The organism is Roseateles sp. P4_D2 (genome assembly GCF_056401875.1).
This window is the reverse complement of the sequence record NZ_JBFUIM010000001.1, coordinates 449,395-503,941: the sequence shown is the minus strand read 5'-3', so window position 1 is coordinate 503,941 and position 54,547 is coordinate 449,395. Positions and strand designations below refer to the sequence as shown.

The 54,547-nt window shown below is 68.5% G+C and carries 55 protein-coding genes, 1 tRNA gene and 1 pseudogene (2 of these 57 running past the window's edge); 28 read left to right on the top strand and 29 right to left on the bottom strand.

Annotated elements, in window-relative coordinates:
• The 7 genes from AC1DW0_RS02375 to AC1DW0_RS02345 all read right to left on the bottom strand — a co-directional run.
• Positions 1-399, bottom strand: the 5' end (the start) of a protein-coding gene (locus AC1DW0_RS02375) for a hypothetical protein (RefSeq protein WP_477944783.1). It extends 399 nt beyond the left edge of the window; the window shows 399 of its 798 coding nt (coding positions 1-399); the start codon lies at positions 397-399; its stop codon lies beyond the left edge, outside the window.
• Between the two features lie 44 nt (positions 400-443).
• Entirely contained in the window at positions 444-1,136 is a 693-nt protein-coding gene (gene soxA / locus AC1DW0_RS02370; RefSeq protein WP_477944781.1) for a sulfur oxidation c-type cytochrome SoxA, read from the bottom strand.
• An 83-nt stretch (positions 1,137-1,219) separates the two neighbouring features.
• Positions 1,220-1,546, bottom strand: coding sequence for a thiosulfate oxidation carrier complex protein SoxZ (locus AC1DW0_RS02365; protein ID WP_457324072.1), 327 nt, complete (start codon positions 1,544-1,546; stop codon positions 1,220-1,222).
• On the bottom strand, positions 1,546-1,956 hold the full coding sequence (locus AC1DW0_RS02360; protein ID WP_477944779.1) for a thiosulfate oxidation carrier protein SoxY: 411 nt from the start codon (positions 1,954-1,956) through the stop codon (positions 1,546-1,548). Before AC1DW0_RS02360 ends, AC1DW0_RS02365 begins: the two co-directional genes overlap by 1 nt.
• Positions 1,953-2,318: a sulfur oxidation c-type cytochrome SoxX gene (soxX, locus tag AC1DW0_RS02355; protein ID WP_457355998.1), complete on the bottom strand. Its 366-nt coding sequence runs from the start codon at positions 2,316-2,318 to the stop codon at positions 1,953-1,955. The genes AC1DW0_RS02360 and soxX overlap by 4 nt, the downstream gene beginning before the upstream one ends.
• Positions 2,318-4,468: a xanthine dehydrogenase family protein molybdopterin-binding subunit gene (locus AC1DW0_RS02350; RefSeq protein WP_477944776.1), complete on the bottom strand. Its 2,151-nt coding sequence runs from the start codon at positions 4,466-4,468 to the stop codon at positions 2,318-2,320. The genes soxX and AC1DW0_RS02350 overlap by 1 nt, the downstream gene beginning before the upstream one ends.
• A gap of 71 nt (positions 4,469-4,539) precedes the next feature.
• Positions 4,540-5,034: a (2Fe-2S)-binding protein gene (locus tag AC1DW0_RS02345; RefSeq protein WP_119042024.1), complete on the bottom strand. Its 495-nt coding sequence runs from the start codon at positions 5,032-5,034 to the stop codon at positions 4,540-4,542.
• Between the two features lie 82 nt (positions 5,035-5,116).
• Between AC1DW0_RS02345 and AC1DW0_RS02340 the strand changes: the two genes are divergently transcribed.
• The 4 genes from AC1DW0_RS02340 to AC1DW0_RS02325 all read left to right on the top strand — a co-directional run bounded on the left by AC1DW0_RS02340 (position 5,117) and on the right by AC1DW0_RS02325 (position 9,581).
• Positions 5,117-5,875, top strand: coding sequence for a type 1 glutamine amidotransferase domain-containing protein (locus AC1DW0_RS02340; protein ID WP_200955256.1), 759 nt, complete (start codon positions 5,117-5,119; stop codon positions 5,873-5,875).
• A gap of 95 nt (positions 5,876-5,970) precedes the next feature.
• Complete coding sequence (locus AC1DW0_RS02335; protein ID WP_056195716.1) at positions 5,971-6,438, top strand: (2Fe-2S)-binding protein; 468 nt, start codon at positions 5,971-5,973, stop codon at positions 6,436-6,438.
• Positions 6,435-8,750, top strand: coding sequence for a xanthine dehydrogenase family protein molybdopterin-binding subunit (locus tag AC1DW0_RS02330; protein WP_477944774.1), 2,316 nt, complete (start codon positions 6,435-6,437; stop codon positions 8,748-8,750). The genes AC1DW0_RS02335 and AC1DW0_RS02330 overlap by 4 nt, the downstream gene beginning before the upstream one ends.
• 51 nt (positions 8,751-8,801) lie before the next feature.
• A complete protein-coding gene (locus tag AC1DW0_RS02325; RefSeq protein ID WP_056195711.1) occupies positions 8,802-9,581 on the top strand; it encodes an SDR family NAD(P)-dependent oxidoreductase in 780 nt (259 codons plus the stop codon).
• A gap of 4 nt (positions 9,582-9,585) precedes the next feature.
• Here AC1DW0_RS02325 and AC1DW0_RS02320 read toward each other — a convergent pair whose 3' ends face one another.
• Genes AC1DW0_RS02320 through AC1DW0_RS02305 form a run of 4 tightly spaced genes read right to left on the bottom strand, consistent with a single transcriptional unit; the run spans position 9,586 to position 14,462 of the window.
• Positions 9,586-10,413, bottom strand: a complete 828-nt coding sequence (locus AC1DW0_RS02320) for an alpha/beta fold hydrolase (protein WP_056195708.1) — start codon at positions 10,411-10,413, stop codon at positions 9,586-9,588.
• 8 nt (positions 10,414-10,421) lie between these two features.
• Positions 10,422-11,108 carry a response regulator gene (locus AC1DW0_RS02315; RefSeq protein ID WP_056195706.1) on the bottom strand — a complete coding sequence of 229 codons (687 nt, stop codon included), beginning with the start codon at positions 11,106-11,108 and terminating at the stop codon, positions 10,422-10,424.
• Positions 11,105-12,388, bottom strand: coding sequence for a sensor histidine kinase (locus AC1DW0_RS02310; RefSeq protein ID WP_477944771.1), 1,284 nt, complete (start codon positions 12,386-12,388; stop codon positions 11,105-11,107). Before AC1DW0_RS02310 ends, AC1DW0_RS02315 begins: the two co-directional genes overlap by 4 nt.
• Positions 12,389-12,401: 13 nt before the next feature.
• Positions 12,402-14,462 (bottom strand): SPFH domain-containing protein, encoded by a 2,061-nt coding sequence (locus AC1DW0_RS02305; protein ID WP_477944769.1) that lies wholly within the window; start codon positions 14,460-14,462, stop codon positions 12,402-12,404.
• A gap of 460 nt (positions 14,463-14,922) precedes the next feature.
• Here AC1DW0_RS02305 and AC1DW0_RS02300 point away from each other — a divergent pair, with 460 nt between their 5' ends.
• Positions 14,923-15,612, top strand: a complete 690-nt coding sequence (locus AC1DW0_RS02300) for an N-acyl amino acid synthase FeeM domain-containing protein (RefSeq protein WP_157281403.1) — start codon at positions 14,923-14,925, stop codon at positions 15,610-15,612.
• A gap of 4 nt (positions 15,613-15,616) precedes the next feature.
• On the opposite strand, the gene AC1DW0_RS02295 is transcribed toward AC1DW0_RS02300, so the two are convergent.
• From AC1DW0_RS02295 to AC1DW0_RS02270, 6 genes are all read right to left on the bottom strand, one after another.
• On the bottom strand, positions 15,617-15,835 hold the full coding sequence (locus AC1DW0_RS02295) for a hypothetical protein (RefSeq protein ID WP_056195694.1): 219 nt from the start codon (positions 15,833-15,835) through the stop codon (positions 15,617-15,619).
• Positions 15,836-15,871: 36 nt separating this feature from the next.
• Positions 15,872-16,903: a bifunctional nicotinamide-nucleotide adenylyltransferase/Nudix hydroxylase gene (locus AC1DW0_RS02290; protein WP_477944767.1), complete on the bottom strand. Its 1,032-nt coding sequence runs from the start codon at positions 16,901-16,903 to the stop codon at positions 15,872-15,874.
• Positions 16,900-17,091: a hypothetical protein gene (locus tag AC1DW0_RS02285; protein WP_056195688.1), complete on the bottom strand. Its 192-nt coding sequence runs from the start codon at positions 17,089-17,091 to the stop codon at positions 16,900-16,902. Before AC1DW0_RS02285 ends, AC1DW0_RS02290 begins: the two co-directional genes overlap by 4 nt.
• Positions 17,088-18,284 carry a nicotinate phosphoribosyltransferase gene (gene pncB, locus AC1DW0_RS02280; RefSeq protein ID WP_056195686.1) on the bottom strand — a complete coding sequence of 399 codons (1,197 nt, stop codon included), beginning with the start codon at positions 18,282-18,284 and terminating at the stop codon, positions 17,088-17,090. Before pncB ends, AC1DW0_RS02285 begins: the two co-directional genes overlap by 4 nt.
• Complete coding sequence (locus AC1DW0_RS02275; RefSeq protein ID WP_056195681.1) at positions 18,281-19,123, bottom strand: cysteine hydrolase family protein; 843 nt, start codon at positions 19,121-19,123, stop codon at positions 18,281-18,283. Before AC1DW0_RS02275 ends, pncB begins: the two co-directional genes overlap by 4 nt.
• 105 nt (positions 19,124-19,228) lie before the next feature.
• Entirely contained in the window at positions 19,229-20,038 is an 810-nt protein-coding gene (locus tag AC1DW0_RS02270; protein ID WP_056195678.1) for an AraC family transcriptional regulator, read from the bottom strand.
• A gap of 69 nt (positions 20,039-20,107) precedes the next feature.
• Between AC1DW0_RS02270 and AC1DW0_RS02265 the strand changes: the two genes are divergently transcribed.
• Both AC1DW0_RS02265 and arr read left to right on the top strand, forming a co-directional pair.
• Positions 20,108-21,367, top strand: coding sequence for an MFS transporter (locus tag AC1DW0_RS02265; protein ID WP_056195675.1), 1,260 nt, complete (start codon positions 20,108-20,110; stop codon positions 21,365-21,367).
• A 61-nt stretch (positions 21,368-21,428) separates the two neighbouring features.
• A pseudogene (arr, locus tag AC1DW0_RS02260) lies at positions 21,429-21,846 on the top strand (NAD(+)--rifampin ADP-ribosyltransferase).
• 30 nt (positions 21,847-21,876) lie between these two features.
• Here the strand turns inward: arr and AC1DW0_RS02255 are convergent.
• On the bottom strand, positions 21,877-22,269 hold the full coding sequence (locus AC1DW0_RS02255; RefSeq protein ID WP_056195669.1) for a hypothetical protein: 393 nt from the start codon (positions 22,267-22,269) through the stop codon (positions 21,877-21,879).
• 233 nt (positions 22,270-22,502) lie between these two features.
• Between AC1DW0_RS02255 and AC1DW0_RS02250 the strand changes: the two genes are divergently transcribed.
• The 8 genes from AC1DW0_RS02250 to AC1DW0_RS02215 all read left to right on the top strand — a co-directional run bounded on the left by AC1DW0_RS02250 (position 22,503) and on the right by AC1DW0_RS02215 (position 29,121).
• Positions 22,503-24,500, top strand: a complete 1,998-nt coding sequence (locus AC1DW0_RS02250; protein WP_162247760.1) for an OPT family oligopeptide transporter — start codon at positions 22,503-22,505, stop codon at positions 24,498-24,500.
• A gap of 16 nt (positions 24,501-24,516) precedes the next feature.
• Positions 24,517-24,593: transfer RNA gene (locus AC1DW0_RS02245), tRNA-Arg, on the top strand.
• Between the two features lie 448 nt (positions 24,594-25,041).
• Entirely contained in the window at positions 25,042-25,680 is a 639-nt protein-coding gene (locus AC1DW0_RS02240; RefSeq protein ID WP_056195667.1) for a hypothetical protein, read from the top strand.
• Positions 25,646-25,882 carry a hypothetical protein gene (locus AC1DW0_RS02235; RefSeq protein WP_157281400.1) on the top strand — a complete coding sequence of 79 codons (237 nt, stop codon included), beginning with the start codon at positions 25,646-25,648 and terminating at the stop codon, positions 25,880-25,882. Before AC1DW0_RS02240 ends, AC1DW0_RS02235 begins: the two co-directional genes overlap by 35 nt.
• A 403-nt stretch (positions 25,883-26,285) precedes the next feature.
• Positions 26,286-28,181, top strand: coding sequence for a glycoside hydrolase (locus AC1DW0_RS02230; protein WP_056195661.1), 1,896 nt, complete (start codon positions 26,286-26,288; stop codon positions 28,179-28,181).
• 241 nt (positions 28,182-28,422) lie between these two features.
• Entirely contained in the window at positions 28,423-28,611 is a 189-nt protein-coding gene (locus AC1DW0_RS02225; protein ID WP_056195658.1) for a hypothetical protein, read from the top strand.
• A complete protein-coding gene (locus AC1DW0_RS02220) occupies positions 28,608-28,844 on the top strand; it encodes a hypothetical protein (RefSeq protein ID WP_056195655.1) in 237 nt (78 codons plus the stop codon). The genes AC1DW0_RS02225 and AC1DW0_RS02220 overlap by 4 nt, the downstream gene beginning before the upstream one ends.
• Complete coding sequence (locus AC1DW0_RS02215) at positions 28,831-29,121, top strand: hypothetical protein (protein WP_157281397.1); 291 nt, start codon at positions 28,831-28,833, stop codon at positions 29,119-29,121. Before AC1DW0_RS02220 ends, AC1DW0_RS02215 begins: the two co-directional genes overlap by 14 nt.
• Here AC1DW0_RS02215 and AC1DW0_RS02210 read toward each other — a convergent pair.
• On the bottom strand, positions 29,112-29,312 hold the full coding sequence (locus tag AC1DW0_RS02210) for a putative motility protein (RefSeq protein ID WP_056195652.1): 201 nt from the start codon (positions 29,310-29,312) through the stop codon (positions 29,112-29,114). The genes AC1DW0_RS02215 and AC1DW0_RS02210 overlap by 10 nt on opposite strands.
• Before the next feature lie 109 nt (positions 29,313-29,421).
• Positions 29,422-31,026, bottom strand: coding sequence for an L-aspartate oxidase (nadB, locus tag AC1DW0_RS02205; RefSeq protein ID WP_056195649.1), 1,605 nt, complete (start codon positions 31,024-31,026; stop codon positions 29,422-29,424).
• Positions 31,027-31,155: 129 nt separating this feature from the next.
• Between nadB and AC1DW0_RS02200 the strand changes: the two genes are divergently transcribed.
• Positions 31,156-33,138, top strand: a complete 1,983-nt coding sequence (locus AC1DW0_RS02200) for an alpha/beta hydrolase family protein (protein ID WP_082532561.1) — start codon at positions 31,156-31,158, stop codon at positions 33,136-33,138.
• Positions 33,135-35,141: a S9 family peptidase gene (locus AC1DW0_RS02195; RefSeq protein ID WP_056195644.1), complete on the top strand. Its 2,007-nt coding sequence runs from the start codon at positions 33,135-33,137 to the stop codon at positions 35,139-35,141. The genes AC1DW0_RS02200 and AC1DW0_RS02195 overlap by 4 nt, the downstream gene beginning before the upstream one ends.
• Here AC1DW0_RS02195 and AC1DW0_RS02190 read toward each other — a convergent pair.
• On the bottom strand, positions 35,131-36,006 hold the full coding sequence (locus tag AC1DW0_RS02190; RefSeq protein WP_477944760.1) for a sterol desaturase family protein: 876 nt from the start codon (positions 36,004-36,006) through the stop codon (positions 35,131-35,133). The two genes, AC1DW0_RS02195 and AC1DW0_RS02190, sit on opposite strands and share 11 nt — an antisense overlap.
• Positions 36,007-36,133: 127 nt before the next feature.
• Here AC1DW0_RS02190 and AC1DW0_RS02185 point away from each other — a divergent pair, with 127 nt between their 5' ends.
• Genes AC1DW0_RS02185 through AC1DW0_RS02175 form a run of 3 tightly spaced genes read left to right on the top strand, consistent with a single transcriptional unit; the run spans position 36,134 to position 39,504 of the window.
• Entirely contained in the window at positions 36,134-37,120 is a 987-nt protein-coding gene (locus AC1DW0_RS02185; protein WP_477944758.1) for an AraC family transcriptional regulator, read from the top strand.
• The gene (locus tag AC1DW0_RS02180; RefSeq protein ID WP_477944756.1) at positions 37,117-38,100 is read left to right on the top strand and encodes a DUF2804 domain-containing protein; all 984 of its coding nucleotides are present in this window, start codon (positions 37,117-37,119) and stop codon (positions 38,098-38,100) included. Before AC1DW0_RS02185 ends, AC1DW0_RS02180 begins: the two co-directional genes overlap by 4 nt.
• 57 nt (positions 38,101-38,157) lie before the next feature.
• On the top strand, positions 38,158-39,504 hold the full coding sequence (locus tag AC1DW0_RS02175; RefSeq protein ID WP_477944754.1) for a GGDEF domain-containing protein: 1,347 nt from the start codon (positions 38,158-38,160) through the stop codon (positions 39,502-39,504).
• 25 nt (positions 39,505-39,529) lie between these two features.
• Here AC1DW0_RS02175 and clpB read toward each other — a convergent pair whose 3' ends face one another.
• From clpB to AC1DW0_RS02160, 3 genes are read right to left on the bottom strand one after another with little or no spacing between them, the layout of a single operon-like run.
• Complete coding sequence (clpB, locus tag AC1DW0_RS02170; protein WP_477944752.1) at positions 39,530-42,121, bottom strand: ATP-dependent chaperone ClpB; 2,592 nt, start codon at positions 42,119-42,121, stop codon at positions 39,530-39,532.
• A gap of 59 nt (positions 42,122-42,180) precedes the next feature.
• Positions 42,181-42,546, bottom strand: coding sequence for a fluoride efflux transporter CrcB (crcB, locus tag AC1DW0_RS02165; protein WP_056195632.1), 366 nt, complete (start codon positions 42,544-42,546; stop codon positions 42,181-42,183).
• Entirely contained in the window at positions 42,543-43,016 is a 474-nt protein-coding gene (locus tag AC1DW0_RS02160) for a molybdenum cofactor biosynthesis protein MoaE (protein ID WP_056195629.1), read from the bottom strand. Before AC1DW0_RS02160 ends, crcB begins: the two co-directional genes overlap by 4 nt.
• Before the next feature lie 112 nt (positions 43,017-43,128).
• On the opposite strand from AC1DW0_RS02160, the gene AC1DW0_RS02155 reads away from it, so the two are divergent.
• The 8 genes from AC1DW0_RS02155 (at position 43,129) to AC1DW0_RS02120 (ending at position 51,111) form a co-directional block, all read left to right on the top strand.
• Positions 43,129-44,157, top strand: a complete 1,029-nt coding sequence (locus AC1DW0_RS02155; RefSeq protein WP_056195627.1) for an SPFH domain-containing protein — start codon at positions 43,129-43,131, stop codon at positions 44,155-44,157.
• A gap of 250 nt (positions 44,158-44,407) precedes the next feature.
• A complete protein-coding gene (locus AC1DW0_RS02150; protein ID WP_477944749.1) occupies positions 44,408-46,006 on the top strand; it encodes a DUF4178 domain-containing protein in 1,599 nt (532 codons plus the stop codon).
• A gap of 22 nt (positions 46,007-46,028) precedes the next feature.
• On the top strand, positions 46,029-46,250 hold the full coding sequence (locus AC1DW0_RS02145) for a DUF350 domain-containing protein (protein ID WP_056197177.1): 222 nt from the start codon (positions 46,029-46,031) through the stop codon (positions 46,248-46,250).
• A gap of 2 nt (positions 46,251-46,252) precedes the next feature.
• The gene (locus AC1DW0_RS02140; RefSeq protein WP_477944747.1) at positions 46,253-46,636 is read left to right on the top strand and encodes a YciI family protein; all 384 of its coding nucleotides are present in this window, start codon (positions 46,253-46,255) and stop codon (positions 46,634-46,636) included.
• Between the two features lie 35 nt (positions 46,637-46,671).
• On the top strand, positions 46,672-47,616 hold the full coding sequence (locus AC1DW0_RS02135; protein WP_477944745.1) for a TolB family protein: 945 nt from the start codon (positions 46,672-46,674) through the stop codon (positions 47,614-47,616).
• The gene (locus tag AC1DW0_RS02130; protein WP_477944743.1) at positions 47,613-49,169 is read left to right on the top strand and encodes a polyamine aminopropyltransferase; all 1,557 of its coding nucleotides are present in this window, start codon (positions 47,613-47,615) and stop codon (positions 49,167-49,169) included. Before AC1DW0_RS02135 ends, AC1DW0_RS02130 begins: the two co-directional genes overlap by 4 nt.
• Positions 49,170-49,228: 59 nt before the next feature.
• A complete protein-coding gene (locus AC1DW0_RS02125) occupies positions 49,229-49,486 on the top strand; it encodes a hypothetical protein (RefSeq protein WP_056195613.1) in 258 nt (85 codons plus the stop codon).
• Positions 49,487-49,524: 38 nt separating this feature from the next.
• Positions 49,525-51,111, top strand: a complete 1,587-nt coding sequence (locus tag AC1DW0_RS02120; RefSeq protein WP_477944741.1) for a flavin monoamine oxidase family protein — start codon at positions 49,525-49,527, stop codon at positions 51,109-51,111.
• Here the strand turns inward: AC1DW0_RS02120 and speD are convergent.
• The 5 genes in view from speD to AC1DW0_RS02095 are tightly spaced (at most 12 nt apart) and all read right to left on the bottom strand, a layout consistent with a single transcriptional unit that may run on beyond the window.
• Positions 51,069-51,455, bottom strand: a complete 387-nt coding sequence (speD, locus tag AC1DW0_RS02115) for an adenosylmethionine decarboxylase (protein WP_457356412.1) — start codon at positions 51,453-51,455, stop codon at positions 51,069-51,071. The two genes, AC1DW0_RS02120 and speD, sit on opposite strands and share 43 nt — an antisense overlap.
• 1 nt (position 51,456) lies before the next feature.
• Positions 51,457-51,714, bottom strand: a complete 258-nt coding sequence (gene moaD, locus AC1DW0_RS02110; RefSeq protein ID WP_457356410.1) for a molybdopterin converting factor subunit 1 — start codon at positions 51,712-51,714, stop codon at positions 51,457-51,459.
• Entirely contained in the window at positions 51,711-52,919 is a 1,209-nt protein-coding gene (locus tag AC1DW0_RS02105) for a molybdopterin molybdotransferase MoeA (RefSeq protein ID WP_457356409.1), read from the bottom strand. The genes moaD and AC1DW0_RS02105 overlap by 4 nt, the downstream gene beginning before the upstream one ends.
• On the bottom strand, positions 52,912-54,303 hold the full coding sequence (gene thrC / locus AC1DW0_RS02100; RefSeq protein WP_457323919.1) for a threonine synthase: 1,392 nt from the start codon (positions 54,301-54,303) through the stop codon (positions 52,912-52,914). Before thrC ends, AC1DW0_RS02105 begins: the two co-directional genes overlap by 8 nt.
• A 12-nt stretch (positions 54,304-54,315) precedes the next feature.
• Positions 54,316-54,547, bottom strand: partial view of a homoserine dehydrogenase gene (locus AC1DW0_RS02095; RefSeq protein ID WP_457323918.1) — the 3' portion only. It continues 1,088 nt past the right edge of the window; only the last 232 of its 1,320 coding nucleotides appear in the window; its start codon lies beyond the right edge, outside the window; it ends in the stop codon at positions 54,316-54,318.

Genomic DNA, 54,547 nt, shown 5'->3' with positions numbered 1-54,547 from the left:
CGGCGGCCTGCGTGTCGGTGCGCTGAGCAAGCCCACCCGCATCATGCGCATGCCTCCCAGCACCCGGTCACTGAGGATCTGGCCCACCGGTCGGACCGGCAGCGGCCAGGGCAGGTTCAGGGGCTGGAAACGCTGCAGTTCATCGCGCACCAGCACGTCGGCACAGACGCCCTCCTGCGGTTGGCGCCAGCGCTCGGGCAGGTCCGGCCACACATGCAGGCCCGACGGCGTGACGACCGAACGACCGAGCAGCCGGCCACCGCCACGCCGCACCAGGCTGCAGCGCAGACCCGTCGTGATGAGGTCGCCACTGGCCAGGTCGATGAAAACCAGCGCTTCGCCYACCGACAGCCGCAGACGCTCCAGTGTCGGTTCGCGCCTTGTTGTCGTGACTGCCATGGCCCCATACTAGGAAGGACGCGGTGTAACAGTCACCCTGCTTGTTAGGGGCGCACACCCGGCGGCTGCATCGCCATGCCGGCCGAGCGGCGCGACAGATACACCTCCAGCGCCAGCAGTTCGGCGCTGTCCCAGTCCCACACTGTCGCGCGCACGCCGCTCAGGCAGCCACGCAGGCGGCGCTGCAGGCTGCCCAGCGACTGCCATTCCAGACGAAAGACGGGGTAGTCGTCGACATGGCCCTGGGGAATGAGGCTGCCGCCCAGGCGCAGGCCCGCACGCTCGTCGTGGCATTGGGCGCAGGACAGATTGAGCGCGCCGATGCGGGCCGTGTAAAGACGCTGGCCTTGCTTGGCGGCTGCGTCCAGCTCGGGGCCGCGCGGCGGGCTGAGCGGCATGCTGCGCGACTGCTGGGCGACGAGAGCGGTCAGCGCGAGCAGCGGCTCGGCGTCGGGCGCCCAGCCCGGCTGCTGCTGGTGGCGCACGCGGCAGCGCTGGACGCGGCCAGACAGGTCGACGAGGCCCCGATCCCAGGCCGGGTAACGGGTCGCCGCACCACGCAGCTTCTCGGGCTCGCCGTGGCAGCTGGCGCAGGACTTGGCCCCCTGGCTCCACAGATCTCTCCCGAAGGCCAGGCCGAGCTGGGCGGGGTGTTGAGCGTCGTCGGCCTGCAGAGTTCGCAATGCCGGGCTCATGGTGTCGCGGCCGGAGCGGCGCTCGTCGGCATGAGCTGTCAAGCAACACAGCCACAGAGGCACAGAGACACAGAGAACTCGTGCAAGCGCCTGGCCTCTGTGCCTCTGTGCCTCTGTGGCTCTGTTCATGGGCCGACGTTCAGTGATCGCGTCTCACGGTGCTCGAAGCCGTTGTCGCCGCGCCAGACAAAGCTCAACTCGCCAGGTCTTTCAGCCCGCAGCCAGAAGGCGAGATAGGGGTTGGCCGAAACAGCCGCAAACAGGTCGGCGGCAAACACCAGTTCGCCGTCCAGGCGGCATTCGAAGCGCCTCACCAGGTCGCGCGGCAGGCGGGCGCCTTCGTCGCTGCTGCGGTAGCCGGTCTCCATCGCATGGGCCACGGTCACGCGCACCTCGAAAGGCTCACCGGCCTTGATGGCAGCAGGCAGGGTGATGACAGCGCGCGTCGCCATCAGGGCTCCACGCAGGCGGCCAGCGTCACGATGACATCCACGCTCGCCTGCCAGCAGCGCCCGTCGGCCGCTTTGGCCACGGCGACGATGCGCTGGCTGCGCGCCAGGCGCATGCGGGTGCTGAACTCGGGCCTGTCGCTGTTGGCGCCAAAGGCGACATGCACGACCTCGGGCTCGGGGTTGAGCGGCGTGAACAGCGCCAGGCCCACGACAGCCTCGCTGGCGGCCACACGCACCGGCACCGCATTGCCGTTCTCCACCAGCTCGGCCATCTCGATCTTCAGCACGCCGGGCTCGGGGTCGCGACCGGCCCAGGCACGGATGGCTGCACGCATGACTTCGTCGGACGCGCGAGCCTCCGGCAGCAGCGCAAGCGCCGCGGCGGCCAGCGTGAACTCGCGCCGCTTCATTTCGCGAGCGTGCCGAGATAGGCCACGATGTCGTCGAGCTGCTGCTCGGTCAGCGCCGCCCGGCCCGCCCAGGCGGGCGCCACATCGCGCAGCCCCTCCGTGGAGCGAAACGGCGGCATGACGGTGGCGGGGTTGAAGCGGCGCATGTCGGCGATGCGATCGCGCAGGCCCTGCGCATTCAAACGCGTCGCCACTGCATCCAGCGGCGGCGCGAGATTGCCCTGGTTGGCATCTCCTGAGGCCGTCAGCGCATGGCACAGCAGGCACAGGCTCTGCGTGCGGTCGGCCACCAGCGCCCGGCCACGCTCGACGTCGCCGGCATGCGCGCTGGCGGTCAGCACGAGTGCCAGCAGCGCACGCATCACGCGAGCTTGTTCTTGCTGAGCGGCAGGTCCCTGATGCGCTTGCCGGTCGCCGCGAAGATCGCATTCAGCACGGCCGGGGCCGCCACCGCGATGGTGGGCTCACCCACGCCGCCCCAGAAGCCGCCCGAGGGCATGACGATGGTCTCGACGGCCGGCATGTGCTCCATCTTCAGCACCGGGTAGGTGTCGAAGTTCTGCTGCTCGACGCGCCCATCCTTGACGGTGATCTCGCCGAACAGCGCCGCCGACAGGCCATAGACGAAGCTGCCCTCGACCTGGGCCGCGATCTGCTGCGGGTTGACGGCGTGGCCCGGGTCGGTGGCCGCGACGATGCGGTGGATCTTGAGCTCACCCTTCTTGCTCACCGACACCTCGGCGCAGGCCGCCACATAGCTGCCAAAGCCCATGATCTGCGCCAGGCCCAGATATCTTCCCTTCGCTCGTGGCTTGCCCCAGCCGGCCTTCGCCGCCACGGCATTCAATACGGCCAGGTGCTTGGGCGAGTTGGCGAGCAGCTCGCGGCGCAGCTCCAGCGGATCGCGCTTGGCGGCGTGGGCCACCTCGTCGATGAAGCACTCCAGATAGACCGCGTTCTGGTTCAGGTTGACGCCGCGCCAGAACCCCGGCGGCACCGTCGGGTTGCGCATCGCGTGGTCGACGAGCAGGTTCGGCACCGCGTAGCCGAGCGCCCCTTCCGCGCCACCGGCGCTCAGCCCCTGGAAGACGACCGGGTCCTTCCCGTCCTTGATGTTCTGCGGAAAGATGCCCGCGATGATGCTCTGGCCCGAGATGCGCATGTGCAGGGCCGTCAGCTTGCCCGCCACGTCCAGGCCTGCCATCAGCTTGCACTGCGTGACCGGGTGGTAGCGGCCGTGGGTCATGTCCTCCTCGCGGCTCCAGATCAGCTTGACCGGCGTGCCCGGCAGCTCCCTGGCAATTGCCACGGCCTGGCGCACCCAGTCATGCACGGCGCCGCGCCGGCCGAAGCCACCGCCCAGATGCAGCTTGTAGACCTCGCAGGCCGAGGGCGGCAGGCCCGACGATTCGGCCGCAGCGGCGAGCGCGGCCTCGCCGTTCTGCGTCGGGGTCCAGACCTCGCAACGCTCGGGGGTCCATTTGGCCGTCGCGTTCATGACCTCCATCGTCGCGTGGTTCTGGTGCGGGTAGCTGTAGACGGCCTCGACCTTCTTCGCGGCAGCCGTCAGCGCGGCCTTCACATCGCCCTGGCTGCTGCCCACCGCGGCCTCGGCGGCGTCCAGGCCGGCCTTCAGCGTGGCGGCCGTGTCGGCACTGCTCTGGTTGACGTTCGCGCCCTCGTCCCAGACGATGGGCAGCGCGTCCAGCGCCGTCTTGGCCCGCCACCAGGTGTCGGCCACGACGGCCACGGCCGAGTCGCCCACCTTCACCACCTTCTTCACGCCCGGCCGGCCCTCGATGGCCGCCGCGTCGAAGCTCTTGAGCTTGCCGCCGAAGACCGGGCAGTCCTTGATCGCCGCATTCAGCATGCCGGGCAGCTGCAGGTCCATGCCGTAGACCTGCGAGCCGTCGAGCTTGGGGCGGGTATCCAGCCGCTTCATCGGCTTGCCCGCCAACGTCCACTCCTTGGCCGGCTTGAGCTGGATGTCGGCCGGCGCGGCCAGCTTGGCGGCCTCGGCGGCGAGCTGGCCGTAACTCAAGCGCTTGCCGGCATGCACCACCCAGCCCGCCGAGGTCGTGCACTCCACCACCGACACCTGCCATTGGTTGGCCGCCGCCTGGATCAACAGCGCCCGCGCCAGCGCCCCGCCCTTGCGCACGTACTCGTGCGACTCGCGCACGCCACGGCTGCCGCCCGTGCTCATGCTGCCCCAGGCGCGGTTGCGCGCGAGGTTCTGGCCCGGCGTCGGGTATTCGGTCTTCACCTTGGCCCAGTCGCACTCCAGCTCCTCGGCCACGAGCTGGGCCAGGCCGGTCAGCGTGCCCTGCCCCATCTCCGAGCGCGCGATGCGGATGACGACGCTCTCGTCCGGCAGGATCTGCACCCAGGCGTTCAGCTCGGGCGTGGCTTCACCCTCGGCAAGGCCTGGCACGTGGAAGCCCACCATCAGCCCGCCGGCGGCGGCGCTCGTGGTGTGCAGAAAGCTTCGACGGGAAAGAACCGCGCTCATTGGTGCACCCTTCGCGCTGCGCGCTGTCCCGCCAAGCGGGAGTTGAGCCCCTTCGGGCGGCCGTGCGGGGCTCATGCCTGGCCCCCTTCGATGACGATGGGGATCTGCTTGCGCTGCACCTGGCCCGCGGCCAGATGGATGGCGGCGCGCACCCGGTTGTAGGTGCCGCAGCGGCAGATGTTGGTCATGGCCGCGTCAATGTCGGCATCGGTCGGCTTGGGCTTGGCCTTCAGCAGCGCCGCGGCGGCCATCAGCATGCCGCTCTGGCAGAAGCCGCACTGCGGCACGTCCAGCGCGTCCCAGGCCTTCTGCAGCGGGTGCGAGGCGTTGGGCGCCAGGCCCTCGATGGTGGTGATCTTCTGCGCCGTCGTCAGCGCCGAGGCCGGCATCACGCAGCTTCGCACCGGCGCGCCGTCGATGTGCACGGTGCAGGCGCCGCACTGGGCGACGCCACAGCCGTACTTGGTGCCCGTGAGGCTGAGCTGCTCACGCAGCACCCACAGCAGCGGCGTGTCGGCCTCCGCCTCGAACTGCATCCGCTTGCCGTTGACCGTCAATTCCGCCATGCCTCGCTCCCGTTCCGCCACCGCTGGCGGGCGCGGGGCAGCCTAGCAGCATCGGCACCTTTCTGTCTTTAGGATGCTCAACATGGCCCGCATCCTCATCCCCCTGCCCGCCCAGGACTACGACCCCTCCGAGGCAGGCATCCCTTGGAAGCTGCTGACGGCACGGGGCCACACCATCCGCTTCGCGACGCCCGACGGCCGCCCCGCCCAGGCTGATCCGCGCATGCTGGATGGCAAAGGCTTGGGACCTTGGAAATCCGTGCTCAGGGCCGATGCCACGGCCCGCGAGGCGCATGCGGCGATGGTGCAGAGCGAGGCGTTCCGGCAACCTGTTCCCTATGACGACATCGACGCCGGCAGCGTCGACGCCCTGCTGCTGCCCGGTGGCCATGCGCCGGGCATGAAGGTCTATCTCGAATCGCCTCGGCTGCAGGCGGTGGTGGCGGCGCAGTTCGCGGCCGACAAGCCGGTCGCCGCCATCTGCCACGGCGTGCTGCTGGCGGCCCGCTCGAAGCGCGCCGACGGCAAGTCCGTGCTGCACGGCCGGCGAACCACCGGCCTGACGAAGCAGCAGGAAATGACGGCCTGGCTGATGACGGCCGCCTGGCTGGGCAGCTACTACCGCACCTATCCCACACCGCTGCAGACCGAAGTGCAGTCATTGCTGGCCAGCCCGCGGGACTTCGACGCCGGCCCGCCACCCCTGCTGCGCGACACGCCCCAGCACCTCGGCCGCGGTTTCACGGTCCGCGACGGCCACTACCTCAGCGCGCGCTGGCCGGGCGACGCCCACGCCTTCGCGCAGGCGCTGGCGCAGATGCTGGACGAGCAATCGCACTGAGCCGCCAGCGCGTTTGGCCGGAAACGTGTAGCGTTCGCGGCTGCTGTAGCCGAATGCGCCGGTTCCGCGCACGTTTCCGACCCGTGGAGACTTCGATGACGACATTGCAGATCAATGGCCAATCGATGACGGTAGAGGCCAGCGACGAGACCCCGCTGCTGTGGGTGCTGCGCGACCATCTCGGCATGACGGGCACCAAGTTCGGTTGCGGCCTCGCCTTGTGCGGCGCCTGCACGGTGCACCTCGATGGCCAGCCGGTGCGCGCCTGCCAGACGCCGCTGTCCGCCGCGGCGGGCAAGCGCGTCGTGACCATCGAAGGCGTTGGCGCGACCAAGACCGGACAGGCCGTGCAGCACGCCTGGGTCAAGCTCGGCGTGCCGCAGTGCGGCTACTGCCAGGCGGGTCAAATCATGAGCGCGACAGCCCTGCTGCAGCAAAAGCCCAAGCCCACCGACGCCGACATCGACGCGGCCATGAGCGGCAACCTCTGCCGCTGCGGCACCTACACGCGCATCCGCAGCGCCATCAAGTCGGCCGCCGGCCTGGAAGGCGGTGCCGCATGAACGCATTCATTCCGCAGCGTCTGCTGCGAGGCACCGGCGTCAACCGCCGCACCCTCCTGCGTGCCTTGCCGTTGACCGGCCTTGTTCTTGGTGTCGGCCTGCCCGGCATTGCCGGCGCCGACGAGCCCAAGAAGTACGGCGGCGACGCCATGCCCCACGGCATCCAGGACAGCCCGCGCACCTTTGTGGCCATTGCGCCCGACGGCACGGTCAGCATCGTCGTCAACCGCTCCGAGATGGGCCAGGGTGTGCGCACCAGCCTGCCCAAGGTGCTGGCGGACGAGCTGGAGGCCGACTGGGCCAAGGTCAAGGTCGTGCAGGCGCCCGGCGACGAAGAGAAGTACGGCAACYAGGACACCGATGGCTCGCGCAGCATGCGCCACTGGTTCATGCCCATGCGCCGCTGCGGTGCCGCGGCCCGTCAGATGCTGGAGCAGGCCGCCGCGCTGCAATGGGGCGTGCCGGTGGCCGAGGTGCAGGCCAGCAACCACGTGGTGGCGCACAAGGCCAGCGGCCGATCCCTGGGCTATGGCGCCCTGGCCGAGGCCGCCGCCAAGCTGGAGGTGCCCAAGCGCGAGGCGATCAAGCTCAAGAGCCCCGAGGCTTTCCGCTATATCGGCAAGCAGGACAGCCACCTCGTGGACGCCGAGGCCATCGTCACGGGTCGCTCGCAGTACGGCATCGACACACGGCTGCCGGGCATGCTCTACGCCGTCATCGCACGGCCACCGGTGTTTGGCGGCAAGCTCAAGTCCGTCGACAGCAGCGCGGCGCTGAAGGTGCCGGGTGTCGTCAAGGTCTTCGAGCTGGCGGGCACGCCGGCGCCAGCGGAGTTCCAACCGCTGGGCGGGGTCGTCGTCGTCGCCAAGGACACCTGGGCCGCGATGAAGGGCCGCGAGGCGCTGAAGATCGTCTGGGACGACGGCGCGCACGCCAGCTACGACTCGGTCGCCTTCCGCAAGGAGTTGGAGGCGGCGGTGGCCAAGCCGGGCGGCAAGGTCGTGCGCGACGATGGCGACGCGCCTGCCGCGCTGAGCAAGGCCGCCAAACGCGTGGCGGCCGACTACTACGCACCGCACCTGGCCCACGCCACGATGGAGCCACCGGCCGCGACGGCGCGCATCGTCGACGGGCGCTGCGAGGTCTGGGCCTGCGTGCAGTCGCCCCAGGCCGCGCGCGAGCGCGTGGCTGCGCGGCTGGGGCTGGGCGTGGACAAGGTGACGGTCAACGTGACCCTGCTGGGCGGCGGCTTCGGCCGCAAGTCCAAGCCCGACTTCGTCATCGAGGCGGCACTGGCTTCACAACAGATGCAGGGCGCGCCGGTCAAGCTGACCTGGACGCGCGAAGACGACCTGCACCACGACTATCTGCACACGGTCACCGCCCAGCACCTGGAGGCCGGGCTGGACGCCAGGGGCCGCGTCACCGCCTGGCTGCAGCGTGCGGCCGAGCCGACCATCCTGTCCATTTTCATGCCCGACCCCAAGCAACTGGCACCCTTCGAGCTGGGCCTGGGCCTGATCAACCTGCCCTACGCGATTCCCAACATCCGCATCGAGAACCCGGCCGCGACGGCGCATGCGCGCATCGGCTGGCTGCGCTCTGTCAACAACATCCAGCACCAGTTCGCGGCCCAGTCCTTCGTGGCCGAGCTGGCCCACGCGGCCAAGCGCGACCACCGCGACTTCCTGTTCGAGCTGCTCGGCCCGGCGGCCCAGATCCCGCCGCCGCAGCTGAGTGACGGTTGGAACCACGGCGAGTCGCCCCAGCTCTACCCGGTCGACACCGGGCGGCTGCGCGGCGTCATCGAGCGCGTGACGAAGGAGGCGCACTGGGGCCGCAAACTGCCGCGCGGCCAAGGGCTGGGCCTGGCAGCCAACTACAGCTTCGTGACCTATATGGCCGTGGTCGTCGAGGTGCGCGTCAGCGCCAAGGGCGAGCTCAGCATCCCGCGCATCGATGTGGCCGTGGACTGCGGCCCAGCCATCAACCCGGACCGCATCCGCTCCCAGATCGAGGGCGCCTGCATCATGGGCCTGAGCCAGGCGCTGTACAGCGAGATCACGTTCAAGGACGGCCGCGTCGAGCAGAGCAACTACCACGACTACGAGATCGCGCGGCTCAACGTCGCGCCCAAGACCATCGCCGTGCACATCATGCCGGCCAAGAGCTACGACCAACCGCTGGGCGGCGTCGGCGAGCCGGCCATCGGCCCCATCGCACCGGCGCTGATGAACGCGATCTTCGCGGCCACGGGCAAGCGCATCCGGCAGTTGCCGTTGAAGGACCAGCTGACGGCGAAGAAGGCCTGAGGCGGCGGCGGGTCCTGGACTGCCCCGCCGCAATTCCACTGGAGAAGACGCATGGCTACGGCAGGCAAGGTCGCGCTGATCACCGGCGGCGGCACGGGTGTGGGCGCCGCCACGGCGCTGATGCTGGCCGGCAGGGGTTACGACCTGCTGATCAACTACTCGCGCAGCGCGGACGAGGCCGCAGCCTGCGCCGCGGCCTGCCGTGCGGCCGGGTCCGACGTGTTCGTGAAGCAGGGCGACGTGGCGCAGGACGGCGACTGCCGCGCGCTGGCGCAGGCCGCGCTGGACCGCTGGGGCCGCATCGACGCACTGGTGAACAACGCCGGCGTGTCGGTGTTCGGCGCCGCGGCCGACTGGGACGCGCTGGACGCCGACACCTTCCAGCGCATCCTGGCCGTCAATGCGCTGGGCAGCTTCCAGATGGTGCGGGCTTGCGTCGACGCGCTGAAAGCCGCGCAGGGCTGCATCGTCAACGTATCGTCGGTGGCCGGCGCTTTGGGCGTGGGCTCGTCCATGCCCTACATCGCGTCCAAGGGCGCCATCAACGCGATGACGCTGCACCTGGCCCGGTCCCTGGCACCCGCCGTGCGCGTGAACGCCGTGTGCCCTGGCCTCATCACGTCACGCTGGTTCGTGCAGGGCGTGGGGCAACAGGGCTACGAGGCTGGCCTGAAGGCCTATGAAGCCGGCGTGCCGCTGCAGCGCGCCTGCTCCCCCGAGGACGTGGCGGAAGCCATCGTCTGGCTGGTGGACGGCGCCCGCACGGTGACCGGTGAGCTGCTGATGCTGGACAGCGGCATGCACCTGGCCAGCGTGAAGCCGCCGCGCTGAGCCCTCAGCGGTCCAGCAGCCCGGCGTCCTGCATCACGCGGGTGAAGGCCTCCGGCGCTTCCAGCGACGGCAGGTGGGCCATCCCCGGCAGCGCCACGTGGCGCGCGCCAGGGATGCGCGCGGCCATCTGCCGGCAGCGCTGCACCAGGTAAGGCAGGTCCAGGTCGCCGCACACCACGCACGTGGGCATGGCCAGTTGCTCCAGCCGCGGCCAGGCGTCGGGCGCGGGCTGCAACTCGCCGATGGCCGGCGCGTGCAGCGCGATGCGGTTCATCGCCAGGAACAGCTCGCGCGCGGCGCCGCCGACCCGGCCTTCGGGCTGGCCGGGGCCGTCCAGCCACAGGCGGGCCTGCAGGCGGTTGACCTCGTCGAGCTGGCCCGCGGCGCGGGCGGCCTGCGTGGCGTCGTTCAACTCACGGCTGGCGGCATCCAGCTCGGGCGTGGGGTCGGGGGCGCCGGTGACGGCAGGCGCCACCAGCGTCAGGCCGGCCACGCGCTCGGGCGAGGCCAGCGCGAAATCGATGGCGATGCGGCCGCCCAACGAGCAGCCCACCAGCTCCACGCGGTCCAGCCGCAGCACGTCCAGCACGGCGCGCAGGTCGCTGACCCAGGCATGCGGGCGAGCGGCGGCCACGCGCGTCTGACCAAAGCCGCGGCGGTCGATGCGCAGAGCTGAGCGCTGCCCGGCAGCCGCGGCCATGGCGCCGTCCCACAACCGGCTGTCGGTGACGCCGGCGTGCAGGAACACGAGCGGTGCGCGGCCATCGTCGTGGGGGCGGTATTCGACGGCCAGCTCGGCGCCGTCAACGGGAATCCAGTGGGTGACTTGCATGAGCGGGATCAGTTCGGTTCGGCGATGCGATAGCCCACGCCCGGCTCGGTCAGCAGCACGCAGGGCTCGGCCGGCTCGACCTCGAGCTTGGCGCGCAACTGGCCCATGTACAGGCGCAGATAGTGGGTCTGCTCGGTCGCGTCCGCGCCCCAGACGTCGGCCAGCAGGCGGCGGTGGGTGACGACCTGGCCGGCCTGGCGCACCAGGCGGGCGAGCAGCTTGAACTCGGTGGGCGTCAGGCGCACGTCGGCGCCATCGCGACGTACGCGGTGGGCGGCCAGGTCGACTTCCAGGCCGGCGCGCCGGTACATCGTGATGGCCGGCTGGGCAACGGTGCCGCGATGGCGCAGTGCCACGCGCAGCCGCGCCAGCAGCTCGCCGATGCCGAAGGGCTTGACGAGGTAGTCGTCGGCGCCAGCATCGAGCAGGCGAATCTTCTGGCCTTCGACCTGGCGGGCCGAAATGACGATCAGCGGCGTCGAGCGCTCTCGGCGCAGGGCCTGCAGCAGTTCCTCACCATCGCCGTCGGGCAGGCCCAGATCCAGCAGCACGGCATCGAGATGCCCGGCGTGGGCGAGCTGGGCCATGGCATCGGCCAGGCTGGCGGCGGTCAGCACCTCGTAGCCTTCGACGACCAGGGCCTCGCGCAAGGTCACGCGCAATTCACGGTCGTCTTCGACGAGCAGCAGTTTCACGTCGCGGCCTCCGGCAGCTCAGGCGCGTCGCGCAACGGCAGGCGCAGCTCGAAGCTGCAACCGCCATGACCACGCGAGCGCAGGCTCAAGGCCCCGTCATGGGCCTCGGCAATCGCGCGGCACAAGGCCAGGCCCACGCCCGAGCCCGGCGGGCGCTGAGCAAAGGCGGCCAGGTCGCCGCGCTGGAAGGCATCGAAGACGCGCTCGCGCCAGGCCGGATCGATGCCGGGGCCGCGGTCGCGCACGGCAAACATCACTTCGCTGCCAAGGCGGCGCACGACGAGTTCGACGACGGCCTCGGCCGGGCTGTACTTCAGAGCGTTGTCGATGAGGTTGTCCAGCAGCTGCGACATCAGGGCCGCATCACACCACAGCAGCGGCAGCTCCGGCTCGATTCGCGCCTTCACGCGTTCACCGTCGGGCCGGCGGCGCACGCGGCGCAGCGCGGCGCCGACGATCTCCTCGGCCGACTCCCAGTCGCAGCGCAGCGCCACGCCGGGCGCGCCAAGGCGGGCGAGCTGCAGCGTGTTGTCGGTCAGGCGCACGAGGCGGGCAGTCTCGTCGACGATGCGGCTGGCCAGCTCGCTGCGTTGCGCCGTCGTCAACCGGTCCCCCTGGGTCTGCAGGGCAGAAGCCGAACCCATGATGGTGGCCAGCGGCGTGCGGTAGTCGTGCGAGATCGCGGCCAGCATGGCGTTGCGGGTGGACTGGGTCTCGGCCAGTTCGGCCGATTGCCGGGCCTCATCCTGCACACGGCGGCGCTGCAGGGCCAGGCCCATCTGGTCGCACAGGGCCTGGGCGTGGGCAAGCTGGTCCACGGCCAAGGCCTCGGTGCCCAGCCCGCGCAGCGTGACGGCGCCCAGGGCCGTATCGCGGCCGCGCAGCGGCAGATAGAGGTCAGGCTCCTCGGCGTGATGGTCGGTGCCGGGGCCCAGCGCCCGGCCGCCATCGGCGCACAGCTGCAGGCCGGCCAGCGCATTCGCATCCGGCTCGCCGACGACGATGTCCTGCGCGCCGGGCGACGGCCGCAGCAGTGCCGCCGTGGCCAGGCCGGTGTTGCCGGCCAGCGCCTGCAACAGTTCGTGGACATGGACCTCGGGAAGGTCAGCGTCACGCATCAGGTCGCCGAACTCGCGCAGCGCGCGCTCGAGCTGAGCGGCGCGCTGGGCAGCCTGCAGGCCCTGCCAGGCCAGGCGCAGCCGCCAGCCCGCCCAGGCCAGGCCCATCAGCGAGCCGACGGCGATCCAAGGCAGGAATTGGACAACGGGACGAGGAATCATGAGGCGGCGGAGTTTAGGAGGCCTCCACCACCTCGACCTGCGGCCGCACCGGCTTGTCGAGGCGATCTTTCACCAGGCCAGCCAGCAGCACGTCCACCAGGGTGCCGCCCTGCCCCGCGCCCTGACCACCACCCACCACGACCTCGGGCACCAGTTGCACGCCGGCGCCGGCCAGGGCCTGGGCGACCTGCACGATGGCGTAGTTGCCCGATTCCATCGAGCCGATCTTCTGGCGGATGACCTCGGCCTCGGCCTCGCCGATGGCCAGCGTGCGGCCGGCCTCGGCCTGGCCGGTCACGCGCGTGACCTCGGCATCGGCTTCCGCCGTGATTTTCTTCGAGCGCGCCGCGCCATCGGCCGTCTTCACCGCCGCCTGGGCGCTGAACTCGGCGATGGCGACCTTGCGCTCGGCATCCACCACCTGGGCCTGGGTGCGGGCCAGGGCTGTGGCCTGCTCGAGCTGCTGGCGCACGCCCTGGGCTTCCATCTGCGTCGTGAAGGTGACCTTCTCCTGCTCGGCGAGCTTGCGGTCGGTCAGCGTCTTCATCAGTTCGGCCGGCGGCACGATGTCGCCGATCAGCGTCTCCACCGCACCAACGTCATAGGCCTTCAACGCCACGGCGATGGCGGCCTTGGCCTCGGCCTGGCGCTCGCTGCGCTTCTTCAGGAAGTCGATGACGTCCGAGTTCTGCGCGGCGTTGCGGAAGTAGTTGCCAATGGTGGGCTCCAGCACCTGCGTGACCAGCGCCTCCATGCTGCCGAAGCGGGCGATGACCTTGGGCGCGTCGTTGCGCGGGATGTGGATGATCTGGCTCACATCCAGGTTGAAGGTGAAGCCGTCGGCGGAGCGCACGGTGATGGTGGACAGGTTGGCGTCCAGGCGGTGGGCCTCGGTCTTGCCGGTGGCCCAGTTCAGCACCACATTGGCCGTGGGCACGACCCGCACCTTGTGGGTGTAGGTGTTGATGGCGTACTTGCCGGGGTCGAGCACGTCCACCCACACGCCCTTCTCGCCGCGGCGGACCATGTTGGCATGGCGGAAGCCCTCGCCCGTCACGTCCACGCCGGGCTTGCCGACAAAGGCCACGACGACGCCCACCGAGGCAATGGGCACCTCGGTCATGTCGATGATCTCGACGGTGGCGAACATCGGGTTGATGAAGTAGCGGCCGGCGAGCAGCACCTGCTCCTGCAGGCCCTTGGTGCCACCGGCGTTGACGAAGGCATGCGGCTCCTGGAACAGGTTGTGGCCGGGCACTTCGGGGCCGGCGATCTCACCGGTGGTCAGGGGCGTGCCCTCGCGGGTCGTCACGATGCCGACCTTGTTGTCGGGCACGTCGGTCACGGGCACCTGCACGACCTTGAAGAAGCGCGGGTTGATGCGGTACTTGCCTTGCGGGATGACGGTCATCTGCGGGCCACGCTCGCCGCCGCCGGCCATGAAGGCGCGGGCGTCCTGGAAGCTGTCGCAGGCCACGGTGCGGCCGATGACGCGGCCGCCGGCCAGCGGCTTGCCGTCGCGGGCCTCGACGATGCCGATCTTGCCGGGCTCGATGACGGTCATGCGCTCCAGGTGCACGGTGAACAGCAGCGTGTTGATGCGCCAGGCGCCCGGGGGCACAACGGTCATCTGCAGGCCGCGCTCGCCAGCGGCGAGGAAGGTGCGGGCATCCTGGAAGTGGTCGCAGTCGACATGGCGGGCCAGCACGCGGCCGTCGGGCATGGGCAGGCCATCGCAGGCCTCGACGATGCCGACGGCGTCATCGGGAATGACGGTGAACTTGACCAGCTCGATCTCGTACTGCCAGGGCCACAGGCCCAGGTGCAGGCCCGGGGCGAGCGTGTCGGCCTGCAGGCCGGCTTCACCGTAGAGGGCGACGATGCGGCCGGGCGGCAGCTCGCGGTGGCGGCCGAACAGAACGAAGTTTTTGGTCACCGTGCCGATGGAGTCGTCGGGCACGATGACGAAGCCGAACAGGCGCAGCGTGCGCTTGTAGAAGACCAGCGCCACGATGCCAAGCAGGCCGGCGGCCGTCAGCAGGGGATGGGCGAACAGGGTGAACAGGGCGTCCATGAGGAGCACGAGTGGTGAAGAGGCCTCCACTGTGTGCGGGGCGGCGTTAGCGCCGCATAAGGGCGCCCTTCCTCGGTCAGTTCGACCGGGCGAGCGCTACGCAGGGCCGTCAGGCGGCCGGTGCCAACAGGGACCCAAACACGTAGCACCCAAAAAAATGCCCCGGCCAGTGGCCGGGGCAATCACTTGCACGCCTGCGAGGCTGCCAGCGGTCTGCTCAGGGAGGGAGAAGCAGACGAACGCAACGTTAGCCCCGGCGCGAAGGCCGCGCTGTAGGACGACGCCGCACCAGCGAGAAACATGCGCTAACAAAGGGCACGGCTTGCAACCGGTACCCCGTGAGAAATCTCATGCCCTGAATGCGACCGGTGTATCGGTCTGTGAGACTCCCCCCATTTGGGGGGTGCCCTTCCTAGACTGCGCCGCTCGCGCGTTCGGCGCGGAAAGAAGGATGCAGTCCATGACCCCTGCCATGCAAACGCGGCACAGTGCGTCGTCGCCCAGTTTCTCGGGCGCTGCCGCACTGGCTTTGAACAGCGACTTCGGCGCGCTCGATGGCGAGGCCCTGGGCCTTGTCGAGCGCCGCTATGGCGACCGCGGGCTGGTCATCTCACGCGAGCGCTACAGCAGCCGCAACCAGGACGGCGACATCGTCTGCACCGCGCGCGACGGCGATCAGATCGTCGGCACCCTGTCCGTGCGCTTCGACGGCAGCGGCGGCCTTCACGCCGATCTGTTGTTCAAGCAAGAGTTGGACGAATGGCGCGCCGCGGGCGACAAGCTCTGCGAGTTCGGCGGCCTGGCCGTTGACAGGCATTCCCATGACCCCAAGCGCGTGCTGGCACAGATCTTCCATCTGGGCTATCTGCACGCCCACCGCCGTGCCCGCTGCGCGCGCCTCGTCATCGAGGTCAACCCGCGCCACGTGGGCTTCTACCGGCGTTGCCTGGGCCTCGTGCCCTACACCGCGGAACGCCACAATCCGCGTGTTGACGCGCCGGCCGTGCTGATGAGCATTGCCTTCGCCGACATCCGCGAGCAGATTTCGCTGTGGGGCGGCCACCCGGACTCCCTGGCCTCGGCGCGCAGCCTCTACCCGCTGGCCTGGGACGAAGCCACCGAAGCCATGATGCTGGCCCGGCTGTCCTGAGGACTTACGACCCCGCGCTGGATTCCGGTGGCGGCTCGCCGGGCTTGAGGTCGGGGATGTCCTTCTTCCCGGCGGGCGTCGGCAGCTGCGCATCAGCCGGGTCCGATTTCTCCGTCGGATGCTGCGGAAGCGACTGGGCGGCGGCATCGCCGGGCTGAGCGGCAGGCGCCTGCGGATCCTCCGGGCGCGCCGTCTGCCCCACGTGGCGCAAAGGGTTGTTCATGGCTGTTCCTTGGCTGTGAGCAGCCTCCGGCAATCGTCATGCCGGCAGCAAGCTCAGGAAGCGGTCCAGCATGTGGAAGTGGTCGTCGAAGAACTGCTCTTCCATCGCCAGCAGTTCAGCCACCGGCACCCAGCGTGCCTGGGCCGCGTCATCTGCGCCCAGCACCTCGGGCAACTCGCGATCCCCCAGATCGAAGTGGTGGGCGTGCGAGATCGTGCGACCGCGCTGGCTGCGGTCGGGGTGGTCGAAGACGGCCACGCCCTGCAGCGCGCCCGCCAGCGTCTCGGGCAGCAGGCGCAGGCCGGTTTCCTCTTCGAGTTCGCGCACGGCGGACTGGTGGAGCGTGTCGCGCGGCTCGACGAAGCCGCCCGGCAGGGCCCACAACCCTTGGCCGGGGTCCTTGGCGCGCTGGATCAGCAGCACATGGTCGGCGCAGCGCAGCACCAGGTCCACGGTGACGAAGACCGGCGCATACGGCGCCGCCGCCCAGGCCTGTCGGTAGGCCTTGAGCATGGCCCATTCGCGCCGCAGCGCCGCCAGGTAGGGCAGATGCGCCCAGGCCTGCACGAAGCTGCGCGTACCCGGCGGCACCTGATCGACCCAGCTGGCCAGCACGCCGTCCAGGGCCTCGGGCCCGGCCTCGAACAGTGCGGCGCGCAGGTCGGTGGCGTCCACGCGGTGCTGGCGCGGCAGGCTCAGCAGGCGCCAGGGCGAGAAGCGGCGCAGGTAGTCGCTGGTGGCATCCTTGAAGTGGCCGACCAGCGTGACGTCGGCGTCGCCCACGCGCTCCTGCACGGCCGCACGCACGGCCTGCACCCAGCGCGCCTCGTCATAGAGGTCGCGCAGCGCCACGATCTCCACGCATTCACGCTCGGCGTCGGTCAGGGCCAGGCGCAGCATCTCGGCGCGCTCGGTCCAGCTGAAGGCATGGCGCGGTGAACGCGCCTGGTGGGCCGAGCCGAGCAGCACGATGACGCGGGGCGCCTCGGCCAGCGCCGCGCGCAACAAGCTGACGTGGCCGTTGTGAACCGGTTGGAAGCGGCCGATGACGACGGCGGCAGAGGTCATGACAGCACTCCGGGAAAAACCGCCGCAATGGGCACCTGCCGCCCCTGGCCAAAAGCGCGGGCATGCAGCCGGATCAGCGGCGGCGCCTGGCGGCGCTTGTATCCGCGGCGCTGGACCATGCGGGCGACGCGTTCAATGAGCGGCTTGAGCAGTCCGTCCAGCACCGGGACGAGGATGAGCTTGATCATGGCTTGATGCCAAACACTTGTCGCAGATAGGCGAGGAAGGTCTCGTCGTCGCAGAGCGTCTTGCCGGGGCTGTCGCTGAGCTTGGCCACGGGCTGGCCGTTGGCGTGGGTCAGTTTCATGACGATGTTCAGCGGCGTGGGCCCCAGGTCGTTGCTGAGGTGGGTGCCGATGCCAAAGCCGAGCTGCACGCGGTCGGCGAAGTGGCGGTACAGCTCGATGGCCTTGGTCACGGTCAGGCCGTCGCTGAACACCAGGCGCTTGGTGTGCGGGTCGATGCGCAGCCTGGCGTAGTGGGCCAGGGCCTTCTCGCCCCAGGCGACCGGGTCGCCGCTGTCATGGCGCAGGCCGTCGAAGAGCTTGGCGAAATAGAGATCGAAGTCGGCCAGGAAGGCGTCCATGCCGACGACGTCGGTCAGCGCCGTGCCGAGGTCGCCGCGGTATTCCTGCACCCAGTCCTCCAGCGCCGCCTTCTGGTGGTCGCGCAAGCGCACGGTGCCCAGGGCCTGGTAGGTTTGCAGGTATTCGTGCGCCATGGTGCCGATGGGCACCAGGCCCAGCTCCTTGGCCAGCAGCACGTTGGAGCTGCCCTTGAAATGCTGGGGCAAGGCGTCGCGCAGCCGGGTCACCACCTCGCGCTGCCAGGCGCCGGAGAAACGGCGGCGCAGACCGAAGTCGAACAGATCGAAGGGGTGGCGCTGCGGCAGGGGCTCGGCGGCAAAGGCCTGCAGCGTGGCGATCTTGGCGTTCAGCCGGCGTTGGCCTTCGGCACGAACCTCGGGCGTATCCAGCCGGCGGAAATAGAGCTCGTTGACGATGGCCAGTATCGGAATCTCGAAACCCATCACATGCACCTGCGGGCCGCGCGCGACGATGTTGAGCTGCGCGCCGTCCGTCGTCACTTCGACGAAATCGCGCTGGAACCGGAAGATGCGCAGGAAGTCGACAAAGTCGCTCTTGATGAAGCGCAGGCCCTTCACATAGGCCAGCTCATCGGCGCGAAAGCTCAGGGAACATAGCGCCTGCAGCTCGCGCTCGACGTCGGCCTTCAGCTCGGCCAGCGGGTAGCCGGGCTGGTTGCGGCAGACGAAGCGGTACTCGGCCTGCGTCTGCGGGTGGCGATGCAGCAGCGCCTGCCACATCGTGAACTTGTAGAGGTCGGTGTCCAGCAGGCTGGTGATGACGGGGGTGCTCATGCCTGGATCTCCGTGCTGGTGGACAACTGCAAACTGCGTGCCCGCATCGCGGCCAGGAAGCCGGCCTGCTGGGCCTCGAAGCCCGCCACGGGGCTGATGCAATCGGTCAGCAGCACCAGTTTGGCCAACTGCCGCGACGGCAGATGGTCGGCCAGGTGTTCGACGGTGGCTCTCACGCAATGGCTGCCGGCCTCGCCGGCGATCAGCACGCGGTCGAAGCGATCCAGCTCGGCCAGCAGGGCCTGGTTCAGCGCGGTGCTTTCGTCGGAGGGGTCGGGCACCTCGGCCTGAAGCGCGCTGTAGTGCTCGGTCCAGGGGTTCTCGCCCTTGGTGACGACGGCCACCGAGCGCCCTTCCCTGTCCGCCCAGGCGTCCAGCGCAGCCTGCAGGCCGGCGTGCACGCCATGGCCCCAGTTGCCCATCTGGCAGTGCACCGGCCAGACCATCAGCGTGTAGCGGCCGGCGGCCTCCAGCGCATCCAGATAGGCCAGCGCGCGGTCGAGGTGGGCGGGGTCGCGCGGCAGGTACTCGCCGCATCGGACCTGGGCGGCCGTGATGGGCGTGAACGGCCCGGGGTGGCGGCCGCTGGCCGTTTCCAGCCAAAAGCCAGGGTGGGCGATGTCGATGCGGTGATGCGAATCCAGCGTCACGGTGATGGCGTCGATCTGGCCGCGCAGGCGCTCCACCAGGCCAGCGGCGCGCTGCAGGTCGGCGTGAGCACCGGCCACCGGCAGCGCGGGCTGGATGAGTTCTCCCGTCACGGGCGAGCGCGGCAGCCAGTCCACCGGCAGGTCGCAGAAATCGTTCTGAGGGTCGATCAGCAGCAGATGCGTCTTCATGGGCGTGTCCTGTTGTTGTGTGCCTCCAGGCCGGCGCAACTCTATCGACTCAAAGATGCATTCCGGCCGGCGCTGCGACGGGTGGGGTGCGGGCGGAACGCCTGATCACGCCTCTGCAAAGAACCGGCTTGGTGGCATGCCCACCGTGCGCGTCACCATGGCCGTGAAGGCGCTGGCACTGGCATAGCCGAGCTCGCTGGCGATATGGCTCATCGGCCGGCCGCGCGCCGCCAGGGTCAGCGCGTGGGCCAGCAGCAGTTGCGAGCGCCATTGCGCGAAGCTGGTGCCGAGCTGCTCGCGGAACAGCCGGCTCAGCGTGCGCGGGCTGGCGCCCGCCTCGGCGGCCCATTCGTCCAGGCCGGCATGGCGACCGGGCTCGCGCAGCATGGCCTCGCAGAGCTTGCGCAGCCGCGCGTCCTGAGGCAGGGCAACGCCCAGCGCCAACGGGCGGGCGCGCTGGAGTTCACTGAGCACCAGCCGCTCCATGGCGCCGCGTCGCTCGGCGTCGTCGCGGCTCTCCGGGGGTGCGGGATCGGGCATGGCGGGCAGGGCCAGCACCAGCTCGCGCAGCAGCGGCGACACCTCCAGCACCCGCCCCACCTGCCAGGCCTCGCCCGCCAGCAGCTCGGGGCCGAGGTAGAGGGTGCGCAGGTCGCACTGCTCGATGGCCGTGACCGCGTGGACGACGCCAGGCGGAATCCACACCGCCCGCGACGGCGGCACGATGTAGGTCGACGCCTCGGTGTTCACGCGCACGGCGCCCGTCATCGAGAACACGAGCTGGGCCCAGTCGTGCCGGTGCGGCTGGATGTCGGCCAGGTGCTCCAGCAGCCGCGATTTGGCGCGCAGCGGCCGCTCGGGCGTCGGCGCGAAGAGCTCGGGCGAGAAGGCAGGAAAGCTGCGACGGCTGGCCATGGCTGAATTTCGACAGAAGTTGACGAACCATCGTAACAACGCCGACGCTGCCCTGCCTACATTGAGGGCATGGATACCGCCCTCGCCTCTTCCCTCGACGCCGGCCTGCAGCGCCGGCGTGACGTCACGACGATCTCGACCATCGGTGTCGCCCACGGCACGTCGCACTTCTTCCACATGCTGCTGCCGCCGCTGTTCCCGGCCTTCATCCAGGCTTTTGGCCTGAGCTATTCGGAACTGGGTTTGCTGGTGACGACCTTTTTCGTCATCTCGGGCGCCGGGCAGGCGCTGTCGGGCTTCATCGTCGACCGCATCGGTGCCCGGCCGGTACTGTTCGCGGCGATGGCGAGCTTCTTTCTCGCCTCCATCGCTGCGGGCCTGGCCCAGGGCTTTGGCGGGCTGATGCTGGCGGCAGCACTCGCCGGCGTCGGCAACGCCCCCTTCCACCCGGCCGACTTCACCATCCTGAACAAGCGTGTGTCGCAACCACGCCTGGGCCACGCCTTCTCGGTGCATGGCATCAGCGGCAACCTCGGCTGGGCCTTCGCGCCGGTGTTCTCCATCGGCATTGCCGAGGCGACGGGCAACTGGCGTTTCGCCTATGTCGGCACAGCCCTCGTCGCGCTTTCGGTGATGGCCCTGCTGTTCTGGCAGCGCTCGGCAATAGACGACCGCCAAGGGTCGTGGGGACACGCGAAGCCGGCGGCCGGCGTCAAGGCGGAGCACCCCATGGCTTTCTTGAAGCTGCCCTCGGTGTGGCTGTGCTTTTCCTTCTTCTTCTGGAGCACGGCGGCGCTGTCGGCCATCCAGAGCTTTGCCAGCCCGGCCCTGCACCAGATCTACGGCCTGCCGCTGGCACTGACGGCCTATGTCGTCACCGGCTACATGCTGGCCGGCGCGGCGGGCATGGTCTGCGGCGGCTTCCTGGTCGCCAAGGCCGAGCGGCTGGAGCGCACGATTGCGTTTGCCATGGCCTTTGCCGCCGCATTGCTGCTGCTGACGGCGACCGGCTGGCTGCCCGGCGGGCTGGCGGCCATCGTGGCCGCGCTGGCGGGTTTTGGTACCGGCCTGGCCGGCCCGTCGCGCGACATGCTGATCAAGCGCGCCTCGCCGCCGGGAGCGACCGGCCGGGTCTATGGCACCGTGTATTCGGGCCTCGACATCGGCTTTGCGATTGCCGCACCCGTGTTCGGGGCCATCCTGGACCAGGGCATGCCGCGCGGCGTGTTCGCGGGCTCGGCGGCGGCGTTGATGATGGGCATTGCGTCGGCGGGCCTGGTGGGGCTGGGCCTGAGCCGCAGGACGGCGGCGGTGCCGGCCCAGGCGTGACGGGGCTTCACGAGATTGCCTCTGTCATGGACACTGTCGCGCCCTCGCCCCTAACGGCCCGATGACAAGCACCGACGCTCCAAGCCCTCCACCGTATTACCACGGCACCAAGGCCGACCTGCAGGCCGGTGACCTGATCCAGCCTGGCTACGTGTCCAACTACGGCCAGCGCAAGAAGGCGAACTACGTCTATCTGTCCGCGACGCTGGAAGCCGCGATCTGGGGCGCTGAGCTGGCCGTGGGCGAGGACCGCGGCCGCATCTACATCGTGGAGCCCACCGGCCCCATCGAAGACGACCCCAACCTGACTGACCGCAAGTTCCCCGGCAATCCAACCAAGTCCTACCGCTGCAAGGCGGGGCTGCGGGTGACGGGCGAAGTCATGCAATGGCAGGGCCACTCCCCCGAGCAGCATGCAAACCATGCTGGCGCATGTGCAGCGGATGCGCGAACTCGGCATCGAGGCCATCCAGGAATAGCAATAGGCCCTGCGGCCCAGCCGGTGAGGCTCAGTCAACCAGGGCCTGAAGCTCCTGCAAGGCTTCGTCCAACAAGGCCGCGCTGCCGGCATCCTGCTCGATGGCCCGGCAGGTGCGCTCCACCAGGCCTTCCAGCGCCGGATCCAGTTGCAACTCGCCGCCGAGTTCATCGAGCAACGCAGCCTCGACGAACAGGCGCAAGGCCTTGGCACGGGGGATGGCACCGCCTTGAGCTCGGGCGGCCTTGAGCTTGGCGGTCAGCCCCTGCAATGCCGTCACGGCCGCGGGTGGCGCGGCCCGATTGACCAAGCCAGCCGAGGCCCCGGCCGTTGCCTGGCGTTGCGACGGCGAATGGCGCGCCTGCGCCAGTTCGGCCTTGAGCAGGCGCAGTGCGTGGATCAGGGGAGAAATGGGAGCTGTCATGCCAATGCCTGGAGCCGCCGCATTGTGGCGCGGCCCGGTTCGGGAAAGCTGGCAAAATGCGCCCGCTTCTGACCGATGCGCCGCCGCTGGCCTTGCCGTGGCGGTATTTTTTTGAGCCCCCGCATCCAGGGGCTTCGACCCAGGGCATATCCCAAAGTCCGACCGAGCGGTCGGCCGGGACAATCGCCAGCTTTGCTTTAACCAGGCCGCGTCACAAGCGCCGCCCTGATCTCATGGCACTCCAACACCTGACCGACGAGCAGATCGCCACCATGACACGCGCCCAAAAGGACGAGTGGTGGTTCAAGAACGTCTTCCGCGGCGACATGGCCCAGCTTTCGCTGCGCTCCGGTATCACCGGTTTCCTGCTCGGCGGTGTGCTCTCCTCCACCGGCCTGTACATCGGTGCCAAGACGGGCATTTCCCTCGGCGTTGGCCTCACTTCGGTCATCCTGGCCTTTGCACTGTTCCGCGCGCTGCACGCGGCCGGCCTGGCTCAGGACTACACCATCCTCGAGAACAACTGCACCCAGTCCATCGCCACAGCGTCGGGCTATGTGACCACGGCGCTGATCTCCAGCCTGCCGGCCTACATGCTGGTGACGGGCCATGTGCCGCTGTGGTGGCAGATCGCCATCTGGATGTTCCTGGTGTCGCTGGTGGGCGTGCTGCTGGCCTTCCCGCTGAAGCGCCGCTTCATCAATGAAGACCAGGCGCCCTTCCCGGAAGGCCGTGCCTGCGGCGTGGTGCTCGACTCGCTGTACCACGGCAAGGGCAGCGAGGGCATGTTCAAGGCCAAGCTGCTGGGCTGGGTGGCGGGCGGCGCGGCGCTGCTACAGGGCATCTGCGGCGAAGGCTGGATGAAGTTGATCCAGTTCAAGCTGCTGGCCATGGACAAGTGGGCCGGCATGACGGAGCCCTGGCATCTGCACGAGCGCATCGACGACTACTACTACGCCTGGGCCGTCAAGGCGCACGGCTTCATTCCCAGCATCCTGGGAACGGACTTCCGCACCCTGGGCTTGCGCCTGGTGGTGGACGCCGCGTTGATCGGCACCGGGGGCCTGATGGGCCTCGCCGTCGCGACGAGCTGCTTCGTTGGCGTCATCGTCAACTTCGTGTTCCTGGCACCGCTGATGATCCAGGCCGGTGACATCGCGCCGCGCCTGGGCGCCAATGGCGTGCTGATCCCGCTGAACCGCGTGGAGATCGTCAACCAGTGGTCGCTGTGGTGGGGCGTGACGATGATGGTCGTGGGCGCGCTGGTGTCGCTGCTGGCCAAGCCCGAGATCTTCACGAGTGCGTTCAAGCGCAAGACGCCGGCGCAGATCGCGGCCAAGGCGGAACCCAAGAGTGACCTGCTCAAGGACATCGAGGTGCCGCTGTGGATCAGCTGGATTGGCGTGCCCGTCGTCAGCCTGATGGGCTGCTACGCCACGCACGCCTTCTTCGGCGTGCCGCTGTGGCTGGCCATCGTGTCGCTGCCGCTGATCTTCGTGCTGACCGTGATCTGCACCAACTCCATGGCGCTGACGTCGTGGACGCCGACCGGGTCCCTGTCCAAGATCACGCAGTTCACGATGGGCGCGCTGGACCGCACCAACCCCGGTTCCAACCTGCTGCCTGCGGGCATGACGGCCGAGATCGCCTCCAACGCGGCCAACCTGCTGTCCGACATCAAGCCCGGCTACATGCTCGGCGGCAAGCCGCGCCACCAGGCCATCGGCCACATCATCGGCAACCTGGCCGGCGTGCTGGTCTGCGTGCCGCTGTTCTTCCTGCTGTTCATCAAGCCTGATGCCAACGGCGCTGCCAGCGCGGCGAACATGGTGTCCGACCAGTTCGGCTTCCCTGCCGCGCTGCAGTGGAAGGGCGTGGCCGACATCATCGCCAAGGGATTGAAGAGCCTGCCCACCTCGGCGCTGATCTCCATGGCCGTTGCCGCCCTGGCGGCCGTCGCCATCGAAGTGGCTCGCATCGTCACCAAGGGCAAATCGGGCCTGTCGGCCGTAGCCATCGGCCTGGGCGTCACGCTGCCGCCGCAAGCCACCTTCATGATGTTCGTCGGCGCGCTGATGTTCTGGTACATGGCCAAGAAGTACAAGAACGCCCCCGCCGACTCCCGCGGCCACCGCATCTGGGTCGAAGGCATGGAGCCCATCTGCGCCGGGCTGATCTCCGGCGCCGCCCTGATGGGCATCGGCGACGCGATCATCGGCGTGCTGATCTGATAATCACCTGTTCTGTCTGCCCGTAGCTCAACTGGATAGAGCAGCTGCCTTCTAAGCAGCAGGTCGGGGGTTCGAGTCCCTCCGGGCAGGCCAAATCAAGAGTTCACGAGAACTCACTGCCGATCAGGCGCCTAAGTTCCTCAAGGGCTTAGGCGCTTTTTTCGTGTCAGGTGGCGGTTGACCGAGTGGCACGGGACTAATGGCATCGCGGACCGGACCGCGAGAGACGGAGCATGTCCGCTTTTGGCAGCGGCGGGCCACGGCAAGCGCGCTGACCTCGACCCATTGAGTCGCTTTTATCCTCGCCGTCCCGTCGCTTCTTTAAGTATGCCGGCGGCCATCTGATGCAATTCGCCGTCGGCTTCGATGCACCGGCCGGCTCGGCGTCGCGCCTTGGGCGAAGCTGTCGAACGGAAAAGCGTGACAGTCCGATATGCGAACGATCTTCCTCCTCACATCTGATGATTCGCTCGGTTGGACCTGCGTGCGAACGTGCGACTGCTTGAGGGCGATCCAATGCCCTGCGCCTGTACACGGAGTCATGACCAAATCAATTCGCTGGTTCTTAGTCGTTGGTATTGCTGCCTTAGCGATCTTCGCTGCCAGGCAATTGACCCTCCCGTGGTTCCAAGCGCCCGGCTCCTTGACCATCTGCGTGGATGGCTCGAACCAGGTCTTGCAGTCGACGGATGCCAAGTTCGCTGAGTGCATCGAGCGCAACGCGAAGTTGTTTCTGGAAAAGGACTACGCGGAGTCGAAGGACTTGGCAAAGAGTTTTTTGACAATTCTGGTCGCCATCCTCGTCGCATCAATCACGTTCTCTGAGAAGGTTGTCGATATCCACAGCGCGCGGCGGGTTCCCCTCGCCGGAATGCTTGTCTGCTGGTTCCTGCTTCTCGTGGCCATTGTCATGACCGGAAGCGGTCTAGCCAGCATGGCACTGGCCGCAGGCTATGCGGCGTACTACGCCGGCGCGAATTTCCGCCACCTTGAATCGCACGCCGTGCTGCTTTTCATCGGTGGATGTTTCTCCTTCGGAGTTGCGATGCTGGCGCTGATCGTTTCGGGCGCAGTCTCGCTACTCGACAAGCGTCAATCAGCCTTGGACTTGAAGAGCAGTGCCGATGCGCAGGACGCGGCGGTCAATGACCTCCTTGATCTCGATGCCGAAGGGGGTTGAATGGGCGCGCCGGCTTGATGACCACCACGCCCGCGTTGACGACCACGATGTCAGGCGCCCCGAACGCCTGCTGTGCTGCGTCGAACAGGCGCTGGATGGACGCTATATCGCCGAGCTCGGCCTGCAGGGCTATCGCTCGCCCACCGCGCCCGGCGATGCCGTCAGCGACCGACACGATCCTTCTCATGGAACTGTCCTCTGACCGAATGATTCAACGGCTTGCCTGCGCACCGTGCCCAGTTCGGCCGACACTCAGGTGTCGCTGCGCTGCGGCGCGTCTCTAGAAGGGGTCGAAGCCGTTGCACCCTGCATTTCCATGGGGGCCACGGCGCAGATTGACTGGATCGTCGCTGCGATCACGGCACACACGACGATCGCGACATGAAGATGGACCCACCGGCACGACGACACGGGAACAAGACCGTTGCGCATAAGGATTCCTTCGTTGATGGCCAGGGGCATCGGCCCGGGAGTCGCTGCGGTTTCTGCCGCCACAACCTCACGACGATCCGAGACGGCAGAAATCGACAAGCGGAAGTCCGAACCGCTCCGTACGCGGCGGTGGCTACGACAATCGCCCGCACTGCACAAAGCCATCTGAATCCATGACGTCCCGCGCCTTGGGCCTCGGCGGTCTGCTGCTGGCCATCCTGTCGACCATCGCGCAGGCGGCCGTGATCGAGGTCCACGCCGGCTCGGTCACCTACCTCGTCGACAGCGCCACCTTGCGTATCGAAGCCCGCGACGGCGATGCCGCACCGATCCCCCTGCTCAAGCCCCAGGTGCAAGCGCATGACAGCCCGGTCACCACAAGCCCGGGGGCCTGGGCCTGGACAACCGGCGAAGGCCAGCAGGTGCGCCTCAGTACACAAGGCCGGGCGCTCAAGGTGTCGGTCACCGGGCAGCACGGCACGCGCTGGCAGGCGTCCATGCCAGAAGTCTCGTCAGGAACCTGGATCGTGCCGGATGGGCAGGGCATGGCCTTCGGCGTCAACGATGCCTACTGGCGCTCTGTCTTCAACCGCCCGCAGTGCTTCGGCGGCACCACCCTGTTGTCCTTCCCGGCGTGGACCCACCTCACAGGCACGCGGGCCATCACCTACGCGCTGGACGACGGCTTTCAGTCCGAGCTTTGCCTGCAGAACTCGAACGGGCTGCAGGCCAGCCTGAGACATGACTTCGCCGACGGTGCCAGCACGCTGGATCTGATGATCGAGCTCGGCACACCCAACCCGCTCGCACCGGCGCTGTTCTACAGAAGCCACCTGCGACAGCAGGGTCGGTTGCGATCCTTTGCCGACAAGCAGGTGCCTGAACTGGACCGCCTGTTTGGCGCCCCGCATCTGTACGTATGGGGCGATGGCCGCGATCTCGCTTTCCTGGACGACTTGAAGGCGCTGGGTATTGCCAGGCTCGTGATCAGCTACGACCAGGACCCGAAGACGCACAAGCACCTGGTCCGGCCGGCCTACCTGAAGAAGGCCCATGGCCTGGGCTACCTGGCGGGGCCCTACGACGCCTTCGACAATGGCCAACCCGACGACACGGCCGACATGCCCGCCGCGATCTGGGGGCCTGAGCTCTATCCGTCGGGCTGCCTGCGCGACAAGCAGGGCGCCGTCGTGCCGGGCTTCGCCAGCAGAGGCTGCCAGATGTCCAGCGAAGCCATCGCACGGCACCCGGCAGGCTTTGTCCCGGCGCAGCGCTACGAGGGGCACATCCGTGACGGCGCAAGCCAGGTCTTCATCGACGTGGACGGCTTCGGCAACTTCTACGACGACTTCAGCCCCGAGCACCGCATGACCAAGGCGCAGGATCGCCGCAACGTCCTGGCCCGCCTGAAACTGGGCATGCGCAAGTTCGGCCTGGTGCTGGGCTCGGAGAACGTGACCGCCTGGAGCGCCGACGTCACGCATTACTCGCACGGCACCGGGCAGGCCCACGTGGCGGCGTTCTGGCCCCTGCTCAGCGACAAGCGCTTCAGCGGCTATTGGCCACCGGAGCGCCCTCCGATCTATTTCGGCCGTTTCACGCCCACGGCTGACGAAGCACGCGCTCTGTTCGAACCCGCTGATCGCCTGCCCCTGTTCGATGCGGTCTACCACGACGCGTTGGTGACCGTGGATCGTTGGGAGCTCAGCCTGACCAAGGTGGTGGGCCAGGAAGCGCGCCGCTACGCGCGTTCGTTGCTGTATGGCGTGCCGACTCTGTGGAACCTTGACCGGCGCGACCTCGCCAGTGCCGCCGCCTGGCTGAAGGCGGCGCATGACGACTTCCAGGCCGTGCACGGCGTGTCGGCACCCGTGGCGCTCACGGCCTTCGCGTGGCTCACGGACGACCACAGCGTGCAGCAGGTCAGCTACGCAGACGGCAGGGCCGTGACAGCCAACTTCGGCAGCCGGGCCTGGCAGGGCCTGCAGCCGAACTGCGTCAGACTCAGCGGGCGCTCGGTGCTGCCCAGGACTTTCTGCCCGCCCGCGACGGCACTGAACCCTGGCTGAGACACCTTCCCGGGCGCAGACGCAGGCTCCGGTGCCGTAGGCCCACGAATCCCTAGCGAAATCAACAGCCTAGGCGCCTTTCTCGCATCTGAGGTCGTGGCTTTCGAGTCGACCGCCATCCCCCTTTGGAGGGATACGACGGGGGATGCCCGCCCGCCCATCCCCCCTCGGCACCCCCAAAGGGCGATACCCCCGCGGCCGGCGGGCTCCGAGACTGGCTCCATCGAAAACAGGAGCCGCCATGCAATCTCAATCCACCCCACTTGCCCCGGATGACGCGCTCTGGGCCAGCGCCTCGCTGCTGCGCATCACCATCAGCCAGTTGCGCGCGTGGGAAGCCGAATACGCGCCGCACCTCGCCGCGCAGCCAGCGACCGATGAAGAGGCCTGGGAAGGCACCGAACTGGACCCGCGGAGGACGGTGCTTTGACGATCAACAAACCTGTCGGCTTCGCCGCGCTGCTCGAGAAGATGCCGCGGCGTTTCGCGGCCCGGGCCAAGCGGGTCGAAGAGCGAGCCAGGCTCAGGCGTGAGGCTCAGGCCAAGCGCTTCGAGATGGAATTTCTGTGCGCCATCGAGGTGAAGGAAGGCGGCTGGAACGAGTGGCAAGACACCGTCGCCGAGTTCGCCGCCAGAGCAGGAGACGATCATGGGATTGCTTGATGCGAACCGCCATCTTGGCGCCGAGGCCGGCGTCAGCCATTGGGCCTTCGACAGCGCCGCCGGCAGGATCAGCGCCCGCGATGGCGACGGGAACCTGGTGATGGCCATCGCCACCGGCCCGCTCTTCGGCGCCCGATTGGCTGCCGCCTTCAATTCGCCCACGCCTGTCACGATGCCCTATGCCGGCGCCGGGTCTCGCGTTGGGGCAGAGGGGCGATGCGCGGTGGTCGGGGGATTCTGGGCGCCTGAACCGCGCCCCGGTCTTACTCAGGCGTAAACGTTCACGTTGCGCCCCAGCGTGCCTTCGGTCGCCAGTGCAGGCTGCTGCGGCAGCGCGCTGAGCAGGGCCATGGCGCCCGCCGCCTGAATGTCGATCGCCTTGCGCAGCACCAGGAGGCCGACCGCATCGGCTGCCCCTTGGGTATTGCTCGACGCGATGTTGACGCTGGCGGAGTTGGCGATGTCCATCTCGCATGTATCGGCAGGCCTGATCAGAACTTGAGTCGGAACGAGCAGCCTGGCACGACGGCGAGCTTGTATGGTGAAGAGCTGAGGCCCGGCATATCCGCGCTCGGTGCTAGCGTCGGCGCCGTTTGCTGATCAACACCGTCGGGAAGCTCACCGGCAGCGTGCGCGGGTAGTCGCGGCTGAAGTGCAGGCCGCGGCTCTCGTGGCGCATCAGGGCCGAGCGCACGATCAGCTCGGCGCATTCGACGAGGTTGCGCAGTTCCAGCAGGTCGCGCGTGACTCGGAAGCTCCCGTAGTAGTCATCAATCTCGCCGCGCAGCAGCTTGATGCGATGCAGCGCGCGCTCCAGGCGCTTGGTGGTACGCACGATGCCGACGTAGTTCCACATCAACAGGCGCAGTTCGTCCCAGTTGTGGGCGATGACGACCTGCTCGTCGGCGTTCTCGACCTGGCTCTCGTCCCAGGCCGGGATGGGAGCCCCGTCGGGGAGCGGGTGCGACAGGATGTCGGCCGCACAGGTCTGGCCCAGCACCACGCATTCCAGCAGCGAGTTGCTGGCCAGGCGGTTGGCGCCGTGCAGGCCGGTGTAGCCGGTTTCGCCCACGGCATACAGGCCCGGCAGGTCGCAGCGGCCGAGCAGGTCGGTCACAGCACCGCCGCAGGTGAAGTGCACGGCCGGCACGACGGGGATGGGCTGCCGGGCGATGTCGATGCCGAGCTTGAGGCAGCGGGCATGGATGGTCGGGAAATGCTCGATGAGGAAGGCTTCGCCGAGATGCGTGGCGTCCAGCCACACATGGTCCAGGCCGTGCTTTTTCATCTCGAAGTCGATGGCGCGGGCGACGATGTCGCGCGGTGCCAGCTCCATGCGCTCGTCATGCGCCGCCATGAAGCGGGTGCCATCCGGCAACTTCAGATGCCCACCCTCGCCGCGCAAGGCCTCGGTGATGAGGAAGCTGCGCTCCTGCGGGTGGTACAGGCAGGTCGGGTGGAACTGGATGAACTCCATGTTCGCGACCCGGCAGCCCGCGCGCCAGGCCATGGCGATGCCATCGCCGGTCGAGGTGTCGGGGTTGGTGGTGTAGCGGTAAACCTTGCCGGCGCCGCCAGTGGCCAGCACGACGGCGCGTGCCGCCAGCGTCTCCACACGCTGGGTGTCGATGTCCAGCGCGTAGGTGCCATAGACGCGGGGCGGTTCGTCGCGCTGCACGTGGCGTGACGTGATCAGGTCCAGCGCCATCCAGCGCTCGCGCAGCGTGATGTTGGGGTGCTTGCGGGCCAGCTCCAGCAGCTGGTCGTGGATGGCCTTGCCGGTGGCGTCGGCTGCGTGGGCAATGCGACGCACAGCGTGCCCGCCCTCACGCGTCAGGTGCAGGCCCATCGGGCCGGTGTCGTCGGTCGTGAAGGGCACGCCCTGGTCCACCAGCCAGCCTACGGCTGCAGCGCTGCGCTCGGCGATGAAGCGGGCGGCGGCTTCGTCGACGAGGCCTGCGCCAGCGTCCTGGGTGTCGCGCACATGGCTTTCGATGGAATCGTCGCTGCCCAGCACGCCGACGATGCCGCCCTGGGCCCACGCGGTGGCCGCCTCGGTCAGCTCGCGCTTGGCGAGGATGACGACGGGCACGCTGTCGGCGAGATGCAGGGCCACGGTGAGGCCGGCCAGGCCGGCGCCAATGATGACGACGGGGGCGTCGTCCGGGGGGGCAGCAGTCATGGCCGGGCATTGTCATGCAGTGCCGGCACTCCCGCGCCATGGTGAGGATTGCCATCACACGCAGGCTGCCTACGCCACGCCCTCCCCTATGCTGCGCGCCGCTGTCAACGAAGCAGTGCAGGGAGCGATATGGAGATTTTGAAGTGCTGGGCCGGCGTCGTTGCCGGCCTTTTGCTGTCCGTCAGCGCCGCGCAGGCGGCTTCACCGCCCGCCGAGGTGTTCTTCGGCGATGCCGACATCGGCGAAATCGCGCTGTCGCCCTCGGGCAAGCGGCTGGCCATCACGACCGCCAAAGGCGCCAAGCGCGTCGGCCTCGTCGTCCTGGAACTGGCCGCCGGTGGCAAGCTGACGCGAGCCGTGCAATTCGGCAAGGAGGACGTCACCCACGTCCATTGGGTCAACGATGAGCGGCTCGTCTTCAGCCTCACGGACCTCAGTGGCGAAAACTGGCGGCCGCCGGGCCTGTTCGCCGTGAACGCGGACGGCACCGGGCTGCGAAAGCTCATCGAGCGCGACAACCGCTTCGGGATCAACAAGGGGGAGCCTGACTACAGCTTGCTGGACTGGAGCCACAGCCTGCGCCTGGTGCCCGAGCCACGGCCCGGTGAACCCAATGAAGAAGTGCTGGTGACCTCCTACTCGCGCCGCACCCAGGCGCTGTTGTGGCTGAACACTCGCACGGGCATGACGCGCGATGTCGCCGTTCAGGCACCGGCCGACAACATCCAGCAGTGGCTGGTCGACGCCAGCGGCGCGCCCCGCGCCGCAGTGAGCTTCACGAACGACCGTCTGCAGGCCTACTGGCTCAAGCCGGGCAGCACGCAATGGGAGCAGCTCTACGACACGACGGTGCTGAAGCAGCCCTTCAGGCTCCAGGACGTCGACAGCAAAGGCACGCTCTACGTCACGCACGTGCCCAAAGGAAGACCGCAAGGCGTGTTGGCGCGCTATGACGTCCAAACGAAAGCGCCCGTTCAGGCCGCCATCGTGGCAACGCCTGGCTTCGATTTCGCCGGCCACCTGATCACCGAAGGCGGCACCGTGCTGGGCGTGCGGGCGCTGGTGGACAGCGAGGCGACGGTCTGGCTGGATGAACGCATGGCCAAGTTCCAGCAGCAGGCCGACAAGCGCCTGCCGGGCTTCATCAACCGCATCAGCTGCCTTCGCTGCGGCCAGCAGGACATGGTGGCCATCATCAAGTCCTACGGCGATCACGACCCCGGCAAGGTCTGGCTCTACCTGGGTAAACCGCCCGACGGAGAACCGCACTGGCGCTCCATCGGCCGGGTGCGCGAGGCGGTCACCCCCGAGCAGATGGCGACGATGGATTTCAAGACCATCAAGGCCCGTGACGGACGCGAACTGCCGGTGTGGATCACGCGCGCCGACGATGCCAAGGGGCCGCGCCCGGCCGTTGTGCTGGTGCACGGCGGGCCTTGGGTGCGGGGCCATGTCTGGGAATGGGACAAATGGGGGCAGTTCCTGGCCTCGCGCGGCTACGTCGTCATCGAGCCGGAGTTCCGCGGCAGCGCCGGCTACGGCGAGGAGCACCTGCGCGCCGGCTTCAAGCAATGGGGCCAGGCCATGCAGGACGACGTGACCGACGCGCTGCGCTGGGCGCAGAAGGAAGGGTTGGCCAACGAGAAGGCCTGCATCATCGGCGCCAGCTACGGCGGCTACAGCACGCTGATGGGCCTGGCCAGGGAACCCGACCTCTACCGCTGCGGCGTGGCATGGGTGGCCGTGACGGACCTGGAGCTGATGGTTCAGGGGTCGTGGTGGGTGAGCGATGACAGCAGCATCGCCCGCAAGCTGACCCTTCCCGAAATGGTCGGCGACCCCAAGCAGGATGCCGCCATGCTGGCCGCCAACTCACCGGTGAAGCTGGCCTCGCGCATCAAGGCGCCGGTGCTGCTGGCCTACGGCGAGGCAGACCTGCGCGTGCCCATCGTGCATGGCAAGCGCATGCGCGACGCCCTGAAGGCGGCCGGCAATCCGCCGGAATGGGTCAGCTACCCCGAAGAAGGCCATGGCTTCGGCAAGCCCGAGAACCGATTGGACTTCGCCCGCAGGGTGGAGACCTTTCTCGCCAAGCATTTGGACCAGCCATGAAGCAGCGCCTGCTCGCTCCACTGATCCTGCTGGCCGCGCTCGCCTCGGCGAACCCGGTCCTGGCCGCGCCGCCGCCAGTCGAGGCCTTCTTCAAGGACCCCACCATCGTCGAGGCCGTGCTGTCGCCGTCGGGCCGCAAGCTCGCCGTGAGGAGCACCTTCGGCGGGCCGCGCGTCGGCCTCGGGGTCTTCGACCTCAACCCTGGCGGCAAGCCGATGCGCACCGCGCAGTTCAATGATGGTGACATCTCGCAGGCCTACTGGGTCAACGATGACCGCCTGGTCTTCAGCGTCACGGACCTGTCCGATGGCAGCGGCCGCCCCAATGGCGCGCCTGGCTTGTTTGCAATCAACCCCGACGGCAACCAGATCCGACAGTTGGTGCGGCGCATGGGGCGGCCATTCTTCACTGACGGCAGCCGGCAGGATCGTCTGCTGGACTGGAACCACCGCCTGCTGGCCGTGCCGCGGCCACAACCGAACGAGGTCAACGAAGAGGTGTTGCTGGCCGAGTTCACGCCCGACGAGCGCCACCTGGAAACGCCGTTGTGGCTCAACACCCGCACCGGCCGCACGCGGCTGACCGGCGTGAACGCCCCACCCGACACCGTGGGCTGGGTGACCGACAGCCGCGGCGAGCTGCGCGTCGCGCTGACGCGCCGCGACGGCCGGCGAGGCGCCCTGTGGCGCGGCCCGGGCCGCCAGGACTGGCAGCCCTTGTACGAGAGCGATCTGCTGAACGCGCCCTTCGGCATCAACGCCGTCGACGATGCCGGCCGGCTCTATGTGACGCACACCCAGCGCGGCAGCGAAACGGTGCTGAGCCTGTACGACTTCGAACGTCACGCGCCAGACCCCAAGCCCCTGGTCGTGACACCGGGTTTCGACTTCAACGGTCGTGTGCTCAATGACGCCGCGGGCACTGCCCTGGGCGTGCGTGTCACGACCGACGCCGAGACGACGGTCTGGCAGAACGCCGCCATGCAGGCGCTGCAAAAGGCGGCGGACGAGCGCATGCCGGGCCGCGTCAACAGCATCAGTTGCCGACGCTGTGGCCAGGCCGATGTCGTGGCGCTGGTGCGCTCCTACAGCGACCGCGAGCCCGGCCAGTTGTGGCTCTACCAGGCCCAGCCGCCCGCGGGCGAATCAGTCTGGCGCCCCGTGGGCCGCATGCGCAACGCGATCGAGCCGTCCGAGATGGCACAGATGGACCTGCACCGCATCAAGGCACGCGATGGCCGCGATTTGCCTGTCTGGGTCACGAAGAACGCCGAGGCCACAGGTCCGCTGCCGGCCGTCGTTCTCGTACACGGTGGACCCTGGGTGCGCGGCAATGCCTGGGGTTGGCATGCCTATGCGCAATTCCTGGCCTCGCGAGGCTACGCCGTGATCGAGCCGGAGTTCCGCGGCAGCACCGGCTACGGCCGAGACCATTTCCGCGCCGGCTTCCGCCAGTTCGGCCAGGCCATGCAGGACGACGTGGCGGACGCTCTGCGCTGGGCGCAGGAACAGAAGATCGCCAGCGACAAGGCCTGCATCGCCGGCGCCAGCTACGGCGGCTACAGCACGCTGATGGGCCTGATCAAGGACCCCGAGCTCTACCGCTGCGGCGTGGCCTGGGTGGCCGTGACCGACCTGGATCTGTATGTGGCGGGGTCCTGGTGGGTCCGCGATGACATCCCCGAGTGGGGCCGCCAGTTCCAGCTGCGCGACATGGTGGGCGACCCGGAGAAGGACGCCGCCCTCATCGCCGCCCATTCACCCGTCAAGCAGGCGGCGCGCATCAAGGCGCCCGTGCTGCTGGCCTTCGGCGAAGCCGACCTGCGCGTGCCGCTGGCCCACGGTGAGCGCCTGCGCAAGGCCATGCGCGAGGCCGGCAACGAGCCGGCCTGGGTGACCTACCCCGGCGAAGGCCATGGCTTTGCGGTGCTCAAGAATCGCGTCGATTTCGCCGAGCGCATGGAGGCTTTCCTGGCCAAATACCTGGGCCCGACTAGCCCTTGAACCCGTTGTAATGCCGCCGCCACTCCGGCGGCTTCCACAGGTGGGCCAGGCGCATGCCCCAGGTCTTCTCCTGGGCCATGTCGTGGAACATCGCCCGCCACTCGTGTGCGTTCAGCCAGAACAGGTTGTGCGTGGGGAAGGGGTGCTCCAGGCCGTAGTCCACCGCCGCCTCCTCGGGCACGAAAGTGCCAAAGAGGCGGTCGAAGACGATCAGCGTGCCGCCGAAGTTCTTGTCGATGTATTGCGGGTTGCGGCCGTGGTGGGCGCGGTGGTGGGACGGCGTGTTGAAGATGAACTCGAACCAGGCCGGCATCTTGCCCACCCAGCTCGTGTGCACGAAGAACTGGTAGCCCAGGTTGAGCGACAGCGCGAACAGCACCCAGCGAGGCTCGAAGCCCAGCCACACGGCCGGCAGGTAGAACAGCCAGTTGCCCGCAATCGGATAGAACCAGCTCTGGCGCAGCGCGGTGCCGAAGTTCATCTTCTCCGAGCCGTGATGCACGACATGGGCACACCAGAACCAGCGGATGCGGTGGCTGCCGCGGTGGAACCAGTAATAAAGGAACTCGACGAGCAGGAACAGGCCGATGAAGCGCCAGACGGTCACGTCCACGGTGAAGAGGCGGTGGTCATGGACCCAGCCCATGGCCGGCAACACCAGCACAACGAGCTGCACCAGGTCGGCAACCAGGTAGCTGCCGCCGCTGTTCATGCTGTCGAAGGTGTCCCAGAGGTCGAAGACGCCCGTCCTGCGAAAGCGCCAGGCCTCCATCGCGATGAAGACGCCGAAGACGGGCGACAACATGACCAGCGTCAGGTCGCGCCAGTCGCCGTGGCGGTGGTAGAGGTCGAGCAGCCAGTCCATGCCGCCATGTTGATCCGAAACGGCCAGGCTTTCTTGACGGCAAAACCCGGGTTTTTGACGGATCACGCCACGCCTGGGGAGATCACGCAGAGGACGGTGGCCGGCACTGCTGCATCATCGACCGGCCGTGGATGAGACCCGTGTCGCCGCCAGTTATGTCCAGTTGCTCTTCGAGCACATGGGCGCGCTCGGCCGCGCCGAAGCCCTTGGCACACCGCCGGCGCCGGCCGAGACCTTTGTCGCGCTGCGCCGCTGGCAGGCGCTGCTCGAACGGGCACGCGACCTCGACCCCGGCCCGAAGTCGACCTTCCCGCTGCGCCTGGCCCGCGGCATCGCGCCGCGGCACTTCGGCGTCGTCGGCTTCGCGGCGCTGGCCTGCGGTACCTTGGGCGAGGCCCTGTTGCGGCTGGAGCGCTATCACCGCTCGGTCTATGACGTGAACATCGCCCAGGTTCACCCCTGCCCCGAGGGCATCTGCATCGAATGGGGCGTGGAGCGTGGCCGCCCCGGCGCCCTGGTCGACGAGACTGCCATCGCGGCCCTGGTGCAACTGACGCGTGAGTTCACGGGCAAGCCGGTGCGCGCACTGGCGGTGGACTTCGTCAACCGCCGCCCGGCCGATGTGCGGCCCTACGAGGACTTCTTCGGCGGCCCGGTGCGCTTCGATCAGCCCAGCACACGCCTTGTGCTGGCGCTGCGCGACCTCGCCCTGCCCTTGCGCGGCGCCGACGCGGCCCTGCTGGCGCTGCTCGACGATCAAGCCGAACGCCTGCTGCAGGAGGTGGCTGCCGTCAGCGAGCCGGTCGGCGTCTGGCGCCAGGCGCTCGTCGGGCTGATCCGCTCGGGCCGCACGCAGCTGCCTGATCTGGCGCTCAGCCTGCAGATGAGCCCGCGCAGCCTGCAGCGGCGGCTGGCCGAACAGGGCCAGAGCTTCCAGGCCCTGCTGTCGCAGACTCGCCAGCAACTGGCCGAGGCCTATCTGCGCGACCCCGGCGTCGAGCTGGCCGAGGTGGCTCTGCTGCTCGGCTATTCCGAGCAAAGCGCCTTCACGCGCGCCTTCCGGCAGTGGACAGGCCAGGCGCCGCTGCAGTGGCGCAGACAGCATTCACGATGAACCTGGCACCCCAAGCCGTCGTCACCCATGGCGCGCCGGCCATGGGCCGCTATGCCGGCCGCATATCGCGCATCGATTGGTCACCCATGCGCGAGCGCCGCTCCTGGCTCTGGCACAAGCTGCATCACAAGCGCTGGCATTACGTTGGCCTGGGCAATGAGCAGCTCTTCATCGGCGTCGCCATCGTCCACCTCGGCTGGACCTGCACGGCTTTCGCCTACCTCTTCGACCGCCGTCGCCGCACCTTGCTGGCCAACTGGCGCCAGGATGGCCTGCCGGGATTGCAGGCCGGTGTATCCGACGCGCCGCTCGCCGGCGCCCGCACCTGGTTCCGCGGCCCAGGCGCACGGCTGGCGCTCTGCCACGAGCCGGACGACAGCCTGCGCCTCACGGTCGCCACGCGCGCGCTGCGCATCCAGGCTCGCCTGGACCTCGGCCGCATGGCGCCGCCGCTACTGGCCATCGGCCCGGTCGACGGTGGCATCGTCCATGCGACGCAAAAGACCACCGCCCTGCCCGTGCAAGGCTGGGCCGAGGCCGAGGGCCATCATTTCGGCCTGGATGGCGCCTGGGCGGCGGTCGACGCGTCCAATGGCCTGCTCGCCCGCGACACCGCCTGGCGCTGGGCCAGCGCCCACCGCGCCGACGCCGGCTTCAATCTGCAGCAGGGCTATTTCGGCGGGCAGGAGAACGTGCTGTGGCTGGACGGCATGCCGATCGCGCTGGCCGGCGCCCATTTCGACTTCGACCCCACCCAGCCGTTGCGGCCGTGGCGGGTGCACACCGACGACGGCCTGCTCGACCTGGTCTTCACGCCTGAAGGCGCACGTGCCGAGGACCGTGACCTCCTCGTCGCCGCCAGCCACTACGTTCAGCCCATCGGCTGCTTCGCCGGCACGGTGCGGGCCGGTGCCGGCGCACCGGCGCGCCGCATCGACGGCCTGCTGGGCGTGACCGAGGACCACCGCTCCCGCTGGTGATACGTCACGCTCGGGCTCGGCAGGTCGGTTCAAAGACCGGGGCGGGTCGATACAGTCATGGCGCATCTCCAGCCGCCCACCTCCGTGCTCCACGCCTCCTCATCCACACGCAACCTCGCAGCCGGCATTGCGCTGACCGTGGCACTGGTGCTGGCCCAGGCCTGGCTGCCCGAGCGCAGCATCGATCTCGCGGCGCCCGGTGCGGTAAGCAACCTGTTCCTGATCGCTCCGGGCGACGTCCCGGGCGAGCCTCCCCCCGTGCAGTGGGTCGACTACGAACGCCGCCACTGGGTTTGCCGCAATCCCGCGAACAGCCCTTCGCAAGCGTGTGGCATCACCCTCGTGCTGAGCGGCGATGACCCGGCCCGCGGCAGGAACCTGAGCGGATTCGACAACCTGGAGATGGACCTGGCCTACCAGGGCAATGCAGCTCATCTGCGCGTGGCCCTGCGCAATTTCGACCCGCGCTTCTCCAAGCTGACCGACGGCAACAGCTCCCGCATGCAGTCGATCAACCTGAGGGGGCGCGATGTCACCGGGCCGGTCACCCTTGAACTTTCCGAGCTGACCGTGCCCGAGTGGTGGATCACGCAGTTCGACCTGCCGCGCGAGTTCAACCGGCCCAGTGTCGAGAACGTGACGTCCCTGTCCATCGACGTGGCGGACGGCCTCGCCGGCCAGAACCACGAGCTGGAGCTGCGCCATCTCACGCTCAAGGGGCCGTGGATCGCCCGCGACACCCTCTACCTCGGCCTGCTCTGCGCCTGGCTGCTGGCGGCCGGCACCGTGGTGGGCCGGCACTGGCGCGCGCTGCGGCGCAGCCATCTGCGCCAGCAGCGCGAGATCGACGCGTTGACGGCACGCACCCGCCTGCTGCGCGTCGAGCAGGACAAGCTGCGCCGCCTGGCCACCATCGACGAGTTGACCGGGGTGCTCAACCGGCGCGGGCTGGAGTCAGCGCTGGAGGACTTCGAGGCCGAATCGGCCGGCGTGGCGCTCGTGCTGCTCGACATCGACCACTTCAAGCACATCAACGACCGCTGGGGCCACCCCGTCGGCGATGAGGTGCTGCGCCGCATGGCCGCCATCGTGTCGGCCAATCTGCGCACCAGTGACGTCATCGGTCGCTGGGGCGGCGAGGAGTTCCTCGTCGCCTGCCAGGGCCGCCATGCCGACGACGCGGTGCGGCTGGCGGAGAAGCTGCGCGATGCCGTGCAACGCGGCAACTTCGACGCCAAGGGCCGTTTCGGCATCACGGCGAGTTTCGGCGTTGCGCTGGCACCGCCCGGGGCGTCGACCCACCGCGCCTTCAAGCGGGCCGACGCGGCCCTCTACCGCGCCAAGGCCGCCGGTCGCAACCGCGTCGAACTCGACACCGCGCACGACGCCGTCACCACGCTCTGAGCGTGGCGGGCGCCGCGCACGCCGCTCAGTGCACGACGCGCCCGAACGAGAACTCGCCGCCCTCGACCTGCACCGGGATGACATCCTTCGGGCCGAAGCGCCCCTGGAGGATGAGCTTGGACAGCGGATTCTCGACGCGCTGCTGGATGGCGCGCTTCAGCGGCCGGGCGCCGAAGACGGGGTCGAAGCCGACCTTGGCCAGTTCGTTCAGCGCCGCCTCGCTAATGTCCAGCTTCATCTCCATCTTTTCCAGGCGCGCCTCGAGCAGCCGCAGTTGGATGCGGGCGATGGACTTGATGTGGTCGGCGCCCAGCGCGTGGAAGATGACCGTCTCGTCGATGCGGTTCAGGAACTCGGGCCGGAAGTGGGCCTTGACCTCGCCCCACACGGCCTCGCGGATGACCTCGTCCTTCTCACCCGACAACGCCATGATGTGCTGGGAGCCGAGGTTGGATGTCATCACGATGACGGTGTTCTTGAAGTCCACCGTGCGGCCCTGGCCGTCGGTCAGGCGGCCGTCGTCCAGCACTTGCAAGAGCACATTGAACACGTCCGGGTGGGCCTTCTCGACCTCGTCAAGCAGCAGCACTGAATAGGGCTTGCGGCGCACGGCCTCGGTCAACGTGCCGCCTTCCTCATAGCCGACATAGCCGGGGGGCGCGCCAATGAGGCGGCTCACCGAGTGCTTCTCCATGAACTCGCTCATGTCGATGCGCACCATGTGGTCGTCGCTGTCGAACAGGAAGCCGGCCAGCGCCTTGCACAGCTCGGTCTTGCCGACGCCCGTGGGGCCCAGGAACAGGAAGCTGCCCAGCGGCCGGTTCGGGTCGCTCAGGCCGGCGCGTGAGCGACGGATGGCGTCGGACACGGCCTGGATGGCCTCGTCCTGGCCGATGACGCGATCGTGCAGCTTGGCTTCCATCTGCAGCAGCTTCTCGCGCTCGCCCTGCATCAGCTTGGAGACCGGAATGCCGGTAGAGCGCGCCACGACCTCGGCGATCTCCTCGGCACCCACCAGCGTGCGCAGCAGTTGCGGCCTGTTGGTGCCGGCCTTGCCGGCCTCCTTGGCCTGGGCCTCCTTGAGCTGCTTCTCCAGCTCGGGGAGCTTGCCGTACTGCAACTCGGCAACCTTGTTGAAGTCGCCCTTGCGCTTCCATTCCTCGATGTGCTGGCGGGCGCGATCGATCTCTTCCTTGACGTGGGCCGAGCCCTGGGCCTGGGCCTTCTCGGCCGTCCAGATCTCTTCCAGGTCGTTGTACTCGCGCTGCAGCTTCAGCAGCTCGTCCTCGATGAGGCCGAGGCGCTTGATGGAGCCTTCGTCCTTTTCCTTCTTGACCGCCTCGCGCTCGATCTTGAGCTGGATCATGCGGCGGTCGAGCCGGTCCATCGGCTCGGGCTTGGAGTCGATCTCGATCTTGATCTTGGCCGCGGCCTCGTCGATGAGGTCGATGGCCTTGTCGGGCAGGAAGCGGTCGGTGATGTAGCGGTGGCTCAGCTCGGCCGCGGCAATGATGGCCGGGTCGGTGATCTCCACGCCGTGGTGGACCTCGTACTTTTCCTGCAGCCCGCGCAGGATGGCGATGGTGGCTTCCACGCTCGGCTCGTCGACCAGCACCTTCTGGAAGCGGCGCTCGAGAGCCGCGTCCTTCTCGACGTATTTGCGGTATTCGTCCAGCGTGGTCGCGCCGATGCAGTGCAGCTCGCCGCGCGCCAGCGCCGGCTTGAGCATATTGCCGGCGTCGATGGAGCCCTCGGACTTGCCGGCGCCCACCATGGTGTGGATCTCGTCGATGAAGAGGATGGTCTGGCCGGCGTCCTGGCTGACCTCCTTCAGCACACCCTTCAAGCGCTCCTCGAAGTCGCCGCGGTATTTGGCGCCGGCCAGCAGCAGGGCCATGTCCAGCACCAGCACGCGCTTGCCCTTCAGCGAATCGGGCACCTCGCCGTTGATGATGCGCTGGGCCAGGCCCTCGACGATGGCCGTCTTGCCCACGCCCGGCTCGCCGATCAGCACGGGGTTGTTCTTGCTGCGGCGCTGCAGCACCTGGATCGTGCGACGGATCTCCTCGTCGCGGCCGATGACGGGGTCGAGCTTGCCCATGCGGGCGCGCTCGGTCAGGTCCAGCGTGTATTTCTTCAGCGCCTCGCGCTGGCCCTCGGCCTCGGCCGACTCGACCTTCTGGCCGCCGCGAACCGCCTCGATGGCGGACTCCAGCGACCGGCGCGTCAGCCCATGGCCGCGCACGACGCCGGCCAGGTCGGTCTTGGCCTCGGTCAGCGCCAGCAGGAACATCTCGCTGGCAATGAACTGGTCACCGCGCTTGGTGGCTTCCTTCTCGGCCGCCTGCAGCAGGGAAACGAGATCGCGCCCGGCCTGCACGGTCTGGCCCGAGCCGCTGACCTGGGGCAGGCCAGCCATCAAGCCGTCCAGCGCCGTGCGCAGGCCGCCGGCATTGACGCCGGCGCGTTCCATCAAAGCGCGCGGGCCTTCATCCTGGGCCAGCATGGCCGCCAGCACGTGGACGGGCTCGATATAGGGGTTGTCGCGGGCCAGGGCCAGGCTCTGGGCCTCACCCAGGGCCTCCTGGAAGCGGGTGGTGAACTTGTCGGCACGCATGGTGGGAATCCTCCGGTTGCCAAGCCAAGTGGGCGCCAGCCGGCGCTTTTCAAGTTGAGCTAGATCAAGGCCTGCACGAGACGCATCCCCAGCCACGCGGCAAAAAGCGCTCCCAGCACGTGGGCCAGCGTATGGGCAGCAGCCATGCCCAGCTCGCCATGCCGCAACAACGCCAGCGACTCGCCCGAAAAGGCAGAAAACGTCGTCAGCCCGCCGAGGAAGCCCGTCACCAGCAAAAGTTTCAGCAATTCGTTCGGATGGCGGCCCAGCCACTCCAGCGCAACGCCGATCAACAGGCCCCCCACGAGGTTGACCAGCAGCGTACCGAGCGGGAAACCGGCCCAACGGGTGTTGAACAGCAGGCCGGCCTGCCAGCGAGTCAGCGCGCCCAAGGCGGCGCCTATCGAAACTGCCAACGCATTCACAGGGCATTCCCCCCGGCAATCCCCCAACGCGCCAGCGCCTCGTCGTCCGCCACCCGGGCATCCACCCAGTGCGCGCCGTCCGGCGTGTGCTCCTTCTTCCAGAACGGCGCCTGGGTCTTCAAATAGTCCATCAGGAATTCGCAGGCCTGGAAGGCCTGCCCTCGGTGGGCGCTGGTGACGAGCACCAGCACGATCTGGTCGCGGGCCTGCAGGGTGCCGACGCGGTGGATGACCTTGGCGGCACGGATGTCGAAGCGGGCCATGGCCGCGTCGACCATGGCTTCGATGGCCGCCTCCGTCATGCCCGGGTAGTGTTCCAGCTCCATCGCCGACACTGCCGCGCCGCTGCTGTGCTCGCGCACGGTGCCGACGAAGGCGACGACGGCACCGACGCCGCCATCCCCCATCCGCAGGGCGGAGGTTTCGGCGCCGACGTCAAAGTCCCCGGACTGGATGCAAACTCTGGGCATGACAGAGATTCTCACCCTGGCGCGCGGTGAGATTCACATGTTTGGCCGTTGAAGTCTGAGCCCGCCGCCGGATACTTGCCCCTCATTTCTTCTCACGCAGCCAGGAATCGACATGGCCCTGATGGATTTCATCAAGAAACAGTTCATAGACGTCATCCAGTGGACGGAGGACGGCGATGGCGTGCTGGCCTGGCGCTTCCCGATGTCCGGCATGGAAATCCAGAACGGCGGCCAGCTCGTCGTGCGGGAATCCCAGGTCGCGGTCTTCGTCAACGAGGGTCAAGTGGCCGACGTCTTTGGCCCCGGCACCCACAAGCTGACGACCCAGACCCTGCCGGTGCTGACCTACCTCAAAAACTGGGACAAGCTCTTCGAGTCGCCCTTCAAGAGCGACGTCTACTTCTTCAGCACGCGCCAGCAGATCGACCAGCGCTGGGGCACCAGCCAGCCGGTCGCCATCCGCGACAAGGACTTCGGCGCCGTGCGCCTGCGCGCCTTCGGCAACTATGCCTACCGCATCCTGGACCCCAAGGTCTTCCACAGCCAGATCTCCGGCACGCGCGAGCGCTACACGGTGCAGGACCTGGACGGCCAGCTGCGTGGCCTGATGCTGCAGCACATCAGCGACGCCGTCGCCAGCAGCGGCACGCCCTTCCTGGACCTGGCCGCCAACCAGGTCGAGTTCGCTGCCGCGCTGAAGAACGCAACTGCCGAGTCCTTCTCGGCCATCGGTCTGGAGCTGATCTCGGTGACGATGCAGAACGTGTCCCTGCCCGAGGAGCTGCAGAAGATCCTCGACCAGCGCATCGGCATGGGCATCATTGGCCAGAACATGGGCCAGTTCATGCAGTACCAGGCCGCGCAAGCCCTGCCCGAGATGGCCAAGGGCGGTGGCGACGGCGGTGGCATCGCCGGCCAGGCCGTGGGCCTGGGCGCCGGCGTGGCCCTGGGCCAGACGCTGGCGCAGACGCTGGGCCAGGGCCTGGCCGGCGTCGGCACCGCAGCGCCCGCACCGGCGGCCAGCAAGCCCGAAGACATCGTCTCGCTGCTGGAAAAGCTCGGCGACCTCAAGGCCAAGGGCATCCTGACCGACGAGGAATTCGCCGCCAAGAAGGCCGATCTGCTGAAGAAACTTGGCTAGGGCCTGTGAACACTACGGCAGCAGACCGCGTTGTGGCCAGAAAGCCCGCGAGCAAGGCGCGAAACGAGGCTTGGGTAGGCCCCAAGCGAGGCTTCGCAACGCCGCGCGCGGGTTTTCTGGCCGCAACCCGCAGGGAAGGCCATCCGCCCGGGGCCACTCCGCGTTGCACCGCTTGCCCGCACATCAGTGCGGGCGGCGCGGTACGCCTTGATTGGCCCCGGGCGGATGGCCTTCGCGGCCTACTTCCGTAGTGTCCACAGGCCCTCAGGCGCCAGCCGCCCAGCGTCGCTGGCGCGCCGCCTGCCCCAACTGCGGCGCGCCGGTCGAGTTCGCGAGCGCGGCTTCTGCGAGTGCCGTCTGCGGCTTCTGCCGCAGCACCTTGCTGCGCGACGGTGAGGCGCTGAGCCAGATCGGCCAGAGCGCCGAGATCTTCGAAGACTATTCACCGCTGCAGCTCGGCACGACCGGCCGCTGGATGGGCCGCAGCTTTGCCGTCGTCGGCCGCGTGCAGCGTGGCTCGGAGCTGGGCAACTGGAACGAATGGCATCTGTTCTTCGACACCGGTGCCGACGCACCCCGCGTGGCCTGGCTCAGCGAGGACAACGGCCAGTTCGTCCTCAGCCTGGAAGCGCCACTCGCTGAAGCTCCGCCCGAAGCCCCCGCCCTCGGCCAGCCGCTGACGCTGGCCGGCCAGCGCTGGCAGGTGGCCGCCATCGTCGAGGCGGCGCTGCGTGCGGCCGAAGGCGAGCTGCCACGGCCGCCCAAGCCCGGCCGCGTCATCGAGCTGCGCAACGACAAGGGCGAGGTCGGCAGCCTGGAATACCGCGACGGCCAGCCACCGGTCTGGTCCGTTGGCCGCGGTGTGCTTCTCGCCGACATGGCCTTGCAGGGCCTGCGCACGACGGCCGAGGGAGAGTCGGTCGCGGAAGCCAAGTTCAAGGGCCGGGCCATCGCCTGCCCGAGCTGCGGCGCACCACTGGAGCCCAAGCTCACGCAGACCAAGAGCATGGTCTGCGCCCAGTGCAATGCCGTGGTCGACTTGCCGGAGGGCGAATCCAAGGCCCTGGGCTTCACCCCGCAGGATCGCGGCCTGCCGCCGCTGATTCCGCTGGGCCGCACCGGCACGCTGGCCGTTGACGGCGGCAAGCCCGAAGCCTGGCAGGTCGTGGGCTACCAGGAGCGCTGCGACATCCCCGAGGACGCCGACGACGAGCAGAGCTTCTGGCGCGAATACCTGCTCTACAACCGGCTGGCGGGCTTTGCCTTCCTTGTCGACACCCGCGAGGGCTGGAGCCTGGTGCGCACGCTGACCGGCGCCCCCACCTCGGGCCGCGGCGGCGTCAACTGGCAGGGCCGCGACTATGCGCAGCGCTGGGTCTATGGCGCCAAGACGACCCATGTACTGGGCGAGTTCTACTGGCCCGTGCGGCTGGAAGACCGCGTCCAGGTCACCGACTACATCACCCGCGACGGCCAATTCCTGCTGAGTCGCGAGCAGCAGGGCCCCGAAATCACCTGGAGTGGCGGCAGCCCGCTGCCGGCCGACACCGTGAAGACGGCCTTCAACCTGGTGGCACCGGCCGTCCAGTTCGCACGTGACACTTCCGCCTTCAAGAGCGGCGGCAACCTGCTGCGCAACATCATCATCGCCCTGTTCGTCATCGTGCTGTTGTTCGCGCTGATGCGCGCCTGCTCCAGCGACGACTGCCAGCAGTACAAGAACAGCTTCGGCGAGAACAGCAATGAGTACCGCCAGTGCCGCGCCAGTTCGCGCGGCAGCGGCGCCTATATCGGCAACAGCGGCGGCAGCTACGGCGGCTACAGCAGCGGTGGCGGCGGCCACAAGTGACCCAACACAGCAGGAGAGCACCATGACCCTTGATTGGCTCAAGCCCGAAATCGTCCTCGGCTCCATGATGTACGCCATCATCGGCGTCGTCATCTTCTGGGTCTCCTTCGTCATCGTCGACAAGATCACGCCCTACAAGCTGTGGGAAGAGATCGTCGAGCACAAGAACATCGCGCTGGCCATCGTCGTTGGCGCGATGTGCATTTCCATCGGCAACATCGTCGCCGCAGCCATCCACGGTTGAGCGTGCCAGCACAGGCCGCATCCGCGCGCGGCGATGACCCCACGCCCGCAGACGACTTTGCCGCACTGGCGAGCAACGCCCATGAAGACTGGACGCTGTTCGCCGTGCGTTTCCACGACAGGCCCGGCGCTGGCGAGCTGCGCCGACAACTGCTGCAACCCCATCTCGAATGGGTTGCGGCGCAGGGCGACAGCCTGCGCGCCGCGGGCTCGCTGCGCGAGTCGCCCGAGGGCACGCCCGTGGGTGGCCTGTGGGTGGTGCGCGCGCCGAGCAAGGCCGCCGTCGAGGCGCTGATCGCCACCGACCCCTTCACCACCGGCGGTTTGCGCGCCGGCTGGGATATCTTCTACTGGAGCAAGGCCCTGCCTCAGCCGGTGTCGTTCTAGACTCGCGGCCCGCTGAACGACTGCACTGGCCAGCCATGACCTTCTCCGTCCGCGGCCTCGCCCAGGCCCTGCTCCTCGCGATCGCCCTGCCCGTTTCGGCCGCCGATGCACCACCCGACGTGGCCATCTTCGTCGCACGGCTCGACGTCGCCACGGGCAAGGTCAGCGACACCCGCAACATCACGCCCGGCAAGGGCAACAACTTCCAGCCGGCCTTCACCCACGACGGCGCGGCCGTCGTCTACACCTCGGGCCGCACCGGTTCAAACAACATCTACCGCCACGACCTTGCCAAGGGCACGACCGTGGCCGTCACCACGACGACCGAGAACCTCTACTCGCCGACGCCGCTGGCCGACGGCAGCGGCTTCTCCGCCATCCGCGTCATCACCGCGGACCCGGCCTACGGCATCGAGATGAACGAGCCCTCACTCTGGCTCTTCGGCTGGGACGGCAAGCCCGTCGCGCCGGTCGTACCGACCAAGCGCATCGGCTACCACGCCTGGGTCAACCCCGACCAGTTGGCCGCCTTCATCGTCGACGACGTGCCGGAGCGCAACAACCACCGGGCTGTGCTCATCAGCCGCACCACCGGCCAGCAGACGCTGCTGACCGCCAAGCCCGGCCGGTCGCTGGGCCGCACGGCCGACGGCAAGCGCGCCCTCTTCGTCGACCAGACCGACCCGGCCCACTGGCGCATCTGTGCGATGGGCGCAGCTGACAAGTCGCCGCAGGTGCTGGTGGAGACGCCCGTCGGCCCGGAGGGCGAAAAAGACGCCAACCGCAGCCAGTACTTCGTGGCCCTGCCCGATGGCTCGATGCTGATGGCGCGCGGCAATCTGCTGCTGCGCTGGGATGGCAAGCTGGGCGGCAGCTTCCAGGCCTTTGCCGAACTCGCCGACCTGGGCGGCGCCATCCGCAACATCGCCGCCAGCCCGGACGGCAAGCGGCTGGCCTTCTCGGTGCTGCTCAAGCCGTGACCGAGCAGCAGTCCACCGCTCGCGCTTCACTGGCCGAGCTGCTGCTGCTCGCCAGCGTCTTCGTCATCGCCGCCTGCGGCCTGGTCTACGAGCTGGCGGCCGGCGCGCTGGCCAGCTATCTGCTTGGCGACTCGGTGCTGCAGTTCTCCACCGTCATCGGCGTCTATCTCTTCGCCATGGGCCTGGGCTCCTGGCTGTCGCGCTTCGTGGAGCGCCAGCTCGTCGGCGTCTTCCTGCAGGTGGAGCTGCTCGTGGGCGTCATCGGCGGCCTGATGCCGGCGGGCCTGTTCGCCGTGCACAGCCTGCTGCCGCCGGGTGAAGGTGCGGCCTTCAAGACCCTGCTCTATGCGCTGGTGCTGCTGGTCGGCGCCTTGGTGGGGCTGGAGATCCCGCTGGTCATGCGCATCCTGAAGCGCCACTTCAGCGCGCGCTATGGCCTCAAGGACCTGGTCTCCCAGGTGCTGACCTTCGACTACCTCGGCGCCCTGCTCGTCGCCCTGGCCTTCCCGCTGGTGCTGGTGCCCCAGCTCGGCCTGGTGCGCACGGGCATCGCCTTCGGCCTGCTGAACATCGCCGTCGCGGTCTGGGCGCTGTGGATCTTCCGCGCCGAGTTGCGCGCGCGCCGCAGCCAGGCCTGGGCCTGCGGGCTGTCGGCCGTGCTGCTGCTGGCCGCCCTGCTCGGCGCCGATGCGCTGACGCGCTGGTCCGAGGAACGCTTCTACGGCGAGCACATCGTCTTCAAGCAGAGCAGCGCCTACCAGCGCATCGTCGTCACCGATGGCGGCGGCGGCACGCGGCTCTTCCTCAACGGCAACCTGCAATTCCACTCGCGCGACGAGTACCGCTATCACGAGGCTCTGGTGCACCCGGCCATGGCGGCCCAGGGGGCGCCGAAGCGCGTGCTCGTGCTGGGTGGCGGCGACGGCATGGCCGTGCGCGAGATCCTGAAGTACTCGAGCGTCGAGCAGGTGACGCTGGTGGAGCTGGACCCATTGATGACCGGCCTGTTCACGTCTACGCCGAAGCTCGCGGCGCTCAACGGCCATTCGCTTTCGTCGCCCAAGCTGCGCATCGTCAACGCCGATGCCTTCGGCTGGCTGGAGCAGCATGCCGAGGTTTTCGACGTCATCGTCATCGACTTCCCCGACCCGTCCAATTTCGCCCTCGGCAAGCTCTACACGGCGAGCTTCTACGAGCTCGTCGACCAGCACCTCAGCGCCGCCGGTTACGCCGTCGTGCAGACCACCTCGCCGCTGATCGCGCGGCGCAGTTTCTGGACCGTCGTCACGACACTGGAATCGGTCGGACTTACCGCCACGCCCTACCACGCGCATGTGCCGAGCTTTGGCGAATGGGGCTTTGTGCTGGCCTCGCGGCGGCCCTTCCGGCAGCCAGCGGCCTTCCCGCCCGGCCTGCGCTTCCTCAGCCCGCAGAGCCTGCCCGCCCTCCTCGACTTTCCGCCCGACATGGCGCGCGTACCGACCGAGGTGAATCGCCTCAGCAACCAGGTGCTGGTGCAAGAGTTTGAAACCGAGTGGGGCCAGGTTCACTAGGCGCGCCTTTTGCCGGAAGATCGGCTCGCCGGCAAAAGACGCTGGCGCAGGAGCCACCCATGCAGACTGCCACCCTGAAGCCCGAAGCCCTGGCCCAGGTCGACCTGCCCTCGACGCCGCCCGGCACCGATGCCAGGAATATTGACAGCATCTATGACAACCTCGTCCACGGCGTCGGCCACGAGCATGTGACCGAAGCCAATGTCGAAGCGCTGATGCAGCGCGCCGCGGCCGACCACCACCCGGTATTGGCCGAAGAGCTGCGCGAATGGCGCTCAAACAGTGATGGCGACGATGTGAAGCCCGTGGCGAGCTGACGGGCGAGGCGACGGCGCAGGCTGCTACCCTGCCGCCCTTGCGCCCGCCCCAGCCCTCTTTTTCCCGCGTCGAAACCACCGGCCCCTCCCGCCGGGCGCTGTTGCTCGGCCTGCTGGCCGGCGGCTGCACGCCCGACGCGCCGGCCCTGCAGGGCGGCTGGGTCGGCACCCATCCCGAGCGCGGCCATCGGCTGCGGGGCGAAAGACCGAAGGCCGACGGGCCGCTGAAGACCACGGGCGTGCTCATCGTCGGCGCTGGCGTCGCCGGCCTGGCCTGCGCGCGTGCGCTGGCCCGGCGCGGCATCGACGACTTCGCCCTGCTCGACCTCGAAGACCAGGCCGGCGGCAACAGCCGTGGCCACGTGCTGGCCGGCGCGCCCTGCCCCCTCGGCGCTCACTACCTGCCACTGCCCGGCGCCCAGGCGCGTGAAGTCAATGAGCTGCTGCACGAGCTGGGCCTGGCCCGCGAGCAACTCGGCCGCACGGTCTGGGACGAGCGCCACCTCTGCCACAGCCCACAGGAGCGCCTCTTTATCGACGGCGAATGGCGCGAGGGCCTGCTGCCACCGCCTGACGGCGCGCAGTCGCTAGCGCAGTACCGGCGCTTCTCCGCCCTGGTCACCCAGGCCCAGCGCGAGCTCGGCTTTGCCATGCCCAGCCACCGCGCCCGCTGGACCGCCGGCCATGCCACGCTCGACGCCCAGACCTTCGCCACCTGGCTGGACACCGCCGGCCTGAACGATACCCGGCTTCGCTGGTATCTCGACTACTGCTGCCGCGACGACTTCGGCGCCGGGGACAGCACCGTCTCTGCCTGGGCCGGTCTGCACTATTTCGCCAGCCGCCATGGCTTCCATGCGCCCGGTGACGAGGCGGCCGAGCGCGAGCYGGTGCTGACATGGGCCGAAGGCAATGGCTGGCTCAGCGCCCACATCGCCGCGCCGCTGCGCGAGCGCATCCACCTTGGCCGCACGGTGTTGCGGGTCAGCGAACAGCGCCAGGGCGTCGAACTGCTGGCCTGGAACGAGGCGACCGGCGCGCCCGAACGCTGGGCAGCGCGCGCCGTCGTCATGGCCGCGCCCTTGTTCGTGTCGGCCCGGCTGCTGGCCGCGCCGCCTGACGCCCTGCGCTCGGTGAAACAAGCCCACGCCCCCTGGCTGACGGCCAGCATCGCGCTTCGCGAGCCGCTGCTGCAACGCCCCGGCGCGCCACCCTCCTGGGACAACGTGCGCTATGGCAGCGCGGCCCTGGGCTATGTCGACGCGCGTCACCAGTCGCGCGATCCGACACCGCGCCCGCCGGTGCTGACGGCCTACCTCGCCCTGCCCGAAAGCCAGCGTGGCGAGCTGCTGAAGCAGCCTTGGCAGCACTGGGCCCGGATCGTCACCCAGGAGCTGGCCCAGACCCACCCGGACCTGCCGGCCAAGCTCGAGCGCATCGACCTCTGCCGCTTCGGCCATGCGATGAGCATCCCCACACCTGGCCTGCGTGGCTCGGCCGAGCTGGCCGCGCTGAACGCCCAGCGCGGCCGCGTCGTGTTCGCACACAGCGACCTGGCGGGGTACTCGGTGTTCGAGGAGGCCTACACCGCGGGCATTGAGGCGGCCGCGCGGCTCAGCCTTTGAACTGCCGTCTCGCGCGGCGCGAACGCCTTCAGCAAGGCATCGAGCAGGGCCTCGGCCTTGGCGCTGTTGTCGGCGCCGTAGTTGCAGACATAGACGTCCAGCGTCACGCCGCCCAGTTCCGGCCAGGTGTGCACGGCCAGGTGGGATTCGGCCAGCAACACGACGCCGGTGACGCCACTCTGCTCGTCCTTGGGTGCGAAACGGTGGAAGAGTTCGGCGACGCCGGTGAGCCCTGAACGGGTCACTGCGTCGCGGCACAGCGCGGCGAGCGCGTCGGCGTCGCGCATGATCGCCAGCGCCGGGTCGACGCCGTGCAGGTCGGCCGTCAGATGCAGGCCCTGCACGTCAGCCTCCAGTGACGGGAGGAAAGAAGGCCAGCTCGTCGCCGTCCGACAGTACGGCGGACTCGGCGCACATCTTCTGGTTCAACGCTGCGCGCACTGCGCGACCACATGCCAGAGCCTCAGCATGAATGCCACCACGTGCCTGCAGCGACTCGCGCGCCACGGCGACGGTGCTGCCCTCAGGCAAGGTGATCGCCTCGCCCCCGCCCAGCTTCTCGCGCAGCGACGCAAAGAACCGCAGTCGGACCGTGATGCTCACGCCAGCAGCTCCGCGAACGGAATGAAGCGCACCGCGTCGCCGGCCTTGAAGGCCTGGCCGGCGGGGTTGTCGAGCAGGCCGTCGGCCCAGAACGCCGAGGTCAAGACGCCGCTGCTCTGGTTGGAGAACATGGCCAAGCCACCCTCTTCGTCCAGACGCACCCGCAGAAACTCGCGGCGTTTGTCGGGCTTGGGCCAATCAAAGCCGGCCGCCAGGCGATAGCCCCGCGGCGTCAGGCGCGCGGCGCCCTGCAGTTTCAGCAGGAAGGGCCGCACGAGGACGAGGAAGGTCACGAGGCTGGACACCGGGTTGCCGGGCAGGCCGATGAAGTGCGCCTCGCCGACGCGGCCATACGCGAACGGCTTGCCGGGCTTGATCGCGATGGCCCACAGGTCGAGCTGGCCCTCAGCCTGCACGGCGGGGCGCAGATGATCTTCCTCGCCGACGGACACGCCCCCCGAGGTGAGGATGACGTCGGCCTGGGACGCGGCTTCGCGCAGCGCGGCGCGGGTTGCATCGAGGCGGTCGGGCACGATGCCAAGGTCGATGACCTCGCAGCCCAGGCTTTCGAGCAGGGTCCGCAGCGTGAAGCGGTTGGAGTTGTAGATGGCACCGGGCGGCAGCGGCTCGCCGGGCATGACGAGTTCGTCGCCGGTGGAGAACAGTGCGACACGCGGTCGGCGGGTGACGGTCAGCTCGGCGGCGCCAGCGGTCGCGGCCAGCCCGACGGAGACCGCGTCGAGCCGCGTGCCCGCAGGCAGCACGACCGAACCGGCGCGCACGTCCTCGCCACGCAGGCGCACGTTGGCGCCGGCGGTGACGGGCTGGGTCACGCTGACCTTGTCGCCCACCAGCTCGGTGAACTCCTGCATGACGACGGTGTCCGCACCCGGTGGCACATGGGCGCCCGTGAAGATGCGCGCCGCCTCGCCGGGTGGCAGCGGTGCGGGCACGCTGCCGGCGGGAATGCGCTGCGTGACAGGCAATGCCTGGCCCGCATCGGCGGCGCGCAGGGCATAGCCGTCCATCGCCGAGTTGTCGGCCGGTGGCACGTCCACCGGCGAGATCAGGTTCGCAGCCAGCACGCGGTCTACGGCAGCGCTCGTCGCCAGCGTTTCGCGTTCAGCCAGCGGCTGGACCTGCGCCAGCAGCGCGGCCAGCGCCTCGTCCAACGGGATCAGCGGCTTCCTGGGGGCTTCAGACATGGGCGTGAATGTAGGCCTTCACCTGGCCTACATCGGCCGGCATGACCTTCACGCGCTTGGGGAGTTCTTCGATGCCTTCCAGCCCGGCGGGCCGCGGCGGCTCGATGGCCAGGGCCTCGTGGATGGTTGCCGCGAACTTGGCCGGCAGGGCCGTCTCCAGCACCAGCATCGTGACGTTGGGATCGCGCTTCTCCAGCGCCACCTTGAGGCCGTCGGCGGTGTGCGGGTCGATGATGACGCCGTGCTCGGCATGGCAGCGGCGGATGGTTGCCACACGGTCGGCATGCGTGCTGCGGCCGGACACGAAGCCGAAGCCGGCGATGTCGGCATGCTCGCCGCCGCCCAGCTCGAACTGGCTGGCGCCGAAGTGCTGCTTCACGCGACCACCGTCGCGGCCGAGCAGGTCGAAGACGAAGCGCTCGAAATTGCTCGCCTTGGAGATGTCCATCGACGGGCTGGACGTCTCGTGCGTGTCGGCCGTGCTGCGCGGGCGGTAGGCGCCGGTGCGGAAGAATTCGTCCAGCACATCGTTCTCGTTGGTCGCGACAACCAGCTGCTTGACGGGCAGGCCCATCATGCGCGCCACGTGGCCGGCACAGACGTTGCCGAAGTTGCCGCTCGGCACCGTGAAGCTGATCTTCTCGGCGTTGCTCTTCGTCGCCTGGAAATAGCCGGCGAAGTAGTAGACGACCTGGGCCAGCAGGCGCGCCCAGTTGATGGAGTTGACCGTGCCAATGCGGTGCTCGCGCTTGAAGGCGAGGTCGTTGGACACGGCCTTGACGATGTCCTGGCAGTCGTCGAATACGCCATCGATGGCGATATTGTGGATGTTCTCGTCTTGCAGGCTGAACATCTGCGCCTGCTGGAAGGGGCTCATGCGGCCGTTGGGGCTGAGCATGAAGACATTGACGCCCTTTTTGCCGCGCATGGCGTACTCGGCGGCGCTGCCGGTGTCGCCGGACGTTGCGCCCAGGATGTTCAGCGTCTCGCCGCGACGGCCGAGTTCGTACTCGAACAGCGCGCCCAGCAATTGCATGGCCATGTCCTTGAAGGCCAGCGTCGGGCCGTTGGACAGGCCTTGCAGCGCGATGTGGTCGCCCAGCCAGGTGAGCGGCGTGATCTGCTCGGTGCCGAACACTTCGGCTGTGTAGACCTTGCGCGTGATGGCGCGCAGGTCGTCGGCGGGGATGTCGTCGATATAGAGCGACAGGATCTCGAAGGCCAGGTCGGCATAGGCCAGGCCGCGCCAGCGAGTGAGCGTGGCGGCGTCGACTTTCGGGTAGGCCTTGGGCAGGTAAAGGCCGCCGTCGGGAGCGAGGCCTTCGAGCAGGATGTCGGAGAAGCCGCGCTCGGTCTGGTCGCCGCGGGTGGAGATGTACTTCATGTCAGTTCAGGCTCAGGCGAGCTCTTCCTTGCGGATGCGGACGATGGGGGCGAGCACGGTGGGCAGGCCCTGCATCTTGGCCAGGGCCTCGTTCATGCGGCCTTCCACCGTGTCGTGCGTCAGGATGATGAGGTCGGTCTGGCGCTCGCCTTCGCCCGACTCGCGCTGCAGCACGGCGTCGATGGAGATGTCGTGCTCGGCCAGGATGGTGGTGATGCGCGACAGCACGCCCGGCTGGTCGGCC

What these genes read in the sequence shown, in the direction of transcription:
- AC1DW0_RS02365 (WP_457324072.1), bottom strand. Translation starts at nt 1,546, where the DNA reads ATGGCGACGCGCGCTGTCATCACCCTGCCTGCTGCCATCAAGGCCGGT.
- AC1DW0_RS02360 (WP_477944779.1), bottom strand. Translation starts at nt 1,956, where the DNA reads ATGAAGCGGCGCGAGTTCACGCTGGCCGCCGCGGCGCTTGCGCTGCTG.
- soxX (WP_457355998.1), bottom strand. Translation starts at nt 2,318, where the DNA reads ATGCGTGCGCTGCTGGCACTCGTGCTGACCGCCAGCGCGCATGCCGGC.
- AC1DW0_RS02350 (WP_477944776.1), bottom strand. Translation starts at nt 4,468, where the DNA reads ATGAGCGCGGTTCTTTCCCGTCGAAGCTTTCTGCACACCACGAGCGCC.
- AC1DW0_RS02345 (WP_119042024.1), bottom strand. Translation starts at nt 5,034, where the DNA reads ATGGCGGAATTGACGGTCAACGGCAAGCGGATGCAGTTCGAGGCGGAG.
- AC1DW0_RS02340 (WP_200955256.1), top strand. Translation starts at nt 5,117, where the DNA reads ATGGCCCGCATCCTCATCCCCCTGCCCGCCCAGGACTACGACCCCTCC.
- AC1DW0_RS02335 (WP_056195716.1), top strand. Translation starts at nt 5,971, where the DNA reads ATGACGACATTGCAGATCAATGGCCAATCGATGACGGTAGAGGCCAGC.
- AC1DW0_RS02325 (WP_056195711.1), top strand. Translation starts at nt 8,802, where the DNA reads ATGGCTACGGCAGGCAAGGTCGCGCTGATCACCGGCGGCGGCACGGGT.
- AC1DW0_RS02320 (WP_056195708.1), bottom strand. Translation starts at nt 10,413, where the DNA reads ATGCAAGTCACCCACTGGATTCCCGTTGACGGCGCCGAGCTGGCCGTC.
- AC1DW0_RS02310 (WP_477944771.1), bottom strand. Translation starts at nt 12,388, where the DNA reads ATGATTCCTCGTCCCGTTGTCCAATTCCTGCCTTGGATCGCCGTCGGC.
- AC1DW0_RS02305 (WP_477944769.1), bottom strand. Translation starts at nt 14,462, where the DNA reads ATGGACGCCCTGTTCACCCTGTTCGCCCATCCCCTGCTGACGGCCGCC.
- AC1DW0_RS02300 (WP_157281403.1), top strand. Translation starts at nt 14,923, where the DNA reads ATGACCCCTGCCATGCAAACGCGGCACAGTGCGTCGTCGCCCAGTTTC.
- AC1DW0_RS02295 (WP_056195694.1), bottom strand. Translation starts at nt 15,835, where the DNA reads ATGAACAACCCTTTGCGCCACGTGGGGCAGACGGCGCGCCCGGAGGAT.
- AC1DW0_RS02290 (WP_477944767.1), bottom strand. Translation starts at nt 16,903, where the DNA reads ATGACCTCTGCCGCCGTCGTCATCGGCCGCTTCCAACCGGTTCACAAC.
- AC1DW0_RS02285 (WP_056195688.1), bottom strand. Translation starts at nt 17,091, where the DNA reads ATGATCAAGCTCATCCTCGTCCCGGTGCTGGACGGACTGCTCAAGCCG.
- pncB (WP_056195686.1), bottom strand. Translation starts at nt 18,284, where the DNA reads ATGAGCACCCCCGTCATCACCAGCCTGCTGGACACCGACCTCTACAAG.
- AC1DW0_RS02275 (WP_056195681.1), bottom strand. Translation starts at nt 19,123, where the DNA reads ATGAAGACGCATCTGCTGCTGATCGACCCTCAGAACGATTTCTGCGAC.
- AC1DW0_RS02270 (WP_056195678.1), bottom strand. Translation starts at nt 20,038, where the DNA reads ATGGCCAGCCGTCGCAGCTTTCCTGCCTTCTCGCCCGAGCTCTTCGCG.
- AC1DW0_RS02265 (WP_056195675.1), top strand. Translation starts at nt 20,108, where the DNA reads ATGGATACCGCCCTCGCCTCTTCCCTCGACGCCGGCCTGCAGCGCCGG.
- AC1DW0_RS02255 (WP_056195669.1), bottom strand. Translation starts at nt 22,269, where the DNA reads ATGACAGCTCCCATTTCTCCCCTGATCCACGCACTGCGCCTGCTCAAG.
- AC1DW0_RS02250 (WP_162247760.1), top strand. Translation starts at nt 22,503, where the DNA reads ATGGCACTCCAACACCTGACCGACGAGCAGATCGCCACCATGACACGC.
- AC1DW0_RS02240 (WP_056195667.1), top strand. Translation starts at nt 25,042, where the DNA reads ATGACCAAATCAATTCGCTGGTTCTTAGTCGTTGGTATTGCTGCCTTA.
- AC1DW0_RS02235 (WP_157281400.1), top strand. Translation starts at nt 25,646, where the DNA reads ATGACCTCCTTGATCTCGATGCCGAAGGGGGTTGAATGGGCGCGCCGG.
- AC1DW0_RS02230 (WP_056195661.1), top strand. Translation starts at nt 26,286, where the DNA reads ATGACGTCCCGCGCCTTGGGCCTCGGCGGTCTGCTGCTGGCCATCCTG.
- AC1DW0_RS02225 (WP_056195658.1), top strand. Translation starts at nt 28,423, where the DNA reads ATGCAATCTCAATCCACCCCACTTGCCCCGGATGACGCGCTCTGGGCC.
- AC1DW0_RS02215 (WP_157281397.1), top strand. Translation starts at nt 28,831, where the DNA reads ATGGGATTGCTTGATGCGAACCGCCATCTTGGCGCCGAGGCCGGCGTC.
- AC1DW0_RS02210 (WP_056195652.1), bottom strand. Translation starts at nt 29,312, where the DNA reads ATGGACATCGCCAACTCCGCCAGCGTCAACATCGCGTCGAGCAATACC.
- nadB (WP_056195649.1), bottom strand. Translation starts at nt 31,026, where the DNA reads ATGACTGCTGCCCCCCCGGACGACGCCCCCGTCGTCATCATTGGCGCC.
- AC1DW0_RS02200 (WP_082532561.1), top strand. Translation starts at nt 31,156, where the DNA reads ATGGAGATTTTGAAGTGCTGGGCCGGCGTCGTTGCCGGCCTTTTGCTG.
- AC1DW0_RS02195 (WP_056195644.1), top strand. Translation starts at nt 33,135, where the DNA reads ATGAAGCAGCGCCTGCTCGCTCCACTGATCCTGCTGGCCGCGCTCGCC.
- AC1DW0_RS02190 (WP_477944760.1), bottom strand. Translation starts at nt 36,006, where the DNA reads ATGGACTGGCTGCTCGACCTCTACCACCGCCACGGCGACTGGCGCGAC.
- AC1DW0_RS02180 (WP_477944756.1), top strand. Translation starts at nt 37,117, where the DNA reads ATGAACCTGGCACCCCAAGCCGTCGTCACCCATGGCGCGCCGGCCATG.
- AC1DW0_RS02175 (WP_477944754.1), top strand. Translation starts at nt 38,158, where the DNA reads ATGGCGCATCTCCAGCCGCCCACCTCCGTGCTCCACGCCTCCTCATCC.
- clpB (WP_477944752.1), bottom strand. Translation starts at nt 42,121, where the DNA reads ATGCGTGCCGACAAGTTCACCACCCGCTTCCAGGAGGCCCTGGGTGAG.
- AC1DW0_RS02160 (WP_056195629.1), bottom strand. Translation starts at nt 43,016, where the DNA reads ATGCCCAGAGTTTGCATCCAGTCCGGGGACTTTGACGTCGGCGCCGAA.
- AC1DW0_RS02155 (WP_056195627.1), top strand. Translation starts at nt 43,129, where the DNA reads ATGGCCCTGATGGATTTCATCAAGAAACAGTTCATAGACGTCATCCAG.
- AC1DW0_RS02145 (WP_056197177.1), top strand. Translation starts at nt 46,029, where the DNA reads ATGACCCTTGATTGGCTCAAGCCCGAAATCGTCCTCGGCTCCATGATG.
- AC1DW0_RS02135 (WP_477944745.1), top strand. Translation starts at nt 46,672, where the DNA reads ATGACCTTCTCCGTCCGCGGCCTCGCCCAGGCCCTGCTCCTCGCGATC.
- AC1DW0_RS02125 (WP_056195613.1), top strand. Translation starts at nt 49,229, where the DNA reads ATGCAGACTGCCACCCTGAAGCCCGAAGCCCTGGCCCAGGTCGACCTG.
- AC1DW0_RS02105 (WP_457356409.1), bottom strand. Translation starts at nt 52,919, where the DNA reads ATGTCTGAAGCCCCCAGGAAGCCGCTGATCCCGTTGGACGAGGCGCTG.
- thrC (WP_457323919.1), bottom strand. Translation starts at nt 54,303, where the DNA reads ATGAAGTACATCTCCACCCGCGGCGACCAGACCGAGCGCGGCTTCTCC.